This window comes from Streptomyces sp. NRRL S-244, assembly GCF_000717915.1.
In the GTDB taxonomy this organism is placed as follows: domain Bacteria; phylum Actinomycetota; class Actinomycetes; order Streptomycetales; family Streptomycetaceae; genus Streptomyces.
Genome location: NZ_JOCX01000038.1, coordinates 1 through 42,824, shown reverse-complemented (window position 1 = coordinate 42,824; position 42,824 = coordinate 1). Strand labels below are relative to the sequence as shown.

44 protein-coding genes and 1 pseudogene are annotated in these 42,824 nt (G+C 72.1%); 20 read left to right on the top strand and 25 right to left on the bottom strand.

The genetic code is table 11. The features are described from left to right. From IF02_RS0129810 to IF02_RS0129800, 3 genes are all read right to left on the bottom strand, one after another. Positions 1-666, bottom strand: a 666-nt coding sequence (locus IF02_RS0129810; RefSeq protein WP_037837378.1) for a phosphatase PAP2 family protein, incomplete at its 3' end; no start/stop codon positions are given. A gap of 126 nt (positions 667-792) precedes the next feature. Then, positions 793-2,334 (bottom strand): FAD-dependent monooxygenase, encoded by a 1,542-nt coding sequence (locus tag IF02_RS0129805; RefSeq protein WP_030162411.1) that lies wholly within the window; start codon positions 2,332-2,334, stop codon positions 793-795. 371 nt (positions 2,335-2,705) lie between these two features. After that, the gene (locus tag IF02_RS0129800; protein ID WP_234318374.1) at positions 2,706-3,290 is read right to left on the bottom strand and encodes a hypothetical protein; all 585 of its coding nucleotides are present in this window, start codon (positions 3,288-3,290) and stop codon (positions 2,706-2,708) included. A 257-nt stretch (positions 3,291-3,547) separates the two neighbouring features. Here IF02_RS0129800 and IF02_RS0129795 point away from each other — a divergent pair, with 257 nt between their 5' ends. The 6 genes from IF02_RS0129795 to IF02_RS0129770 all read left to right on the top strand — a co-directional run bounded on the left by IF02_RS0129795 (position 3,548) and on the right by IF02_RS0129770 (position 10,856). Next, positions 3,548-3,814 carry a hypothetical protein gene (locus IF02_RS0129795; RefSeq protein ID WP_030162407.1) on the top strand — a complete coding sequence of 89 codons (267 nt, stop codon included), beginning with the start codon at positions 3,548-3,550 and terminating at the stop codon, positions 3,812-3,814. Between the two features lie 635 nt (positions 3,815-4,449). Then, positions 4,450-4,827: a hypothetical protein gene (locus IF02_RS0129790; RefSeq protein WP_030162406.1), complete on the top strand. Its 378-nt coding sequence runs from the start codon at positions 4,450-4,452 to the stop codon at positions 4,825-4,827. A 218-nt stretch (positions 4,828-5,045) separates the two neighbouring features. Then, positions 5,046-5,471 carry a YciI family protein gene (locus IF02_RS0129785; protein ID WP_030162405.1) on the top strand — a complete coding sequence of 142 codons (426 nt, stop codon included), beginning with the start codon at positions 5,046-5,048 and terminating at the stop codon, positions 5,469-5,471. 2 nt (positions 5,472-5,473) lie between these two features. Beyond that, positions 5,474-6,700, top strand: a complete 1,227-nt coding sequence (locus IF02_RS0129780) for an RNA polymerase sigma factor (protein ID WP_037837366.1) — start codon at positions 5,474-5,476, stop codon at positions 6,698-6,700. Between the two features lie 260 nt (positions 6,701-6,960). After that, positions 6,961-10,059 carry a glycoside hydrolase family 3 N-terminal domain-containing protein gene (locus tag IF02_RS0129775; RefSeq protein WP_234318373.1) on the top strand — a complete coding sequence of 1,033 codons (3,099 nt, stop codon included), beginning with the start codon at positions 6,961-6,963 and terminating at the stop codon, positions 10,057-10,059. 122 nt (positions 10,060-10,181) lie between these two features. Next, the gene (locus IF02_RS0129770) at positions 10,182-10,856 is read left to right on the top strand and encodes a HEAT repeat domain-containing protein (protein ID WP_030162401.1); all 675 of its coding nucleotides are present in this window, start codon (positions 10,182-10,184) and stop codon (positions 10,854-10,856) included. Between the two features lie 49 nt (positions 10,857-10,905). Here IF02_RS0129770 and IF02_RS0129765 read toward each other — a convergent pair whose 3' ends face one another. The 7 genes from IF02_RS0129765 to IF02_RS0129740 all read right to left on the bottom strand — a co-directional run bounded on the left by IF02_RS0129765 (position 10,906) and on the right by IF02_RS0129740 (position 16,137). After that, positions 10,906-11,328, bottom strand: coding sequence for a YjbQ family protein (locus IF02_RS0129765; RefSeq protein WP_030162399.1), 423 nt, complete (start codon positions 11,326-11,328; stop codon positions 10,906-10,908). A 91-nt stretch (positions 11,329-11,419) separates the two neighbouring features. Next, positions 11,420-12,265 (bottom strand): alpha/beta fold hydrolase, encoded by an 846-nt coding sequence (locus tag IF02_RS0129760; protein ID WP_030162397.1) that lies wholly within the window; start codon positions 12,263-12,265, stop codon positions 11,420-11,422. Next, complete coding sequence (locus IF02_RS0129755; protein WP_030162395.1) at positions 12,262-12,855, bottom strand: TetR/AcrR family transcriptional regulator; 594 nt, start codon at positions 12,853-12,855, stop codon at positions 12,262-12,264. Before IF02_RS0129755 ends, IF02_RS0129760 begins: the two co-directional genes overlap by 4 nt. A 46-nt stretch (positions 12,856-12,901) precedes the next feature. After that, positions 12,902-13,084, bottom strand: a complete 183-nt coding sequence (locus tag IF02_RS35775; protein WP_234318372.1) for a hypothetical protein — start codon at positions 13,082-13,084, stop codon at positions 12,902-12,904. 8 nt (positions 13,085-13,092) lie between these two features. Next, on the bottom strand, positions 13,093-13,686 hold the full coding sequence (locus IF02_RS32775; protein WP_234318371.1) for a MerR family transcriptional regulator: 594 nt from the start codon (positions 13,684-13,686) through the stop codon (positions 13,093-13,095). 130 nt (positions 13,687-13,816) lie between these two features. Next, positions 13,817-14,938: a nucleotide disphospho-sugar-binding domain-containing protein gene (locus IF02_RS0129745; RefSeq protein ID WP_030162393.1), complete on the bottom strand. Its 1,122-nt coding sequence runs from the start codon at positions 14,936-14,938 to the stop codon at positions 13,817-13,819. Positions 14,939-15,144: 206 nt separating this feature from the next. After that, positions 15,145-16,137, bottom strand: a complete 993-nt coding sequence (locus tag IF02_RS0129740) for a TetR/AcrR family transcriptional regulator C-terminal domain-containing protein (protein WP_030162391.1) — start codon at positions 16,135-16,137, stop codon at positions 15,145-15,147. Positions 16,138-16,322: 185 nt separating this feature from the next. Here IF02_RS0129740 and IF02_RS0129735 point away from each other — a divergent pair, with 185 nt between their 5' ends. From IF02_RS0129735 to IF02_RS0129725, 3 genes are all read left to right on the top strand, one after another. Continuing rightward, positions 16,323-17,432 (top strand): FAD-dependent monooxygenase, encoded by a 1,110-nt coding sequence (locus IF02_RS0129735; RefSeq protein WP_030162389.1) that lies wholly within the window; start codon positions 16,323-16,325, stop codon positions 17,430-17,432. 68 nt (positions 17,433-17,500) lie between these two features. Then, positions 17,501-18,445 carry an RNA polymerase sigma-70 factor gene (locus tag IF02_RS0129730; protein ID WP_030162387.1) on the top strand — a complete coding sequence of 315 codons (945 nt, stop codon included), beginning with the start codon at positions 17,501-17,503 and terminating at the stop codon, positions 18,443-18,445. 80 nt (positions 18,446-18,525) lie between these two features. Continuing rightward, entirely contained in the window at positions 18,526-19,764 is a 1,239-nt protein-coding gene (locus tag IF02_RS0129725) for an NAD(P)/FAD-dependent oxidoreductase (protein ID WP_030162385.1), read from the top strand. Here the strand turns inward: IF02_RS0129725 and IF02_RS33315 are convergent. Then, positions 19,758-21,302 (bottom strand): serine/threonine-protein kinase, encoded by a 1,545-nt coding sequence (locus tag IF02_RS33315; protein WP_078622414.1) that lies wholly within the window; start codon positions 21,300-21,302, stop codon positions 19,758-19,760. The two genes, IF02_RS0129725 and IF02_RS33315, sit on opposite strands and share 7 nt — an antisense overlap. 163 nt (positions 21,303-21,465) lie before the next feature. Here IF02_RS33315 and IF02_RS0129715 point away from each other — a divergent pair, with 163 nt between their 5' ends. Beyond that, positions 21,466-22,119, top strand: a complete 654-nt coding sequence (locus tag IF02_RS0129715) for a maleylpyruvate isomerase N-terminal domain-containing protein (RefSeq protein WP_030162382.1) — start codon at positions 21,466-21,468, stop codon at positions 22,117-22,119. A gap of 107 nt (positions 22,120-22,226) precedes the next feature. Continuing rightward, a complete protein-coding gene (locus IF02_RS0129710) occupies positions 22,227-23,576 on the top strand; it encodes a lipase family protein (RefSeq protein ID WP_030162381.1) in 1,350 nt (449 codons plus the stop codon). Here the strand turns inward: IF02_RS0129710 and IF02_RS0129705 are convergent. Next, positions 23,566-24,276, bottom strand: coding sequence for a MerR family transcriptional regulator (locus IF02_RS0129705; RefSeq protein WP_051696639.1), 711 nt, complete (start codon positions 24,274-24,276; stop codon positions 23,566-23,568). The genes IF02_RS0129710 and IF02_RS0129705 overlap by 11 nt on opposite strands. Before the next feature lie 132 nt (positions 24,277-24,408). Here IF02_RS0129705 and IF02_RS0129700 point away from each other — a divergent pair, with 132 nt between their 5' ends. Then, positions 24,409-25,779, top strand: coding sequence for a DUF3533 domain-containing protein (locus IF02_RS0129700; protein WP_051696638.1), 1,371 nt, complete (start codon positions 24,409-24,411; stop codon positions 25,777-25,779). A 90-nt stretch (positions 25,780-25,869) separates the two neighbouring features. Here IF02_RS0129700 and IF02_RS0129695 read toward each other — a convergent pair whose 3' ends face one another. Then, entirely contained in the window at positions 25,870-26,712 is an 843-nt protein-coding gene (locus IF02_RS0129695) for a polysaccharide deacetylase family protein (protein ID WP_106977382.1), read from the bottom strand. A gap of 159 nt (positions 26,713-26,871) precedes the next feature. On the opposite strand from IF02_RS0129695, the gene IF02_RS0129690 reads away from it, so the two are divergent. Then, a complete protein-coding gene (locus IF02_RS0129690) occupies positions 26,872-27,696 on the top strand; it encodes an aquaporin (protein ID WP_234318370.1) in 825 nt (274 codons plus the stop codon). On the opposite strand, the gene IF02_RS0129685 is transcribed toward IF02_RS0129690, so the two are convergent. Beyond that, entirely contained in the window at positions 27,662-29,161 is a 1,500-nt protein-coding gene (locus tag IF02_RS0129685) for a carboxylesterase/lipase family protein (RefSeq protein WP_051696637.1), read from the bottom strand. The two genes, IF02_RS0129690 and IF02_RS0129685, sit on opposite strands and share 35 nt — an antisense overlap. A 58-nt stretch (positions 29,162-29,219) precedes the next feature. Here IF02_RS0129685 and IF02_RS35770 point away from each other — a divergent pair, with 58 nt between their 5' ends. The 3 genes from IF02_RS35770 (at position 29,220) to IF02_RS0129670 (ending at position 32,628) form a co-directional block, all read left to right on the top strand. Then, on the top strand, positions 29,220-30,455 hold the full coding sequence (locus IF02_RS35770; RefSeq protein WP_234318369.1) for an MBL fold metallo-hydrolase: 1,236 nt from the start codon (positions 29,220-29,222) through the stop codon (positions 30,453-30,455). Next, the gene (locus IF02_RS0129675) at positions 30,380-31,519 is read left to right on the top strand and encodes an MFS transporter (protein ID WP_234318368.1); all 1,140 of its coding nucleotides are present in this window, start codon (positions 30,380-30,382) and stop codon (positions 31,517-31,519) included. The genes IF02_RS35770 and IF02_RS0129675 overlap by 76 nt, the downstream gene beginning before the upstream one ends. A 158-nt stretch (positions 31,520-31,677) precedes the next feature. Continuing rightward, positions 31,678-32,628: an ion transporter gene (locus IF02_RS0129670; RefSeq protein ID WP_030162368.1), complete on the top strand. Its 951-nt coding sequence runs from the start codon at positions 31,678-31,680 to the stop codon at positions 32,626-32,628. Between the two features lie 55 nt (positions 32,629-32,683). Here IF02_RS0129670 and IF02_RS0129665 read toward each other — a convergent pair whose 3' ends face one another. Beyond that, positions 32,684-34,243 (bottom strand): aminotransferase class I/II-fold pyridoxal phosphate-dependent enzyme, encoded by a 1,560-nt coding sequence (locus IF02_RS0129665; RefSeq protein WP_051696636.1) that lies wholly within the window; start codon positions 34,241-34,243, stop codon positions 32,684-32,686. A 72-nt stretch (positions 34,244-34,315) separates the two neighbouring features. Here IF02_RS0129665 and IF02_RS0129660 point away from each other — a divergent pair, with 72 nt between their 5' ends. Further along, on the top strand, positions 34,316-35,239 hold the full coding sequence (locus IF02_RS0129660; RefSeq protein ID WP_030162365.1) for a LysR family transcriptional regulator: 924 nt from the start codon (positions 34,316-34,318) through the stop codon (positions 35,237-35,239). Between the two features lie 17 nt (positions 35,240-35,256). Here IF02_RS0129660 and IF02_RS0129655 read toward each other — a convergent pair whose 3' ends face one another. The 9 genes from IF02_RS0129655 to rpmG form a co-directional block, all read right to left on the bottom strand. Beyond that, entirely contained in the window at positions 35,257-35,844 is a 588-nt protein-coding gene (locus tag IF02_RS0129655; protein ID WP_030162363.1) for an NADPH-dependent FMN reductase, read from the bottom strand. Between the two features lie 62 nt (positions 35,845-35,906). After that, entirely contained in the window at positions 35,907-36,374 is a 468-nt protein-coding gene (locus IF02_RS0129650) for a nuclear transport factor 2 family protein (protein ID WP_030162361.1), read from the bottom strand. Between the two features lie 108 nt (positions 36,375-36,482). Then, positions 36,483-37,136 (bottom strand): TetR/AcrR family transcriptional regulator, encoded by a 654-nt coding sequence (locus IF02_RS0129645; RefSeq protein WP_078622412.1) that lies wholly within the window; start codon positions 37,134-37,136, stop codon positions 36,483-36,485. An 87-nt stretch (positions 37,137-37,223) separates the two neighbouring features. Then, on the bottom strand, positions 37,224-38,420 hold the full coding sequence (locus IF02_RS0129640) for a GTP-binding protein (protein WP_037837365.1): 1,197 nt from the start codon (positions 38,418-38,420) through the stop codon (positions 37,224-37,226). 7 nt (positions 38,421-38,427) lie between these two features. Next, entirely contained in the window at positions 38,428-38,598 is a 171-nt protein-coding gene (rpmF, locus tag IF02_RS0129635; protein WP_030162354.1) for a 50S ribosomal protein L32, read from the bottom strand. A gap of 123 nt (positions 38,599-38,721) precedes the next feature. Next, a complete protein-coding gene (gene rpsR / locus IF02_RS0129630) occupies positions 38,722-38,979 on the bottom strand; it encodes a 30S ribosomal protein S18 (protein WP_030162352.1) in 258 nt (85 codons plus the stop codon). A 54-nt stretch (positions 38,980-39,033) separates the two neighbouring features. After that, positions 39,034-40,176, bottom strand: a complete 1,143-nt coding sequence (locus IF02_RS0129625) for a CobW family GTP-binding protein (RefSeq protein WP_030162350.1) — start codon at positions 40,174-40,176, stop codon at positions 39,034-39,036. Next, positions 40,173-40,421: a type B 50S ribosomal protein L31 gene (locus IF02_RS0129620; RefSeq protein WP_030162348.1), complete on the bottom strand. Its 249-nt coding sequence runs from the start codon at positions 40,419-40,421 to the stop codon at positions 40,173-40,175. Before IF02_RS0129620 ends, IF02_RS0129625 begins: the two co-directional genes overlap by 4 nt. A gap of 29 nt (positions 40,422-40,450) precedes the next feature. Continuing rightward, positions 40,451-40,615 carry a 50S ribosomal protein L33 gene (gene rpmG, locus IF02_RS0129615; RefSeq protein WP_030162346.1) on the bottom strand — a complete coding sequence of 55 codons (165 nt, stop codon included), beginning with the start codon at positions 40,613-40,615 and terminating at the stop codon, positions 40,451-40,453. Between the two features lie 68 nt (positions 40,616-40,683). On the opposite strand from rpmG, the gene rpmB reads away from it, so the two are divergent. The 3 genes from rpmB (at position 40,684) to IF02_RS0129600 (ending at position 42,672) form a co-directional block, all read left to right on the top strand. Beyond that, positions 40,684-40,920, top strand: a complete 237-nt coding sequence (gene rpmB, locus IF02_RS0129610; RefSeq protein ID WP_030162344.1) for a 50S ribosomal protein L28 — start codon at positions 40,684-40,686, stop codon at positions 40,918-40,920. Next, positions 40,920-41,225 carry a 30S ribosomal protein S14 gene (gene rpsN / locus IF02_RS0129605; RefSeq protein WP_030162342.1) on the top strand — a complete coding sequence of 102 codons (306 nt, stop codon included), beginning with the start codon at positions 40,920-40,922 and terminating at the stop codon, positions 41,223-41,225. The genes rpmB and rpsN overlap by 1 nt, the downstream gene beginning before the upstream one ends. Positions 41,226-41,388: 163 nt before the next feature. Beyond that, positions 41,389-42,672: an NAD(P)/FAD-dependent oxidoreductase gene (locus tag IF02_RS0129600; RefSeq protein WP_030162340.1), complete on the top strand. Its 1,284-nt coding sequence runs from the start codon at positions 41,389-41,391 to the stop codon at positions 42,670-42,672. 48 nt (positions 42,673-42,720) lie between these two features. On the opposite strand, the pseudogene IF02_RS34595 reads toward IF02_RS0129600, so the two are convergent. Beyond that, positions 42,721-42,824, bottom strand: a pseudogene (locus IF02_RS34595) (ABC transporter permease); the annotation flags it as partial.

Sequence of the window (42,824 nt, the reverse complement as noted above, 5' to 3'; positions counted from 1 at the left end):
CCCTGACACCAGCCGCGTCCCCCACGGCCGTGCGCCGGCCAGGACCCCCGCCACCACGGCGCAGCCCAGCACCGCCCCCGCCAGTACGTCGTGCGGGTAGTGCACCCCGACCGCCACCCGCAGCAGCGCCGCCACCGCACCCAGCGGCAGCGCCGCCGCCGCGAGGACGGGCCGCAGCACGGCCACGCCGACGGCGAGCGCCACGGCGAGCGTCGCGTGGTTGCTCGGGAACGACCAGTCGCCCGGCTCCGGGCACACCGCCACCGCCACCGCGTCGCGCAGGGCGCGGCACGGCCGTTCCTCGTCGACGACCGATTTGACGGCCTCGCTCAGTACGTAAGCCGCCACCGTCCCGAGCCCGACCAGCACGGTGCCCGCGATCCCGCCGGCGTCCCGCCGCCGCAGTGCGCGCCACCCCACCGCGGCCAGCAGCAGCCCGAGGAGGACGAGCGTGCCCTCCGTGGCGGCCTCCAGCAGCGCACCCGTCCATCTCGGCCCGTCCGCCACCCACCCCGTCACCGCACGGTAGCCGCGGGCCGAAGCCCCGCCCTCGGGCACCGGCCCGTCCGGCGCCAGCCACAGCAGGCCCAGCGCGCCCGCGATTCCGGCGGCGGTCGGCGTCAGGACCGCCGCGCGCGCCATACCCGGTCGTATCTCGTTTTCCATGCCGCCGACGCTAGGAATCCGGGCCGCTCCACCGCCCCTGCCGAACGGCGGCTCAGCCCCCCGCCTTTCGTCGGGGTTGTCCGTACCAGAAGGCGGTGCTACTCGTCCCGGGTCGGCGGCGAGGCCCTACGCGACGACGGTCTCGGCCGGGTGAGGACTACCGAACCAAAGGCCCGCGGCCCGCTCGAACGCTTCACCATCAGGGTCGCGACCGTCCGCCCAGGCGACCACGCCGTCGGGTCGGACCAGCACGGCACCCAGCCCGAGGTCGTCCCTCGCCCGCCCGGCCGCATACCGTATCCGGCTCTCCCAGCCCGTCGCCGAACCGTGCAGGCGCCGGTCGATGCTGAAATCGAGCACGACGCCTCGACCGTCCTGCATCAGGTCGCCGAGGCGAGTGCCGTCCTCGAGATGGAAGTCCGGGGCGCTGCGCCCGGCCAGCGGATGCCCGCCGCCGAGGTCGTAGCGGATCCACGATCCCGACAGCTTCTCGAACATGTAGGTCGTTCCGTCACGGGTCCCGATCAGATCGCGGACCACTGCTTGGATCGCCTGGGCATGCGGGTCCGGTTTCATGGCCGCCACCTGGGCGCGCGACCAGTCGAGCACCCCCGCGCCGATCGGATGGCGCTCGCGGGTGTACGTGTCGAGGAGCCCGTCCGGCGCGTGCCCTTGCACGGTCGCCGCGAGCTTCCACCCCAGGTTCATGGCGTCGCCGATGCCCGTGTTGAGTCCCTGCCCGCCCAGCGGGGAGTGGATGTGGGCGGCGTCGCCCGCGAGCAGGACGCGGCCCTGCCGGTAGGCCGTCGTCTGCATCGCCCGGTCGGTGAAGGTCGAGGCGATGTGGACGTCGTCCAACGTCACATCGGTGCCGGACACCCGGCGCAGAACCGCCTGGAGATGGGCGCGGGTCGGCTGCTGCGAGCGATCGAACGCGCCGCCGTCGAAGTCCATCATGCCGACGTGCCCTTCCGCGGGCATCCGGATGTACATGCCCGTCGGCGTCAGGTTGAACCCGGGGCGCAGTTTCTCCGGGTCGGCGATGGCGGCGTGCATGACGTAGCCGGTGAACTGCGGTTCGGTGCCGAGGAAGTCGAAGCCCGCGAGCCTGCGCACCGTACTGCGTCCGCCGTCGCAGCCGACGAGCCAGCGCGCGGCGTACGCGTCCGCGCCGGCGTGCGCGACGACGGCGTCCTCGCCGTTCCGGGAGATGGCCGAGACCGTGACGCCGCGCTTGACTTCCACACCGAGCTTCGATGCCTGCTCGGACAGCACCTTCTCGACCGCTTCGAGGTCCGTCATCAGGAGCTCCGGCGCCGGGGTGGGAAGCCGGAACGGTAAGGCGGAGTCGTCGATCTTGGCCGGATCCAGCATCATGCCGGCGAAGTGGCCGCCGCGACGAGGGGGTGACGGCACGTCCGCATCGGGGCTCGCGCCGGAACCGCCGTGGCCGCCCGCCGCCGTCAGCAGCGGGTGCAGCATCCCGCGGCGGTAGAACGCCTCGACCGAAGCGGCCGACAAGCCGCGCATCCCGAGCGGGGCCACCCGTAACGGGGAGCGGGGCTCCGGCTCCCGCTCGAGTACCAGTACGGAACAGCCCGCGAGGCCGAGCTCGCAGGCGAGGGACAGACCGACCGGGCCGGCTCCCACGATCACCACGTCATGCACCAGAGATCCCCTTCACGAATTCACAGCCGGTTGTGCACCGGCGGACCTCTCGAAAGGTGCCAGCCCCCACCGACAACGGACCGACAGCCCCCGACACGCCACCGACACCACGCCTCGGCAACAGGCACTGAGCTCGCCGTTCGCCCTCAGGCGTCAGACGGGGGCGTCTCGTTTCTCGCGACGGGGACGACCTGACCGGTCCGGGACCAGGGTTCCCCGGGTGGATCCCAGGTCACTTCGACGTCGGTTTCACGGAAGTCCCGCGCGAGTCCCGCCACCATGGCGGCCGCAGCGGTCCGCGCCTCGTACGGGTCGGCGTGGACGGCCACGTCCGCGAGACGTCCGCAGAGCGCCGCGGAGCCGGACACCCCCTAGCCGACGAGGCCCGACCGGGCCCGGGCCCGGTCGCGGAACCACGCACCCGCTCCCACCAGCACCGCCACCCCCACCCCGTACAGGGGCAGCCACAGGGTCGTCGTGGACGCCAGGCACTCGGCGACGGCCTTACGGGCCTCGTCCTGCTGCACGAACGCCAGGGCCGCGCCGTCGCTGCCGGCCAGGTTCCCCAGCGCGGCCTCCACCTGGAGGGCCTCGTACCTGCCCCGCAACACGCACTCGCTGCGCGTGCCCGGCATCGGGAACAGCCAGGCCCGGCGCTGTAGGAGGGGGGCCAGTGCGACCGCCACGCACAGGCCGACGACCAGCGCGTAAGCGACCAGGCCGCGCATGTACGGCGAGCGGAAGGCGGGCGTCCACTGCGCCCGGCGCTGGAAGGCGAGCATCACCGCGAGCAGCGTCACCCCGATGAACGTGGCGAACCACTGCCACGAACCCTGGGCGAGCGCGAACGTGAGCACCGCGGCGAGTCCGATGCCGATGACCCCGGGAGCGGGAATGCCGTCGCCCGCTGCGGCGGGCGCCGGCCTCGTGGTCAGTCGGGGGCTGGGATCACTCACAGGCCTCTCCTGCAGGAGGGAGGCACCAGCATGCGCCGCGGGGCGCCGGGGCCCCGGGCGCCATGCCGTACGGGTCCTGCGCCCCGCCCGGATGGCCGCGGGCCGCGGGAGCGCGTCCCCGCCGGGAGGCGAGAGCCGGTCCGGTGCGTGCACGCTGGAGGGGAAGCCCCGCCGAGCGCCGCTCGGCGCCGTTCCCACACGGCTCGGGCACCGCATGAGCCGGGCCGCGTGACCAACGCGGAAAGCAGGTGCGACCCATGCGTACGTCGACCCGCGTCGCCGGTGTCCTCGCCGGCCTGACCCTCACGCTCGGCGGCACACTCGCCGCCCCCGCCGCCCTGGCGGACATCCCGGCCTGCACGAACATGGCCGCCCAGGCCGGCGCCACCGGCGACGTCGCGACGGCGTGCCGCCTCGGCGTGAGCGGCGACCTCCAAGGCTGTGTGAGCGGGCTGACCGCGGCCGGAGTGGCGGGGGGCGCCGCGAACGGCGCCTGCCGACTGGCCGCCCAGGAACCCCGCTAGAGCGAAACCGCACCCGCTGCCGAGGCGCTTCCGGTATCCGATCGGGCTCCTCAGGCGGGTACGAACGATGACATTCAGTGAGATTCGGGCGCCCCTGGGGTGAGCCGCCCCATAGGGCCCACGTCACATACGAACCGGGATAGTAGCTCCTGCCACCCCGATATCGCTGCCGTTGCGTCGGCTCCCACCTGCACGGATCGTGCCTTGCCCGGCACAGGGTCGTGCGGCCCGCTCTGCGAGGGCCGCTAGTAGGACGGCTCGTTGCCAGGGGGTCGGGGCGTCGGTAGAACTGGATGAGTCGCCAGGCGGCACGGGTACTCACCCGCCGCCGACGAACCCCTCTCCACCTGCGTGAGGGCTCACGCATGCCTCCGGCATGCAGCGACCGCCCTTGTCCCCTGTGGAAGGTTCATCCGTGTCGAACTCCGTCATCCATGAACTCCCGCTACGGCAGCCCCGTCGGCGCCTGGAACTTCTGGCAGACCCACCACTGGTACTAAGCCACCAGTGACCGCCTGACGGCGCAAGCAGACGCACGAGAACGCCCGGCCGGGACATCCCGGCCGGGCGCTTTCGCGTACACGGCGGAGAAAACCCTTCGGAGTCGTCCCGCCGAGCCGCGTACGCTCGGCCGCATGCCCCGCTCTTCGAATAAGGCCCGCCTGCTCGTCGCCGACGGGCGCACCTACATGTGGACGGTCCGCCACGGCCACCACGTGCTGGAAAACCGCGGCTGCCGCAAAACCCTCACCCTGCACACCCAGCCGGCGGGCACCGGCGGCCTGCTGCGCTTCGTCTTCGACGAGGGCCCCGGCCGGTACGTCTCGGGATTCACCACCGGGTCGGGGGAGGTGGGGGCCGTCGACGGCGGCGCCCTGAACCTGCACGAGCCGGGCACGGTACGGGTCCTGCTCGACGCCGCACTGGCCCGCGGATGGGATCCGGGGGAGAGGCGGGAAGTGAAGGTCGACGGCTGGACCTTCCTCGAGGAAGCGGTCGCCGCCCGGGGCTGAGGCCGAGGCCGCGGCCGTCGCCACCGCGCCCCCGGAGCACCGCCTCGGCTCGGCTCGCCTCCGCTCCCGACCACTGGCGCAGAGTTTCGATCCGTGGTTCCCGCGAGTGGAATCCGAGAAGAATTCGCAACGGACCCCGCGAGGTGTCGAGGATCGGCGCCCGGCTCCGACGTCCCCTGTGCAAGGCAACAGGGAAACCACGAGCGAAGGAGGACGCCATGAAGTACCTCGTCATGGTGCAGGGCTCCCAAGTCGACTACGACGCCTACGGCGGCAAGGGCAGCCCGCAGAGCCCCGCGTGGAGCGAGCAGGACCTGAAGGTGATGTTCGCGCACATGGAGGCGATCAACAACGACCTCGCCGAGTCCGGTGAGCTGCTCGACGCACAGGGGCTCGTAGAACCCTCGCGGACCCGGTTCGTGACCGCCGGCCAGGACGGCCGGCCAGTGATCACGGACGGCCCGTACGGGGAGACGAAGGAGCTGCTCGCCGGGTACTGGGTGCTCGACTGCGCGAGCCTGGAGCGGGTCACCGAGATCGCGGCGCGGGTCGCCCGGTGTCCGCAGCCGGCCGGCGCGCCGGAGCACCCGGTGGTGATCCGGCAGATCGACGAGCGCCCCGAGTCCGAGCTCTTCACCAGCTGAACGTGCACGGACAGGGGCCCGTAGAGCCCGCGGAGACGGTCGAGGACCTGCTGCGCCGGCACGCGCCGCAGGTCCTCGGCGCGCTCGTGCGCCGGTACGGACACTTCGACGCCGCCGAGGACGCCGTACAGGAGGCCCTGCTGGCCGCCGCGCGGCAGTGGCCGGCGGCGGGGACGCCCGCCAATCCGCGCGGCTGGCTGATCCGGGTGGCCTCGCGGCGGCTGACCGACCAGCTGCGGGCGGACGAGGCGCGGGCGCGGCGCGAGGAGACGGCCGCCCGTCTGGAACCCCGCGACACCCGGGCCGCTCCGTCCGACGACGACACCCTCACGCTCCTCTTCCTCTCCTGCGACCCGGCGCTCGCGCCCGCCGCCCGGATCGCGCTGACGCTGCGCGCGGTCGGAGGCCTCACCACGGCGGAGATCGCCCGGGCCCATCTCGTACCGGAGGCGACGATCGCGCAGCGGATCAGCCGGGCGAAGGCGAAGCTCCGTGACCACCCCTTCCACCCGCCCGGCCCGGAAGACCGGGACGCCCGGCTGGCCACCGTCCTCCAGGTGCTCTACCTGATCTTCAACGAGGGCTACACCGCGACCTCGGGACCCACCCTCCACCGCGCCGACCTGGCGCGCGAGGCGATCCGGCTGACCCGGGCGGTGCGCCGCCTGCTGCCCCGGGAGGGCGCGGTGACCGGTCTGCTGGCGCTGATGCTCCTGACCGAGGCCCGCGGTGCGGCCCGTACGGGCACGCACGGCGAGCTGATCCCCCTGGACGAACAGGACCGCGCGCTCTGGGACTCCGAGGCGATCACCGAGGGCACCGCCCTGGTCGAGGAGGCGCTCGCGGAGGGCCCGCCCGGCCCGTACCAGCTCCAGGCGGCGATCGCGGCCCTCCACGACGAGGCGGCACGTGCCGAGGACACGGACTGGCCGCAGATCCTCGCCCTCTACGACCTGCTCGTCGCCCGGGCCCCCGACCCGATGGCGGAACTCGGCCGCGCGGTGGCCGTCGCGATGGTCCACGGCCCCGAGTCCGGCCTCACCGAACTCACCGCCCTGGAACCCCGCCTGAAGGACCACCACCGCCTCGCGGCGGTCCGCGCCCACCTCCTCGAACGCACCGGCGCGACCGAAGCCGCCCGCGAGGCCTACGAGGAAGCGGCCCGCCTCACCCTGAGCACCCCGGAACGCCACTACCTCCGTACGAGGGCGTCCCGGCTCGGCCAGTGACCGCCCGGCGACGCCCGGCGCCTGATCGCCACGGGCCGGCCGGAGTCGACACCGACGATCCGCAACGCCCCCTGCGGCACGTGACGTTGCCGTGTGCCTCACCTCCGGTGTACGGCTTCAGGAGCCGAACGCGGGCGGCCGCCGTGCCGCCGTACGAGGCGGCATTAAGCCAGTCGTGACGTGAAGTCTTGACGCCGGCAAGGCGGTTCAGTTGACTCACGCGGTGTCCTGTCCCGTGGTATAGACCTCGGAGGCGTTTTGTGACCACCGTACGCGTGACACCGGCCCGGCGCCGGCTCAGAACCGCCCTGCTGGGCGTGGCCGGCGTCCTCGCCGGACTCCTCCCGCTCGCACAGGCCACGGCCACGGCCGCCGTCGGGGAACCGCCGCCCCCGACGGCGGTCGACCGTTTCGAGGGCGAGATCCCGTTCGCCGGACCGCCTGCCGAGGGCATCTTCACCTGGGGCAGCGATGCCGACGACCAGCCCCGGCTGGAGCTCCGGGAGCGCGCCGACGCCCCCGAGGGCGCGAAGGTGCTGCACGGTGCGTACGACATCAGCGGCTGGGGCGGCTACACCCACGACTTCGCCTTCGACAAGTCCGCCCACGAGTGGAGCGCCCGCGGCGGCATCCGGTTCTGGTGGTACGGGCAGAACACCGCACCGCTGCCACCCGGATCGGGCTCCCGCGTGCACTTCGAGCTCAAGGACGGCGGGGCCAACGGCGAGGCGTCCGAGCTGTGGACGACCTCCTTCACCGACGACTGGCAGGGCTGGCACCTCGTCGAGATCCCGTTCTCCCGGTTCGAGTACCGCACCGACTACCAGCCGGTCGGCGGCATCGACCACGTGCTCGGGCTGACCGAGATGTGGGGCTACGCCTTCACCTTCCCGGTGGGCCGCGCCGGCGAGTTCATGATCGACGGATTGGAGGTGTACGGGGCCGCCGACCCGGTCGTGCAGACCAGAGTCGTCACCGACACGACCGTTCATCCTGTGAAGGAAGGCGGCTCCGCCGACGTACGCGTATCCGTGGCCACGACCGGCTCCGGACCGCTCACCGAGCCGGTGACCGTCGGCTACTCCACCGAGGGCGGCACGGCGACACCCGGAGCCGACTACCGGCCGGTGACCGGCACGCTCACCTTCCCGGCCGGGACCCCCTCCGGCAGCTCACGTACCGTCACCGTCACCACGACCAAGGACCGGGACGGCGAAACCGCCGAGACCGTACCGGTGAAGCTCACCGTGACCGGGGCCCGGCCGCCCGCCGAGGACCCGCTCGTCGTGATCGACGCGCACGGGCTGCCGTACCTCGACCCGAAACTGCCGGTGCACAAACGCGTCGCGGACCTGCTTGCCCGGATGACCCCGGAGGAGAAGGCCGGGCAGATGACCCAGGCCGAGCGCAACGCGCTCAAGTCCCCCGGTGACATCGCGGCGTACGGCCTGGGCTCGCTCCTGTCCGGCGGCGGCTCCGTCCCCACCCCCAACACCCCCGAGGGGTGGGCGAACATGGTGGACGGCTATCAGCTGCGCACCCGGACGGCCCGACTCCAGATCCCGCTGATCTACGGCGTGGACGCCGTACACGGCGACAACAACCTCGTCGGGTCCACGATCATGCCGCACAACATCGGCCTGGGCGCCTCCCGCGACCCGGAACTGGCCGAGCGGACCGGCGCGGTGACCGCCGCCGAGGTCCGGGCGACGGGCGTCCCATGGGACTTCGCGCCCTGCCTGTGCGTCACCCGCGACGAACGCTGGGGCCGCTCGTACGAGGCCTTCGGCGAGGACCCGGCGCTGGTCACGGCGATGGAGACGGTGATCCGCGGCATGCAGGGGGCGCCGGACGGCCGGGACCTGGACCGCCCGGACAAGGTGCTGGCCACCGCCAAGCACTACGTGGGCGACGGCGGCACCGCGTACGGCTCATCCACCACCGGCTCGTACACCATCGACCAGGGCATCACCCGGGTCACCCGGCAGGAGCTGGAGGCCGTGCACCTGGCGCCGTTCCGGGAGGCGGTCGAACGCGGGGTGGGGACGGTCATGCCCTCCTACTCCTCGGTGGACTTCCCCGGCGATGACGCCGGCCCGGTGAAGATGCACGCCAACGCGGAACTGATCAACGGTGTGCTCAAGGACCGGATGGGCTTCAAGGGCTTCGTCATCAGCGACTGGCAGGCCATCGACCAGATCCCCGGCGACTACGCGAGCGACGTCCGGACCTCGATCAACGCCGGCCTCGACATGATCATGGTCCCGAGCGCGTACCAGGACTTCCACCGCACGCTGCTCGGCGAGGCGGCCGCGGGCCGGATCCCGCAGGCGCGCATCGACGACGCAGTGGCGCGGATCCTGGAGCAGAAGTTCAAGCTGGGCCTGTTCGAGAAGCCGTACGCCGACCGCTCCGGCCTCGGGGCGATCGGCTCGGCCGAACACCGGGCGGTGGCCCGCCAGGCGGCCGCGAAGTCCCAGGTCCTCCTCAAGAACGAGGGCGGCCTGCTGCCGCTGAAGCCCTCGCAGAAGGTCTACGTCGCCGGTTCCAACGCGGACGACCTGGGCAACCAGACGGGCGGCTGGACCGTGAGCTGGCAGGGCTCGTCGGGGCGCAACACCGTGGGCACCACGATCCTGGAGGGCATGCGCAAGGCGGCCGCCGCGCCGGAATCGGTGACGTACTCGAAGGACGCGACCGCGCCGACGGCCGGATACGACGTCGGCGTGGTCGTCGTCGGCGAGACCCCGTACGCGGAAGGCGTCGGCGACGTGGGCAACGGCCACGACCTCCAGCTCTCGGAGGCCGACAAAGCGGCCGTGGACCGGGTCTGCGCGGCGATGCGGTGCGCGGTGCTCGTGGTCTCCGGACGCCCGCAGCTGATCGGCGACCGGCTGGACCGGATGACGGCGCTGGTCGCGTCCTGGCTGCCGGGCACCGAGGGCGACGGGGTCGCCGACGTGCTGTACGGCAAGCGGGCGTTCACCGGCCGGCTCCCGGTCACCTGGCCGAAGTCGGAGGCCCAACTGCCGATCAACGTGGGCGACGCGGCGTACGACCCGCAGTTCCCCTACGGCTGGGGCCTGACCACGCTCGGCGCACCCCCACAGGGCGGCGAGGGAGCACTGCGCGCCCTCGCCCTGGTCGCGGCGGCGGTCGAGCGTACGACCGGGGCCGACTCGGAGGCCGGACGCGCGGTGGCGGACCGGGCCCGGGCGATCGCCGCGCACCGGATCGGCGGCCGCTTCACGCAGGCCTCGTCCAAACCCTTCGCCGAAGCGGACCACCTCCTGATGGCCGGCGACCTGACGGGAGCGGTGGCCGGCCTGACAGCGGCCTTCCGCGCCGCGGCCCGGTAGCGGGGCGAAGCCCCCGCGCTCCGGCGCGGGGGCGGGGCGGGGGCCGGGCGGGGCGGGGCGGCTCCGGCGTTTGACCTTGACACGGTGACAAGGTCTTCACTGCCGTCGAGGAGGTGGTTCCGATGACCACGACGGACCAGGACACGAACACGCCGAGCGCTCTCCGGGCTCTGGAGGACGGCCGCCCGTCGGTGCGGCTGCGGGCGGCGCTGGCGATCGGCTCGACGATCGGCTCGACTCCGGACGCGCGCTCCGTGGAGCGACTCGTGGAACGGTGCGCGGTCGAGCCCGATTTCTCCGTGCGGGAGATGCTGACGTGGGCGCTGACCCGTCACGCGGCATCCATCACGGTCCCACGGCTGATCGACGAGCTCCGCTCCGAGCGGGCGCAGGCGCGAAGCCAGGCACTGCACACGCTGTCCAAGATCGGCGACCGGCAGGCATGGCCGGCGATCACCGGTGCGCTCCTGTCCGACGCCGACGACGAGGTGGCGCGCAGTGCCTGGCGGGCGGCGGTGGTGCTCGTGCCCGAAGGTGAGGAGCCCGGGCCGGCCGGTGCGCTGGCGGCGCAGCTGGGGCGGGGCGGGCGTGACACGCAGCTGAGCCTGAGCCGGGCCCTGATCGCCCTCGGCGAGGCGGCCGCTCTGCCGGCCCTGCGCCCGGCCATGACGGACCCCGACCCCCGAGTGCGTCACCATGCGATGGCCACGGAACGGCTGCTGCGCGATCCGGAAGCCGGATTCGAGTACGCGATCGAGGAGGCCAAGCGCATTGCGGCCTTGCAGGACCGGCCGTGACCGAGTGAGCGGGTGGCCGGGGAGAGTGCGACCTTGACCGGGTTCTCGGTCAGGCCAGGAAGGACAGCCGTACGGTCCGCTGTGGGTTGTCGCGATTGGTGTCGACGAGGACGACCGACTGCCACGTCCCCAAGGCCAGCTCGCCCTGCACCACCGGCAGCGTGGCGTGTGGCGGTACGAACGCCGGGAGCACGTGGTCGCGGCCGTGTCCCGGAGCGCCGTGCCGGTGGCGCCAGCGGTCGTCGGCGGGCAGCAGCGTATGCAGGGACTCCAGCAGATCATCGTCGCTGCCGGCACCCGTCTCGATGACAGCCAGCCCGGCCGTGGCATGAGGCGTGAACACGTTGAGCAGCCCGCTCCGCCCCTGAGCCTCCTCCCGCAGGAACTCCGCACAGGCTTCGGTCAGGTCGTACACGGTCTCCGTGGAGCCCGTCTCGACGGCCAGCGTTCGCGTGGTGAAGGTCTGCGGCACACGAGCATTGTCGTCGGCCGAAGCCGGGTGCACGGGGTACGCCGCGCCACCGGACTCCCCGTACCCCGCAGGAATGAGCAACGAAAGGGGGCTAAGCGCGGAAGGCCTTCCGGAGGAGTTCCGCGAACTCGGCCGGGTGCGTGGTCAGGCCGGTGTGACCGCCGGGGAAGTGCAGGAGTTCCGTGCCCAGCCGCTCGCTCAGCAGAGCGGCCGGACGATAGGGCAATTCGCCCCGTGAGTCCTGGCCGCCGGCGAGCACGAGCCGGTCCGACAGGGCTTCCAGACGGCGGACGTCCGGTGCGTAGGCCATGAAGGCGGGCACGATGCGCCCGAGGAAGTACGGCAGGTTGGCCATCGTCCGCTCGGCCCGGGCCGCCGCCTGGGGCGGGAGCTCGAGCTCGGCCTTCGGCGGCTCAGTGGTGTTGCCGCCGCCCTCCTTCGCCAGGCCGGCGGCGAACTCGGCCATGGCCGGCAGGAGCCCCCGGGTGCGGAACGTCTCCTGCACACGTACGAGGAGCGCACGGTGTTCGGGGGCGTCCGGCAGGACCTCCACCAGCGGCGGCTCGTGTGCCACGAGGCGCTCGACGCGTTCGGGGTGGGCGGTGAGCAGGTGCACCGCGGCGATCGCGCCCGAGCTGGCGCCGAACACCCGGGCGGGCTCGCCGGGCGACAGCAGGTCCAGTATCCGCAACGCGTCGTCCGCGTGCGCGGCCACGCTCTGCTCCGCCTCGGGGTCGTCGAGCGTGCTGCGGGAGATGCCGCGCGGGTCGTACGTCGCGACGCTGTACTCGGCGGCCAGGTCGTCGGCGATGCCGTCGAAGGCCGCCGCGCCGCCCGCTCCGCCGGGGATCAGCAGCAGGAGCGGGCCCTGGCCGCGTACTTCGTAGTGCAGGGTCGCGCCGTTCACGCGCAGGCTGCCGAGGGTCGGGTCGGTCATGAGGAGGCTCCTTCTCCGGACGCGGGCCAGTGCTCCAGGAGGGTGTGGAGGGCGTCGAGGGCGCGGATCCAGGACTGCTGCGGCGAACGCTCGTGCCCGAACCCGCCCGCGGCCTCCAGGGCGACGAACCCGTGGAACGTGCTGCGCAACAGCCGGACCGCGTCGGTCAGGTCGGGCTCGGCCAGTCCGTAGCCGCGCAGCATGCCGTAGGTCAGCTCGACCGCGCGCCGCGGGCCGGGCGCCTGCGCGGCCAGCTCGGGGTCGATCCGGGTCGGGACCTGGGTCGCCGTGTAGCGGCCCGGATGCTGGTGGGCGTACTCCCGCCAGGCGTTGGCGAAGGCGACCAGTGCCTCCTTGCCCGCCCGGCCGGCGGTGGCCTCCGCGATACGGATGGTCTTCTCGTCGGCGGCCAGCAGCGCGATCCGGCCGCGCAGCTCGGCCAGGTTGCGCACGTGCGTGTAGAGGCTGGCGTCCTTCACACCGAGTCGCCGTGCCACCTGCGACATGGTCACCTGGTCGAGCCCGACCTCGTCGGCCAGCTCGGCGCCCGCGACCGTCACCCGCTCCGTCGTCAGCCCTGCCCGCGCCATGCACCCTCCACTTGTTCCTAGGGGTCCTAGTTTTAACCTAGGGCTCCTAGGCAGGCAAGTGGGGAGCGGTGATGAGGGGCACAGGGCCGCCCCGAGCTCGCAGGGCCTCGATCAGCCAGGGCTGGAAGGGGAGGTGCCCGGGGACCACCTGCCAGTCGTTGACGGTCCACACCAGCCGCCAGTAGCGCGCGACGAGCGGGTCGTGTCCCTCCTCCAACCGCCCCGCCATCCATTCCTTCAGCCCGGGCCCGACAGGGCGGCCGAGGGCGGAGGCGAAGCGTGCCACGACGGCATCGACCACCGCCGCGGCCCCCTCGTCCTGCGGATCGGTGCCCGATTCCCTCGCGGCGGCGACCGCCTGGCGGGCGAAGGCGACGAGCTCCGCCGCCGCCCCGGCAGCGACCCCCGGCAGGGCGTCCTCGTCGGCGGGCGGCGGCGCTCCTCGGACGTGAGGCGGATGAGGCGGTGTACGAGAGCCGTCTCCTCGGGGTCGTAGCCGCGCCGGGCGAGGTGCCGCAGCACGCTCTGCCGCAGGCGCAGCATGCGGATCTGGAGTTCGGCGGCGTCGGCTTGGGCGGCGGCGACCTCGGCGACGGAGAGGTCGCCGCCGAGGACGCGCCGGATCGTTGCGAGATCGACGTCGAGCTCTCGCAGGGCGCAGATGGTCCGGAGCCGGATCAGGGCCGCGTCGTCGTAGCTGCGGTAGCCGGCCGGGGTGCGGTGGGTCGGGGGCAGCAAGCCGATGTCGGAGTAGAACCGGATCGTCCGCACCGGTACGCCGGTACGGGACGAGAGGCTGCCGATCGAGTGCGGGGACGTGGTGCCGTTCATGCCGCCCACTCTCCGGTCTCCAGCCGGTGGAGAGTCAAGCCGCGTACGTCCCACCCGGTCCCGGGCCGGGCCCGGCGCCGGTGGTCGGGCAACGGGTGCCCGGCCACCGGCGGTTGGGCTGTGGCGCCGTCTAGTCGGTGGTCAGGGCTTCGAGGGCGGGGACGGTTTCGGCCGGGCTCGGCAGGGCGGCGTTCTCCGCCTGGAGGCGGGAGGCGGCCCCCCGTAGGTCCGGGTCGCTGATGAGGCGGGTCAGGAGCGCGGTGTCGACGGTGTCGGAGGCGGAGCGCAGGGCGGCGCCGGTCGCGGTGAGGGCGTCGGCGTTGGTGAAGTGGTCTGCGCCCTGGGGGAGGACGAGCTGGGGCACGCCCGCCTGGAGGGCGGTGAGCATGGTGCCGGAGCCACCGTGGTGGATCAGCGCGTCGGACGCCGTCAGCAACTCGGCGAGCGGGGTCCAGGGCAGCGGGCGGACGTTGTCGGGGAGGGTGCCCAGGGGGGTGAGGTCGGCGTCGCCGACGGCGAGGAGGAACTCGGCGTCGACCGAGGCCGCCGCTTCGGTCAGCCGGATGATGGCGCGGACGCCGTCCATCTCGGTGAGCACGGTGCCCAGTGTGACGGCGACCCGCGGGCGGTCCCCGCGGCGGAGGAGCCCGGCGGGGATGGTGCCGCCGCCGTTGTAGGGGAGGTAGCGCATCCGCAGGCTGCCCTCGTCGCCGCCGAGCGAGGCGGGAACGATGTCCAGCGCGGTCGGTATGGCGGGCCCTTCCACCCCGTACGTCCCGTACGCCTCGGTGAAGTTCGCGGCGAGCCGGGCGACCATGTCGTGGCCGGAGGTGACGCCGAAATTCTGGATCACCGACGGGATCTTGAGCTTGGCCGCGACGAGCGGGGCCGAGGCCTGGAAGGAGTCGTACACCAGCAGGTCGGCGCCCCAGTTCTCGGCGGTCTCCAGGAGCCCGTCCACGGTGGGCCGGGAGGCCAGCGCGAACCCGCGGGCCGCCATGTCGAGGATCTGGTCCGTGCTCAGGTCCGGGCTGACGTAGCGCGCCTCCTCACCGGTGGACTGCTCGAACACCTCCCGGATCGTACGGCCGTCGCCGATCTCGACGATCGGGAATCCGGCCTGGCGCAGGTGGTTCAGCGGTTGCGAACACGCGAACAGCACCTCGTGGCCGGCTGCGTGCAGCGCCTGCGCGGTGGGGATCATCGGGAACAGGTGACCGGCCGAGGCCGGTCCGGTGAAGAGTACGCGCACGGTGTCTCCTTGCCCATGTGGTCTGTCGGTCGGGGGTGAGTCGTGCAGGCTCGCCCCCGGTGCCGTTCGTTGAACTGGCCCACAGCCAGGCCGTGTTCCCGAGGTGCAACGAGAGGGTCGGTAATCGGACGTTCTGCTAGGGGCCTTGCCGGACAGGGGTGCGATGTGCTCTCGATCGTCCTCCTCGGCACCACCCTGCCCGGCAGCTAGCCTTCGATCAGGGGGGTCAGGCCGTCCAAGAGGGCCTTGAGACCCAGTTCGAAGAGGGCGTCGAGGCGTAGGTCATAGCCCCCTTCGAAGGCTCCGACCGCCTTGGAGAAGGCGGGGAAGCGGCCGGATTCCATCAGAGCGCGGAGGGTCGGGGCGCGGTTTTCCATCCACTGGTCCTCCGACTGGCCGGTGGTCGCCTCGGCGTGGGCCTCCCACTCCAGGTGCACGGCCAGCCCCTGGACATGGCTGTACAGCAGTACGTGGATGTCGAACAGCGTCTCGGGATCGAGGCCGTGGCCGTCGAGCGCGGCCAGCATCCATTCGCCGTGGACCAGCAGGTTGGTTACGAGCAGCGGGCGGGTGAGGGAGCCGAGCTGGGCCAGCCACGGGTGCCGGCGGTACAGGGCCCACAGGGTCCGGCCACCCAGCTCGATGCGGGAGCGCCAGCCCTCCGGGGCGTCCGCGGGGTAGGACTCCTCGCCGAAGGCGGCGTCGGCCATGAGCAGGACGAGGTCGTCCTTGCTGGGGACGTACCTGTACGGCGACATGGCCGCGACACCGAGCCGGGCCGCCACGCCGCGCATGGAGAGCGCGGAGAGCCCTTCCGCGTCGGCGATGTCGATGGCGGCGCGGACGATCCGGTCGAGGGTCAGGTCTCCCTCGATGGCCGGGGCCGGTGAGGCGGATGCAGCGGATGAGGCGGATGAACCGCCTGGGCTGGCTGACGGCCGCCGTCGCGGCGGCCCCACCGGAGCGGGCGCCGCCACGACCGTGCCGGTGCGGGGCCGGGTCTCGACCAGCCCCTCCAAGCGCAGGGCGGTCAGCGCCTTGGCGGCGGTGGCCATCGCGACGTCCCACTCCCTGGCGACCTGACGGGTCGACGGGACCCGGTCCCCGGGCGCGAGTTCGCCGTCCGTGATGCGCCGGCGGATCTCGCCGGCGATGCGCAGATAGGGCGGCTCGCCCTGGGCCCCTGTGGGATGCGTCACGTTCTCTGCTCCTCCCTCTCTGTACTAGCACAGAGGCTAGCAGCCAAGACGCTGAGCGAATCTCAACTGTGCTAGGTCAGTAGGGTCATTTGGCCAGTTGAATGGGGTGTGCGTACAGCGTACGTTCAGTTGTGTTCGGGGCGCTGCCCCAACGCCACGTACACCCCAAGACAAGGAGCCCTCCCATGCGGAACGTTCTCATCTCCGGCGGCGGAATCGCCGGCCCCGTCCTCGCCCACTGGCTGCGCCGGCACGGCTTCGAACCGACCGTCGTCGAACGCGCCCCCGGCCCGCGCGCCGGCGGCCAGGCCGTGGACGTCCGCGGCGTCGCGCTCGACGTGGTCGAGCGTACGGGCCTGCTGGAGCAGGCCAGGAGCGTACGCACCCGGATGCGCGGCATGTCGATCCTCGGCCCCGACGGGCAGGAGCTCGAGCGCTCCACCGAGGCCACCTTCAGCAGCGGCAGGCTCGACAGCGACGACATCGAGCTGCTGCGCGAGGACTTGGTGCGGATGGTCCACGAGCACACCCGCTCGGACGTCGAGTACCTCTTCGGCGACAGCATCACCGCGCTCGCCGAGCACGAGGGCGGCGTGCACGTCGACTTCGCCCACGGGGCGTCCCGCACCTTCGACCTTGTGATCGGAGCCGACGGACTGCACTCGACCGTACGGCGCCTGGCCTTCGGGCCGGAGGAACACTTCGCGCACCATCTGGGCAGCTACCTGTCGGTGTTCAGCACGGACAACTTCCTCGCCCTGGACGACTGGCAGATGTGGCTCCGCGACGGCGACGCGGGCTTCGGCATCATGCCCGTGCGCGACAACACCGAACTCCGGATCGCCTTCGGCTTCGAGTCCGGCCCGCTCACCCACGCCCCCGACGCCCTTCGGCAGCTCGTAGTGGACAAGCTCACCTCCCTGCGCTGGAACGGCACCCGCCTCGCCGCGGCCGCCGTGCAAGCGCCCGACTTCTACTGCGATGCCATGGCCCAGATCCGCTTGGACAGCTGGTCGCGCGGCAGGGTGGCCCTGCTCGGAGACGCCGGTTACTGCCCCTCCCCGCTCTCGGGGCAGGGCACCAGCATCGCCCTCGTCGGTGCGTACGTACTGGCCGACTGCCTCGCCCGGGCAGCCCGGGCGCAGAGCGGCCACACCGCCGCGTACGCCGACTACGAGCGGCGCATGCGGCCCTTCGTCACCCTCAACCAGGCTCTGGCCACGGAGAATCCCGGCGGGCCCGCCTCGGAGGCGTCCGTCGAGCACGCCAAGAACGCCATGTCGCTGGACGATTGATCCAGTGCCGCTCGGGGACCGGGCCGGGGCCGTTGGACGGGCCCGCGCGCATGGCCGATCATGGCCTGATGCTGCTCCGTACGTACGAGGCCGATGTGTTCGAGAGCTCCAGGGGCCGCCTGGAGGCGATCGCCTACAGGCTGCTGGGGTCGGCCGGCGATGCCGAGGACGCGGTACAGGACACGTTCCTGCGGTGGCACGCGGCGGACCGGGAGCGGATCGAGATTCCCGAGGCATGGCTGACGAAGGTGGTCACCAACATCTGCCTCAACCAGCTCACCTCGGCCCGCGCCCGGCGGGAAACGTACGTGGGCCAGTGGCTTCCGGAGCCGGTGCTGGCCGGCGACCGGATGCTCGGGCCGGCCGACACCGCCGAGCAGCGCGAGTCGGTGTCGCTCGCGATGCTCACCCTCATGGAACGGCTGACGCCCAACGAGCGCGCCGTGTACGTGCTGCGCGAGGCGTTCGGGTACGCGCACCGCGAGATCGCGGAGATCCTCGACCTGACCGAGTCGAACTGCCAGCAGATCCACCGCCGCGCCAAGCAGCACCTCGCCACCGACCGGGCCCGCGCCGAGGTCGATGCGGCCGCCGCCCGCAAGGTCGTGGAGGGGTTCCTCGCCGCGGCCCTCAGCGGCGACACGGAGCCGCTCATCCGGCTGCTCACCGACGACGCGGTCAGCGTGGCCGACGGCGGTGCCCGGGCCCGGGTCCGCAGGACCCCGGTCATCGGTGCGCTCGGCATCGCGCGCTACCTGCGGGGGCTGTTCCGGCCGGGCCCCGCCAAGCGGGCCTACGTGGGTGGCAGCGCCGCTCTCCATGCCGCCGTCGTCAACGGCGCCCCTGCCGTACTGATCGCGGGCGGCGAACGCATCCTCGGCGTCATGTGCCTCGAGGCGACGCCCGACGGCGTCGAGGCGATCCACATCCAGGTCAACCCCGACAAACTGGAACGCATCGCTCGCCAGTGGGCGGCCGCCGGCCCCCATCACCCCGTCACGGAGATCTGGTGACGCGCGTCACAGTCGATTCCTGTCAGGGATCGCGTGGCTGTCCGGTTCAGGAGGCGAGTCCAACCGGATAGGAGCAAGCCATGAAGCACCGCATCGTCGTCCTGGGAGCCGGGTACGCCGGAGCCGTCACCGCGGGCCGTCTCGCCAAGAGGCTGCACCGCGACGACGTCGAGATCACCCTGGTCAACGGCGACCCCGACTTCGTCGAGCGCATCCGTCTGCACCAGCTCGCGAGCGGCCAGGACCTGCCGCGCCGCCCGCTGCGCGCGGTGTACGAGGGCACCGGCGTGCGGGTCCGGCCGGCCTGGGTCACCGCGGTCGACGCCGACCGCAAGACCGTCGACCTCACCGGCGAGAACGGCGCCGACACCCTCGCGTACGACACCCTCGTGTACGCCCTCGGCAGCACGAACGCCGACCACGCCGTCCCCGGTGTCTCCGAGTACGCCCACAACATCGCCGGGAAGCAGGACGCCCTGCGGCTGCGCGCCCGCCTGGGCGAGCTGGAGCCCGAGGGCACCGTGCTGGTCGTCGGCGGCGGCCTGACCGGCATCGAAGCGGCCACCGAGATCGCCGAGGCGCGCCCGGACCTCCGGGTCGCCATCGCCGCCCGCGACGGCGTGGGCGGCTGGCTCAGCGACAAGGCGCAGCGCCACCTGCGCGTGGTCCTCGAGCGGCTCGGCGTCACGGTCCACGAGGGGGCCGACGTCACGCGTGTCGAAACGGACCACGTGGTAACCGGGACCGGCGCCGGGACCGGCAGCGGCACGGGCGCAGCCGCGGCCGGGCGGCTCCCGGCCCAGGTCACCGTGTGGACCGCGGGCTTCGCCGTCCACCCGATCGCGGCGGCCACCACCCTGGAGGTGTCGGACACCGGGCGGATCGTGGTCGACGGCACCATGCGCTCGGTCTCGCACCCCGATGTGTACGCCGTCGGCGACGCCGCGTTCGCCGAGGGCGCGGGCGGCGCGGCACTGCGGATGGCCTGCGCCACGGCCAACCCGATGGCGTGGCAGGCCGCCGACGCCCTCGCCGCGCGCCTGACCGGCCGCAAAGTCCCCGAGAAGCCGATCGGCTACGCCGCCCAGTGCATCAGCCTCGGACGCCGCGACGGAATCCTCCAGCGCGTGACCCCCGAGGACAGGATGACGTCCACCGTCATCACGGGCCGGGCCGGCGCCCGCATCAAGGAGTTCATCTGCGCGTCCACGGCCTGGACCATCGCGCACCCGACGATGCTCCTGCCGACCCGCCGCCACCGCGTCCTGGCGCACTCGTCATGCAGCGAGGGCGCGGCGGTGGCGACGATCGGTCAGTGACCGCGGATGACCGCGAGCAGGCCGGCGTCGTACGAGTAGCGCTCACCCGCGGAGTGCAGCAACGCCTCGTGCAGCCGTCCGATCTCCGCCCGCGCCAGCCCTGCGTTGCGGAAGCGGATGGTGGTGACTGCTGCTCTGGGGCCGGGGCCGGGGCCGACGGGCCGGAAGCGTTCCCAGACGATGTTCTTCGTCGCCCTCGGCGCGAGTTCGCCGACCACGACGAACTCCTGCAGCAGACCCCAGCGCGTCGGCCTCAGCGTGACCCGGCCCAACTCCTCCCAGGCCGCGTCCCATTCATGGCCTTCACGCATGAAGTACAGCCCGTCACCGGCCACCCGTACGCACCCCGCGTCGCCGCGTGCCATGGCCAGTCCGCCCAAGCCGAACAGCGCAACCGCGACGATGCCCGCCAACGCGGCGGGGAGGGGATGGTCCACGAAGGAGAACACCGCCACACCGAGCGGAACGACCGCGGCGAGCACGGCCGTGATGGCGACGCGCATGTGCCCCATGGAGTACCACACCTCGACGGGCACCCCTGATCCCCGCCCGACAACCGCCCGGACGGGAACCGCATCCACGGCCGCATCCCCCACCGGCACGGCAGGCTGCCAGGGTCCGCCCGGTGGCGGTGGCGGTGGCGGTGGCGGTGGCGGTGGCGGTGGTGGCGGTGGTGGCGGCGGTGGCGGTGGCGGATACGCCGCGACCGTCGCCGAAGGCGCGACGGTCGCCGCACCACCCCCACTCAGCGCGGACAACACCTCCTCGGCGGAAGGCCGCCTCTCCGGCCGTTTGTCCAGGCACGCACCCAACACCGCCCGGAGCCCCTCCGGTACGCGTTCCAGGTTCGGCATCTCGTGCACGACGCGGTAGAGCAGCTCCGCCGCACTGCCCTCGCCGAACGGCATGCGCCCGGTGGCCGCGAAGCACAGGACCGTGCCGAGCGAGAAGATGTCGCTGGCCGTGCCGACACTGCCGCCCTGGGCCTGCTCGGGCGACATGAATCCGGCGGTGCCGATCGCCACGCCCGTCCGGGTGAGCACGGTCGCACCGTTCAGCGCCTTGGCGATCCCGAAGTCGATGAGCCGCGGCCCGTTCTCCGTCAGCAGGACGTTCGCGGGCTTGAGATCCCGGTGCACGAGCCCCGCCCGGTGTACGGAGTGCAGCGCCTCCGCCATGCCCGCGCCGAGCCGCCACACCGCGTCCTCCGCCAACGGCCCGCTCTCCCGCACCCGTTCGGCGAGATCGGGCGCCGGGATGTAGTCGCTGGCCACCCAAGGCGTCTCCGCCTCCGGATCCGCGTCGACCACGGTCGCCGTCCAGAACCCTCCGACCGCCTTCGCCGCCTCCACCTCGCGCCGGAACCGCGCCCGGAAGCCGGGGTCCGAGGCGATCTCCGGCCGTACGACCTTCACCGCCACCCGGCGGCCGCTGCGCGACTCGCCGAGGTAGACCTGCCCCATGCCGCCCGCGCCGAGCCGCGCCGTGATCCGGTACGGGCCGACGGCCGCCGGGTCACCGGCCTTCAACCGCTCCATGGTCCCCCCGAGTGCAATCGCCTACGGGAGAACCTAGAGCCCGCCCCCACCCGGTGTCAGCCGAGCGCCGGCCTGCATCCGGCCTGCATCCGGCTGCATCCTGCCGGGAGGGGGCGGACCACCACTTTCCAGGCGCTCGGCCCGGCTTTGTAGGCTCCTCCGCATGCCACAGTCCGGAGAACCGCACACGTCGGTGTCGGGAACGCACGTACGCCGAGCCGTCGCCCACTGCCTCGATGCCCTCGAAGGCATCCCCGCCGCCCAATGGCACGAACGGGCCGGGGACTTGGAGTGGACGCGCTGGGAGACCCTTGACCACCTCGCGGATGACCTGCTCACCTACGCACTGCGGTTCGGGCTCGCGCAGCCCATGGGAGTGCCGCGCGTCCCGCTGCGCGTTTCCCGCGATCGAACCGATGGCCCGGCCAACGTCATCTTCGCAGACCGCGAGGCAGGGCCGGAGGGGCTCCTGACCGTCGTGGAGGCTTGCGGCGGACTGCTCGCAGCCGCCGTGGACACCGCGCCCCCGACCACCTTGGCCCCACACGTCTTCGGAGCCTCCGACCCGGAGGGCTTCGCAGCCATGGGCGTCGTCGAGACACTGGTCCACACCCACGACATCACCCAGGGCCTGGACCGATACAGGGAGCCCGCGCAGGACTTGAGCGAGCGGGCCCTCGCGCGCTTGTTCCCCGACGTGACCGTCGTCGGTACCCCGTGGTCGACCTTGCTGTGGGCCACCGGACGCGTCGAGGCGCCCGATCGCTCCCGCCGGACCGACTGGCGCTGGTACGGCGCCCCGCACGGCCGCAGCTGAATCGAACGGCTCTCTGAAAACCATGGTGGCACGCCTATGTGAAACGGCGTTACCTCCAGTAAGTTACCGTCAGGTAAAGCCGCTGCGGCTCGACACTCGGGGGAGTAATGAACCGGAGAACCACTGCTCTGCTGTCCACCGCCATCGTGACCGCCGTCGTCGTCGTCGGCGCGGCGCCCGCAGCGGTGGCCGCGCCCGCTGCCGGTGCCGGGGCGGCCACCGCGGCGCCCGACCCGTTCTACCGGTACGAGGACGGCAGCAAGCCGCTGTCCTCGTACCGGCCGGGCGACGTCCTGAAGAAGCGCACGCTGAACTACCACATCTTCGGCATCCCGACGCCGTTGAAGGCCATCCAGCTGCTCTACCGCACGACCGACGCCCAGGGCAGGCCCTCGGCCAACGTGACCACCGTGGTCCGCAGCCCCCACGGTGACGGCAGCAAGGCGGTGTCGTACCAGTCGTTCTACGATTCCCTCAGCCCGGAGGACGGTCCCTCCCGGGCCATCGCCGGCGGCGTCTCCCTCGGCGGCGTCATCGCCAATGGCGAATCCCTCATCCTGGCGCCGCTGTTGCTCAAGGGCTACGACCTGGTCATCCCGGACACCGAGGGCCAGAACGCCGACTTCGCGGCCGGCCCGGAGTACGGGACCAACACTCTGGACTCGATCCGTGCCGGCATCCGCACCGAGGAGACCGGGCTGCATTCCGGTACGAAGTTCGGCCTGTTCGGCTACTCCGGCGGAGCCATCGCCACCAACTGGACGTCGGCCCTCGCCCCCGCGTACGCGCCCGAGGTGAACGCGCAGCTGGTCGGCTTCGCCGAGGGCGGGCTGCTCGTCGCCCCCGCGCACAACCTCAGGTACGTCGACGGCGCCCTGGCGTGGAACGGGGTGATTCCGATGGCGCTGATAGGCGTCTCGCGCTCGTACGGCATCGACCTCACCCCCTACCTGAGCGCGAAGGGCCTCGAGGTCGTCAAGGATCTCGAACGCGGATCGATCGTCGATGCGCTGGGCCGCCACCCGGGGATGACGTGGAAGGACATGGCGAAGCCGGAGTACAAGGACCCGAACTCCATTCCGCCCTTCGTCGCGGCGGTCAACAAGATCAATCTGGGTCAGGCCGCCACCCCGACCGTCCCGGGGTTCATCGGGCAGGGGAACGCGGGCTGGGCCGAGGGAACGTTCAACAGCCCGCCGGGCATCGGCACGGGTGACGGCGTCATGGTCGCCGGGGACGTACGGGCGCTGGCCCGGCAGTACTGCGCCGCCGGCAACAACTCGATCAAGTACGAGCAGTACGGCCTGCTCAGCCACGTCGGAGCCATGCCGTACTGGGCGCCGCGCGCCATGGCCTGGCTGGACGACCGCTTCGCGGGCAGGACCGCCCCCACCAGCTGCGGCAGGATCCCCGCGGGCAACTCGCTGGAGCCGGAGAAGCCGACCGTCACGCCGTGACCGCTCGGTCCGGTCCGGTCCGAGGCCGTCCGGCCCGATCCGGTTCGTCCGCGACGCGGCGCCGGACCTGGTTCTCCTGGGCGAGGCGGCGCAGCAGCTCGAAGACGGGCGCGCAGATCGCGAAGACGATGACGGCCCGCTCGGCCAAGGCCACCGGGTCTTCGGTGCCCGCCGCCCGCTCCAGGTCCAGATGGGCCACCGACTCGGCCAGCCTCGCGTAGGCGGCGAGCTCTCCGGGGGCGTACCGGGCGTCCAGCCGCCGCAGTTCCTTCAGCGCCGACGTGAGGCCCTGCACGTGCGGTGAGGTGTCGGGTGCCCGCCAGTCCAGGGCGGTGAGCAGCTCCGCCACCTCGGCCCCGGCGGCGGCCCCGGCCTCGGCCTCGGCCCCGGCCTCCTCCTCGGGGCCCGCGGCGCTCTGGGTGGCCATCGGCACCGGAAGGGCGTAGCTCACCGCCCCGAGGGCGCCCTCCGAGGAATGGGCCTGGTCGACGGCCCCGAGCACCTCGCGGGTGGCTGCGATCGACAGACCGCCGAGCGTGGTGAGCGCCTTGATCAGCCGCAGCCGCTGCGCGTGCTCCTCGCCGTACTCGGCCAGGGTCGCGGCGGTCGCCCGCCCCGCGGGCAACAGGCCTTGCCGCCGGAAGTACTTGATGCTGGCGACCGGCACGCCGGTGCGTCGGCTGAGCTCCGAGATCTTCATAGGGCTTCCCTGCTGGTCATGCGGTCCGGTGCCCGTCATCGGCGATTGGACACCACAACAAGATACTGCCACTATCCAGTGACTGGATACCTTGAGTATCCAGCTAGGAAACGCCGCCGCACCGGAGAATCGATGCCCCAGTCCACACACCCCTCCGTGCTCCGCCGACCCCGGCTGTGGATCGGAACGGGACTCATCGCCGCAGTCGTCTCGATGTTGTTCGCCCTGCTGTACGTCGGCGGCAACGTCAACCCCAAGGGCAACCTGCGCGACCTGCCCGTGGCCCTGGTCAACGCAGACAGCGGCGCCGACGCGGGCGGCCGCCACGTCAACATGGGCGAGCAGATCGTCGCGGGCATCCAGAAGGCCGCCAAGAGCGACAAGAGCATCGACTGGCAGGTCGTCAGCCGCGAGGAGGCCGACAAGCGGCTCGGCCGGGGCAAGGTCTTCGGCGCCCTCGTCATACCCCAGGACTTCAGTGCCACGGTGACCGCGCTCGGCGCGCCGCCGTCCGCGTCGCAGTCCGCCCCGCCGTCCGCCCCGCAGGGCAAGGCCACCCCTCCCACCCTGACCGTGCTGACCAACCAGTCGGCCGGCAGCATCGGCTCCTCCATGTCCTCCCAGGCCGCGCAGAAGGCCGCCCACGCCGCCTCCGCCCAGCTCGGCCAGGAGCTCCTCAAGCAGGCCGCGGCCCAGAAGACCCCGCTCCCGACGGCCGCCCAGCTCAAGCTGGCCGACCCCGTGACCGTCACCGTCGCCGACGGCCACCCCGTCGGCTCCCGCAGCGCCCTGGGCCTGAGCGCCTTCTACTACGCGCTGGTCCTCGTCGTCTGCGGCATGCTCGGCGCCAACCTGGTCAACTCCCAGGTCGACACGGCCCTCGGCTACCTGCACACCGACTACGGCCCGGTCCGCAAGCGCGAGCCCGTCCAGCACACCAGCCGCGTCCGCACCCTGGCCGTCGGCATGGCGCTGATGCTCGGCACGTCGCTCGTGATGGGCACCCTGGTCGAGGTCGCCACCGTCAAGATCCTCGACATGGACGCCTCCCACCTCGGCCTGCTGTGGCTCTACTCCGTCGCCACCATCGCCGTCGTCGGCATCGGCAGCCTGGCCCTGTTCGCCGCGTTCGGCACCCCGGGCATGCTGCTGGCCACCATCGTCTTCGTCGCGATGGCCGTCCCCTCCTCCGGCGCGACCGTGCCGCTCCAGGCGCTGCCCGGGTTCTTCCGGGCCCTCGCCGACTTCGAGCCGCTGCGCCAGATCACCGAGGGCATGCGCTCCATCCTCTACTACGGCGCCCAGGCCGACGCGGGCCTGAGCCGGGCCTGGGCCTCGATGGGTATCGCCCTCGTCGCCGCGCTGGTCTTCGGCTTCGCCGTCACCCGTTTCTACGACCGCCGCGGGCTGCACCGCATCCCGCGGCCCGGCGCCGAGTCCGAGGCCCCGGCCCCGGCCGAAACCCCCGGGCTCCCCGGGGCCGAGGCGAACGCCACGGCCTGAGGCGCCCGCCACGGGCACCCTTCCGCAACGGCCCCGGGCCGCAGCCACGCGCTGCGGCCCGGGGCCGTCTCGGTCACGGCACGGGTCCGGTCATGGCACCGGCCCGAGCGTAGTGGGGGCCGGGGGTGCGGTGAGGAGTGCGCGGAGGTCGATGACGCGGTAGCCGCGGGCGCTGATCGCGTCGAGGATCAGTGGCAGGGCCTGGGCGTCGAGCACCTCCGTACCGCCCTCGCGCGCACCGACGTGCATCTGAAGGATCGCTCCCGGGCGCAGCGCGTCGAGCGCCCGGCTCACGGCCCGGTCCACGGTCATGCCGCCCTGGGTGCCCATCCACCCGTTGGTGTCGGTGGTGAACTCGATGTCCGCGAAGCCGAGTGCGTTGACCTCCGTGATGTGCGCGGGGCTGGTCTCGCTGTAGGGGAACCGGAAGAAGGGGGTGAGGGCCCCTCCCGCACCCGCCGTGCGCAGGGCCCGGTCCGCTGCCCGGACTTCATCGCGTCTTCCCGTAGCGGTGAGGTCCCGGAAGTAGGGGTGGCTGTACGAGTGGTTGCCCAGCCCGTGTCCCGCCGCCGCGATGCGCCGGACCACCTGCGGGTATCGGTCGGCGAAGTCGCCGGTCAGGAAGAACGTGGCGGGCGCGCGCCGGCGGGCGAGCTCGTCGAGGACGGGCTCCAGGCCGGCGTCGTTCCAGGCCGCGTTGAAGGTCACCGCGACCACCCGCTCGGGCGTGTGGATCTCACGGTTCTCCGATGCGAACAGCGACCGCAGTCCCTCCTCGTCCGCAGCTGCCGCCTGACGCTGCGGGGCGGCCTCGGCCGGCCTGGCCGCGGGCCCGGGTGCCACCACCCAGAGGACGGCGAACACCCCGGCGAACCCTCTGAAGAGCCGGCGGTACACGAGAGCGCGTACGACGGCGAATGAACGCGTTTCCATGGCACTGACATCGGCCCGCCGGCACCCGCCCTTGAGCCCGCACCCCCTGCTCTACGGCGTGTACGCGCGCATCCCGGGCCGGGAGTGCAGCACGCTTCCTCGATGGGCGCACCGTGCACGCACCCGAGCACCGCGGTGGCCCGATCGGAAGGAGTGCCCATGAGCGGAGGCGAGATGTCCGGGCCCGCCGCGGCCCCGGCCGGCGAACCCGGAACACGCACCGGTACGGGTACGGGTACGGGAAGGGGTACGGGCCCGGCGCCCGTGCGGACCGGGCCCGAACGCCGCGGCCACGCCCTGTACGAGTTCGCCCTGACCGCGACGCTGATGTTCACCGTGGTCACGATCATCCGCTGGGTACTCGATCCGGCCTCCCCCCTCGCCCTCGCCGACCTCCACCTGGCCCTCCTCGTCGTGGGCGCGCTGGCCGGGGCGCTCGTCTTCGCGCTGATCCGCTCCCCGTGGGGGCGTCGCTCGGGTGCGCACATGAATCCCGCGGTCACGCTCGCGCTGTGGCTGCTGAGGGCCTTCCCCGGCCGCGGCGTGGCGGCGTACGTCGTCGCGCAGCTGGGCGGGTCGGTCGCCGGGACGGCTCTGGCCCGCCTGGCCTGGGGGCCGGCGGTCGCGCGGGTCGGCTACGGCGCGGCGGCCGCGGCGCCCTCGTGGAGCGCCTGGGCCGTCTTCGCGGCCGAGGGCGGCTGCCTGGTACTCGTCACGCTGATGATCGGCTTCTTCCTCGTACACCCGGCCCACGAACGCTGGTTTCCCTCGGCCCTGGCGGTTCTCATCTGCGCGGTCATCGCCCTTCTGGGCCCCCTCAGCGGCGGCTCCGCCAACCCGGCCCGCCAGTTCGGACCCCTGCTGATGTCCGGAGCCACCGCCGGCCTGTGGATCTACCTGGCAGCACCGGCCCTCGGGGCCGCCCTGGGCGCTGCCGCCCACCACCTGATCATCCGGGGCGGACCGTTCCGACGGCCGCGGTGACGGCGTCGAAGCACATGGTGGTGCGGGACTGCAGGTCGTACCGGTCCCAGCGCGGCATGGCCGGGTGGTTGGGGTCGCCGGCGCGTATGAACGCGATCCACGCCCCGTGCATGGTCCTGGCGAGGCCGTCCCTGACCTCGGCGTCCATGCCCGCCAGGAACGGCGCGTGCGACCACTTGTCGAAGTTGTCGAAGACGAACGGCAGGTCCAGGCAGTGCGGTGAGCCCAGGCGGCCGTCGTGCGCGGGGGTGGGGAAACCGAACTCGTACGCCCAGACCGGGCGGCCCCGTACCGCCCGCGCTTCCGCGAACGCCAGGGTGGGCTTCCTGAACAGCTCGTCGGTGCTCAGGTCGATGAGCACGTCGATCGGCCGTGCGCCCGGGCGGGCAGCCTCGTACGCCGCGTACGCTTCGGCCGCGCCGTCGCCGAAGCTGTCCCGAGCCCGGCGGATCACCTGTTCCTTGGTCGCCGACGCGTACGCCTCGCCCAGCGCGAAGGTGAAAGCGGACTCTTCCCTGGTCCAGCCGATGAGGACGTCGATGTCCGCGCCCGGACCGTCGAGCAGGTTCAGGGCGGGCTGCCGCGCCGCCGTCCCGCTGTCGAGCACCGGCATGAACGGCGCGGTCCAGTGTCCCCATTCCATGGTGGCCGCGAGCAGTCCGGCGGTGGCCTCGACCAGTCGCGGCCACGGCATGGTGCGCAGTTCGTCCTCGTCCTGCGCGCCGGCGATCTCCAGATAGGCGGCGGTGCGGGCCAGGGACTCGGCAGGCGTGGCGAGGGGCATGGCGAGCGGGACGCTCTGCAGGATGGCGCGGCGGAAGAGCCGGCCGTCATCTGCGTGGCCCGCGAGCGCCGCGGTGGAGAGCGCGCCGGCGGACTGGCCGGCGACGGTGACGTTGCCGGGGTCCCCGCCGAAGGCGGCGATGTTGTCCTGGACCCAGCGCAGCGCGGCGAGTTGGTCCGTGAGCCAGAGGTTGCGGCATTCGGCGCCGTCGTCCGATGGGAAGGACAGCAGGCCGAGCGGTCCGAGCCGGTAGTTGAGGTTCACGACCACCAGGTCGCCGTTGCGCGCGAAGGTCTCGCCGGAGTAGTTGGGCATCGCCCCGGACCCGGAGATGAAGGCGCCGCCGTGGATCCAGACCAGGACGGGACGGCGTGCGTCGTCGGTGCCGGGCGTCCAGACGTTGAGCGTCAGACAGTCCTCGTCGAAGGGTGGGAGGCCGTGGCCGCCCAGGACCGGGTCGCCCGCGCGGACGGCCTGTGGCGAACCGGGGCCGTGCTGCGTCGCGTCGAGGGTGCCGCTCCATCCTTGATGCGGCTGCGCGGGGCGCCACCGGAGGGGTCCGACGGGCGGCGCCGCGTACGGCACGCCCTTGAACACGGCCAGGTCGTCTTCGACGACGCCGCGGATCGGGCCCGAGCGAGTGTTCACGACGGGCGCCGTGCGGTCCTGAGCGAAACCCATCCAGTGCGTCCTTCCAGACCGGGAGCGAGGATCTTGAACACCAAAATATTGCGCACTTATGGCGATCGTCAATATTATTCGATCCCTGGCTGATGTGGAGGGTCGCATGGCGACGTGGCGTATCGGAACGACGAAGATCCACAAAGTCCTGGAGGTGGAGCTGCCGGTTCTTCTCACGGCCGCCTTGCGGACGAACGACACCGCGCTCCTCAAGAGGTACCCGTGGCCCGCTCCCGGCTTCAGCGGGGTGGACGGCACTTTCGTGCTCTCGGTCCACGGGCTGGTCGTGGACACCGGTACGCGCAGGATCCTCGTGGACACGTGCGTGGGCAACGCGCGGGCCTCGGTGCCCTTCCTGCGCATGCTGGACACGGCGTGGCCCGAAGACCTCGCCGCACTCGGCTACCCTCCGGAATCCATCGACACCGTGGTGTGCACCCACCTCCACTTCGACCACATCGGGTGGAACACGCGCCTGGTGGAAGGGAAATGGGTGCCGACCTTTCCGCGTGCACGTCATCTGGTCACACGCGTGGAATGGGACCACTGGGCTCACGAAGCGGATGCGGACCTCCGCGACACGATGCAGCCGTTGATCGACGAGGGTCTCGTCGACCTCGTCGGAACCGACCACCGGGTGTGTGACGGCGTGCGCCTGGAGGCCGCCCCCGGACACACCCCGGGCCAGGTCGCGGTCGTGGTCGAATCCGGTGGGGACCGTGCCGTGATCACCGGTGACCTCGTGCACCACCCGGTGCAGTTCATCGAACCCGATGTGGCGAGCCTCGCCGACACCGACGCGGCGCAGGCCGCCGCCACCCGGCGCGCCTTCGTCGAGCGGTACGCCGACACGGGCACGCTCGTGATCGGTACGCACTTCCCCGCCCCCACGGCCGGCCTGCTCCGGCGCGGCGGTGACGGGGCCGTGCGGTTCGTCGCGGACGGCCTGTTTGGGCCGACCCGTCCGGGCGGGCCGGAGCCCTCCTCCTCGACCTGGACCCGGCCTGCGTCCAGCACGACGTCGAGCGATTCGACTGGTCCTGCGAGCGCCAGGCGTCCGGACCGGACGCGCCGCCCCGAATGCCGGGGCCGCGGCATGCGTGCCCTCGGCATGCCGCGCCGCCAGGGATGCCGGGCGCCGTTACCGTCGGCGGCATGGACGGTGATCGCAGACGTTGGCACCAGTGCCTCCTCGGCGGGGCGGTGTTCGCCGTGTGCATGGCCGGCACCACACTGCCCACGCCTCTCTACGGCCTCTACCAGGAAAAATTCGGGTTCTCCGAACTGCAGGTGACGATCGTGTATGCCGTGTACGCCTTCGGCGTCATCGGGGTCCTGCTGCTGGCGGGCAACGCCTCGGACGTCGTGGGCCGGCGGCCCGTCCTGCTGACGGGCCTCGGATTCGCGGCGGCCAGCGCCGGCTGCTTCCTGTGCGCCACCGGGCTGGGCTGGCTGTACGCGGGCCGGCTGATGTCGGGCCTGTCCGCAGGCCTGTTCACCGGGGCCGCCACCGCCTACGTCATCGAGCTGGGCCCGCGGGACGGCTCCTCCCGCGCCACGTTCGTGGCGACGGCTGCCAACATGGGCGGGCTGGGCTGCGGCCCCCTGCTCGCCGGAGTGCTCTCCCAGTACGCCCCCTGGCCGCTGTACCTGCCGTTCGCCGTGCACCTCGTCCTCGTGGCCGGCTCGGCCGCCGTCCTGCTGCGACTCCCCGAGACGGTACGGGAGCGGCAGCCGCTCACGGCGGTACGGCCGCAGCGTCCCGCTCTGCCCGCCTCGGTGCGGCGGGTGTTCGTGCCCGCCGCGACCGCCTCCTTCGTGGGGTTCGCGCTGTTCGGAGTGTTCACGTCGGTGAGCCCGGCCTTCCTCGTCGAGTCCCTGGGCGTGCACAACCGGGCCGTGACCGGGCTGATCGTCGCGCTGGCCTTCTTCGCGTCGACCGCCGGGCAACTGGCCGCCGGCCGCATCGGGGTCGGCCGGTCCCTGCCACTGGGCTGCGCCACACTGCTCGTCGGGCTGTTGCTGCTCGCGGGCGCCCTGTACTGGGACCTGCTGGTGCTGGTGGTCCTCAGCGCGCTCGTCGGCGGCAGTGGGCAGGGCCTGGCCTTCCGCGGGGCGCTCTCCGCGGTGGCCGGGGCGTCCCCGGCCGACCAGCGCGCGGCGGTCATCTCGATGCTGTTCGTGGTGGCGTACGCGGGCATCTCGGTACCGGTGATCGGCGTGGGCGTACTGACCGGCCCCATCGGCCTGGAGGGCGCCGGACTGGTGTTCCTCGCCTGTATGGCCGCCCTGGTTTCGGCCGCGGCCGTCTATCTGCTCCGCCACCCCGTGCGCGCGCCAGGGGTAGCCGGCCCGTGACCGGGCACCACCGTTCCCCGATCGGGCGATGTGTCGGGCCGGAGCGACTCGAATTCGTCCGTGCGGCGTTACACGACCTGGAGCTTGATCAAAGCCTCGGATCCGCCGGGGCGCGACACAGCCCGTGACCGGGTGCCGGTCGCAGGCGAGGGAGCATGATGTCAGACCTCATTCGGACGTCCACCGGTCGCGAGCGGCTTGCCGCGCGCTGCCGCGATGTGTGCGAGGCACCCGTGTTCGCGTTGGGCGTCATCTCGGTGATCCTCCTCAACGCCGTGCTGCTGGGCGTGGAGACGTACAGCGGACTGTCCGTGGAGTACGGCGTCCTCCTCCACTCCGCCGAGCGGTTCTGCGTCGCGGCGTTCAGCCTGGAGATGCTGATCCGCCTGGCCGCGCACGCCGACCGGCCGAAAGCTTTCTTCCGCGATCCGTGGAACGTGTTCGACCTGCTCGTGGTCTCCTCGGCCTTCGTTCCGTTCCTGCGGGAGAACACCACGCTGCTGCGGCTGCTGCGCCTGGCGCGCGTGCTGCGCACCGCGCAGTTCATGCCGCAGCTGCGGGTCCTGCTGGTCGCCGTCGGCCGCAGCCTGCCCGGAACGGTCAGCTTCCTGTTCGTGGGCGCCCTGATCCTCTACGTGTACGCGATGATCGGCTGGATCTCCTTCGCCGGCCACGACCCGGTGCACTACGGCTCCCTCGGCCGGGCCGGGCTGACCCTCTTCCTGCTGATGACGCTGGAGGGCCTCGGCGATGCCGTTCATGCCGGACTGGCGGTCTCCCCGTTCAGCATCATCTACTACGCCTCCTACGTGCTCCTCGCCTCTTTCGTCCTGGTCAACGTGCTGATCGGTGTCGTCCTCAACGCCCTGGAGGAGGCGCGTGAGATGGAGGCGGAAGAGAAGCGGGCCGAGCAGGCCGCCGCCGCCCGGCAGCCCGCGGGGCGCACAGGGCGGGTGGCGTCGGAGGAAGCGGACGAGCTCCGCCTGCGGATCGCGGCGGTTCGCAGCGCCCTCGACGACATGGAGGCCCAGCTCGACCCCTCGGGCGCGGCGCCGCCGGCCACGACCGGATCCCCCTCGCTGGCCGGGGCGTCGGCAGGCGCCCGGTAGGCGTGCGCCGGAAGACGGGCCGGGAGGAGGCACGGGCTACGGAGGGCGTGGGCCGTCAGGGTGCGACGACCCGGAGGCGGGAGACGTCCGGGTCGAGCGCCCCGCGTACGTGGCCGCCGGGGGCGGCCGCGGTACGGCGGAGGAACTCGACGGCCTCGGAAGTGATGACCTCGCCGGGCAGCACGTTGGGGATACCGGGCGGGTACGCGGCCAGGGTGTCGGCGGACACCATGCCGACGGCGTCCTCGGCGGGTACCACCCGCGCCGGACTGAGGAAGGCCTCGCGGGCCGTGAGCCGTGCGGGGCCCGGGCGCGGCAGCCGCAGCGGTGGCCGCTCGGGGACGTCGGAGCCGGGGCCGGAGCCGGAGCCGGATCCCGAGTCGTTGAGCGGGGACGGCAGGCAGTGCAGGGCCTCGACGAATCGATCGGCGTCCGGCGCGGACCCGGCGCCCACCACGGCGACGATCGCGGCGTCCGTGGCGACTTCGACCATGACCTGGTGGTCCCGGTAGAGCAGCCGCCGCGCCTCGTGCCCGGTGATTCCGCCGACGCGGGTGTCGAGGGCGATGCGCAGCGGGTCGGCGGCCGTGATGTCGGGGAACCGGTGGAAGCCGTCGCTGACCACCCCGAAGCGGCCCAGCGCCCGTACGACTCCCCGTATCTTGTCCGCGGCCTCCACCGAGCCGGTGATCCGGTCGGTGCCCGTGACCAGGGACCGCCGGCCGAGGTCCAGGGAGGCGGTCAGCAGGGCGCTCGCACTGGTCGACTGCACCAGCCGGAAGGCCCGGTCCACGAGGGGTTCGAGCCGGTCCGCGAAGGGTCCCTCGCCGAGGTGCAGCATGGCCGACTGCGTCAGACTGCCGCCGAGCTTGTGGGTGCTGGAGGTCACGAGGTCCGCGCCGAGGGCCAGCGCCCCGTCGGGCAGCGCGGGGTGGAAGCCGAAGTGCGATCCCCACGCCTCGTCGACGATCAGGGGTACTCCGGCGGCGTGTGCGGCGTCCGCGAGGGCCCGTACGTCGGCCACGGCCCCGAAGTAGCTCGGCGAGACCACGTACACGGCCGCGGCGTCGGGGGTCCGCTCCAGGGCCGCCCGTACCTCCCCGGCGGTGACCCCGTGGGCGATGCCCTGGACGGGGTCGACGGACGGCTGGACGAACACGGCGGACAGGCCGGAGAGCACCAGCCCGTCGACGACGCTCGAATGCACGCTGCGCTGCACGACCAGCGTGCGGCCCAGGGCGGGGGCGACCATCGAGGCGATCTGGTTCCCCTGTGAGGCGCCGTTGGTCAGGAACCAGGTGCGCCGGGCGCCCCAGGCGCGGGCGGCGAGCTCCAGCGCCTCGTCCAGCGGGGTGTGCGCGCCGAGGTCCAGGCCGTCCAGCAGCGGCGGGAAGTCGAGGGCCGGCACCTGCATGCCGAAGGCGGCGCAGAGGTCCGAGCCGGGGGCGGCCGCGTGACCGGGGACGTTCAGCCGCAGCCAGTCCCGTCCCGCGTGGGCGAGGAGGGCGTCGGCGTACGGGGCGCGGAGCTGGTCCTGGGCCGGCGGATGGCCCGGGGCCGGCGGATGGCCCGGGTTCGGGGAATGGCCTGGGGGAGCGGTGGTTCGCGTGTTCACACCGGGAGGGTGTCAGCGCCGCAGCCATAGAGGAATGCTGCAGTTTTCTATAGGTCTCCATAGGCTGTCTATATGCTTGAGATCCGCCACCTCCAGGTGCTCCGGTCGATCGCGCAGGAGGGCTCGCTCGCCGCAGCCGCCCGGGCGCTGCACTACACGCAGCCGACGATCACTCACCACCTGGCCGCCCTGGAGGCCCATTTCGCCGCCCGCCTCGTCCAGCGCGGACCGCGCGGCGCGACACTCACCGAGCTCGGCGAAGCCCTGCTGCCGCACGCCGAGGCCGTTCTCGAACGGCTCCGCCACGCGGAGCTGGAGGTGCGCGGACTCGCGGAGCGGGGCATGCGCACCCTCCACATCGGCACCTTCCCGACCGCCGGCGCCCTCCTGCTCGCCCCCGCCGTCAAACGCCTCCACCAGCAGGGCGTCCACATCTCGCTGACCGAGGGAGAACTGCCCCTGCTCCTGCGCGGGTTGAGGGCCCGGGAGCTCCAGGCCGCGCTCGTCTTCTCGCAGCCCGGGGACCGGCTCGACCTGGACGAGGAGTTCGCGCTCCACCCCCTCCTGGCCGATCCGCTGCTCCTGGTGATGCCGAAGGACCATCCGTTCGCGGACCTGGGCCGGGTCCCGCTCGCCGCGCTGCGGGACACCGAGTGGGTGGGCGCCGCCGATCTCCACGACCCGTGCGACCGGCTCTTGTCCTGGGCCTGCGCCCGACACGGGTTCGAGCCCGTCCACGCCATGCGCACCGACGACTACGCGGTGGTCCAGGGCCTGGTGGCCGCGGGCGCGGGCATCGCCCTGGTGCCGCGGCTCGCCCTCGGCACCCCCCACCCGGACCTGGTCCTGCGCCGCCTCGACGGCCCGGACCTCACCCGGGAGATCAGCGTCGTCGTCCTGCGCTCCACCGCGGCCGGCAGCGCTCAAGAGCTGGTCTCGGCGCTCCAGGAGCAGGCCGCGCTGATCACGGACCGCTGGGCGCTCTCGGACGGGTGAACAGCGGCCCGCGAGGATCAGGTCGTGGTCGTGGTCGTCGCGACCGGGGCCGTCCGCAGCGGGGCGAGAGCCGAGGTCCACGCGATGACCTGGTCGAGCATGGCGTTCAGGGAGTTCAGGCTGTGGTCGCCGGGCTTGAAGACGGCGAAGTCCTGGAAGTCGGTGAACAGGGAGAGCATGACCTGCTGGCGTACGTCGGCCATCTGGAGCTCGGCGGCGACCAGGCGCAGTTGTTCGGCGGACCGTGCGCCGCCCGCGACGCCGTAGGAGACCAGGCCGAGGGCCTTGTTGTTCCACTCGGCGTACAGGTAGTCCAGGGCGTTCTTCAGAACACCGGGCACGCCGTGGTTGTACTCGGGGGTGACGATGACGAAACCGTCGTACGCGGCGACGGTCTCGGCCCAGCGCCGGGTGTGCTCGTTCTGGTACTGGCCGAGGGAGGGCGGCATCGGCTCGTCGAGGTGGGGGAGGGCATGGTCGCGCAGATCGATCAGCTCGAAGCCGGCGTCGGTCCGGCGCGAGGCCTGGTCGAGGACCCAGCGCGCCACCTGGTCTCCTACGCGGTTGGGCCTGGTGCTGCCGAGGATGATGCCGATGGTGGGCATGGTTCGGTTCGCCTGCCTCTTCGTGGTGCCGTGCGTCTGCGGGGTTGCCCGGAGTGGTTCGGTCAGCTCGGCACGGCGGCCGACGCCGTGACGGCGGAGGCGAAGTCGGGCTGCACGCCGAGCTGGGCGAGCATGATGCTGAGGCCGACGTAGCAGTTGAACTCCTTGATCCTGCCGTTCTCGACGTACCAGAAGTCGGCCGTGGGGATGTCGAGCTCGGCGCCGGTCGGCCGGACGGTGCCGGCGGGTGTCTCGAACGGCCCGGTGAAGGTGCCCCGGATGGTCAGCTCGACGGTGACGACGTTGCCCATGACATGGAATCGGTGCAGTTCGCGGTGGACGTCGGGGGCGAGCGCTCCCATGAAGGCGACCAGATCGCCAAGGTGCTCGCCGCGGTAGGTCTCGCCGGCGACGACGTTGTTGAAGACGCCGTCCTCGGCGAACAGGTCCACGAAGCCCTGCACGTCCAGGATGCTGCCCTCGGCCGCTCGGTACGCCGCCCGGACCACGGTTTCCGCGTCGGTGTTCATGGTGCCCTCCCGTGATTGAGAGAATCCATTCAAACCCTTGATTGAAATTGTGAGGAGGGGGCGGCCGTCTTGTCAAGCAAGCGATTGAATTCACCGTGGCGCAGGCGCTCAGCGGACCCCTTGGAGCGCCCCGGCCACCACGGGGATGAGCATCCGCTCCACCCGGTCGGCGGGCTCGGCGCCCAGTTCGGCCCCGATGGGTGCCACCGCGAGCCAGTTCAGCATCCCGGCCGCACAGCGCACACGGAAGACGAGCTCCCGCTCGTCGACCGCAGGAAGGTTCGCAGCCAGTACCCGCACCGCCTGCCGTCGGGCCTGCTCGAACTTCCCGGCCAGCCTCTCCCACCCTTCGGGCGGATCGATCCCCACCCGCGCCACGGTCCGTATCACGGCCAGATCCGGCCCCCCGGCCACGAGTGCGCTCAGCATCGGCCGTGCGAAGGCCCCGGCCAGCTCGCTCAGCGTCGCGCTCCCCGCCAGCGCGTCGAGCTCCCGGATCTGCGCGTCCAGGTATCGCTCCAGCGCGTGCTCGATCGCCACATCGCACAGTGCCTTCAGCGATCCGAAGTGGTAACTCACCGCGGCGACGTTGGCTCCGGCGTTCTGCGTGATCTCGCGGAGGGTCACGCCTTCCTGTCCCCGCTGAGCGAGCAGCTCGAGAGCCGCCGCCAGCAGATCGTCCCGCGTTCGCTGACCGGCCTCGCGGCGAAGGTCCGTCTTCTCTGGCCTCACGATAGAACTCAAGCGACTGCTTGACTTCATTGTCAAGTGCTCGGCGAAACGTGACTTCCGGCGCTGAGCGCGACGCCGGGCAGCGGCTCGGCCGCGGCCACTGCCCGGCCCGGAGTCTCAGGCGGCCTCTGAGGTGGCGTGCCCGTGCCCGTGCTCGTGCCCGTGCTCGCAGGAATCGTCGATGCCGTACGTCTCCCATGCCGGGAAGTCGTCCCCGGCCGGTACGGGCTCACCCGGGCCGAGCAGGCACGCGTCCAGGGCTGCCCGCAGGGCATCGGGGCGGAGCCCGGTGCCGATGAAGACGAGTTCCTGACCCGGGGCCGTGTCCGGACCGACGGCGCCCGAGGGTTCGAAGCGGGCCACCGTACCGGCTTGCGACCACAGACCGGTGACCCGGGGGCGGCCGGCGAGGTGGAAGAAGCCCTTGGAGCGCAGGATGTCGCCGAAGGCGCCGCCGTCGATGTCCTCGGTGACGAAGGCGCAGAGACGGCCCGGGTGGAAGGGGCGGTCGGAGCGGAAGACGAGGGAGGAGATGCCGTACTCCTCCGTCTCCGGGACGTGGTCCGCGTTGAGCTCCTTGACCCAGCCCGGAGCCTGCTGGGCCCGTTCGACATCGAACAGGCCGGTGCCCAGGACCTGTTCGAGGGGCACGCGCCCGTGGACGGCGGGGACGATCCTGGCCCCGGGGTTGAGCCGCCCGAGGGCCGCGCTCAGGCGTGCGACCTCGTCCGGTCCGACGAGGTCGAGCTTGTTGAGGACGATGACGTCCGCGAACTCGACCTGGTCCATGAGGAGGTCGCTGACGGTGCGTTCGTCGTCCCCGTACTGGGCGAGTCCGCGCGCGGCGAGTTCGTCGCCGCCGGCGAGTTCCGGCAGGAAGTTCGCCGCGTCGACGACGGTGACCATGGTGTCGAGGCGTGCGAGGTCTCCGAGCGTGGCGCCGTCGTCGCGGGGGAACGAGAACGTCGCGGCGACGGGCATGGGCTCCGAGATGCCGCTGGACTCGATGAGCAGGTAGTCGAACCGCCCCTCGCGGGCGAGGCGGTCGACCTCTTCGAGAAGGTCGTCGCGCAGGGTGCAGCAGATGCAGCCGTTGGTCATCTCGACCAGGCGTTCCTCGGTGCGCGACAACGCCGCCTCGCCGCCGCGGACGAGCGCGGCGTCGATGTTGACCTCGCTCATGTCGTTGACGATCACGGCCACCCGCAGTCCTTCGCGGTTGCCGAGGATGTGGTGGAGAAGGGTGGTCTTGCCGGCGCCGAGGAAGCCGGACAGGACGGTCACGGGCAGTGGGTCGTGGTCGTACGTCGTCATGGGCGGCTCAGCCCTCGGGGCGGAGCAGGCCGCGCTCGTACGCCTTCACCAGGCGCTGCGGCACCTGGTACACGGAGCCGTCGACCGTGACCGGGACGAGCCGGGGAGCCGTGGCCTTCCACTGGGCCCTGCGGTGGCGGGTGTTGCTGCGGGACGTCTTCCGCTTGGGGACGGCCATGGGATCTCCTGAGTGGGTCGGTGTGTTGGGTGAAGAGGAGGGAGGGACGGCGGGCACCGGCGGAGGATCAGCCGCCCGGTGAGGCGGCCTTCGCCGACGCACGCATCCGCCGGGCCTTGGGCCTTACCTGCTGCCGTACGGGAGCAGAGCCATCTCGCGGGCGTTCTTGATCGCGGCGGCGAGCTGCCGCTGCTGCTGGGCGGTGACGCGGGTGACCCGACGGCTGCGGATCTTGCCGCGGTCGGAGATGAACTTCCGCAGGAGATCGGTGTCCTTGTAGTCGACGTACGTGATCTCCGCCGCGTCCAGTGGGTTCGGGCGGCTCGGGCGGGACTTGAGTGCCTTGCCGGGAGCCTGGCGGCGGGCCGTGTGCGTTGCCATGCGTGTTCCTTACGGGTTGCCGGGTTGCCGGGTTGCCGGTTTGTCGGGTGGCGGTCAGGAGACGGGGTCGAGGAGAGGGTCGAAGGCGGCCGGGAGTCTGCGCCACGCCTCGGGTCCCGCCGCGTACTCGGCGTCGGTGAGGAGGCAGGACTCGAGGAGTTGCTCCAAGCCGTGGCGGTCGAGGCCGGGGGAGGTGAAGACGAGGTGCTGGCAGCAGTCGCCGTGTTCGGGATGCCAGTCGAGCGAGGCCGCCGCCCTGCGCATCGGGGGGATCAGCTCCCAGGCGGCGTCCGGCAGGGACGCCAGCCAGGGCCCGGCGTTCTCCACGCACAGGGCGCCACCAGCGGCGTCCCAGGCGAGCAGGGTGTCGGGGCGGTCGGCGAGCCAGAAACGGCCGCGGCTGCGGGCGGCCGCGCAACAGAGGTCCTCCAGCGCCTCGTAGAGGCGTTCGGGGTGGAAGGGCCGGCGGCGGTGCCAGACGAAGGTGGTGACTCCCGCCTCGTCGGCTTCCTGGGGGAGCAGCGCGCAGGCCGGGTGCTGGGCGGCGGCCGCCGTCTCCACGTCGAAACCGGCGAAGGCCAGCCGGGCGAGTTCGCCGGACGAGGCGGGTACCTGCCGGGCGGTCGGATGGAGCTGGGTGAGCAGGGCCCGATCCTCGTCATCGGCCTCTTCGCCGCCGACCAGGGCGAGCACGGGCGCGTACTCCAGCTGCCGGGCCCAGGTGTCTCCGACGGTGCGCCGGTCGGTGGCGGCCGCCGCGAGGCCCGCCTCCGCGAGGTCATCGCCGTTGACGAGGTACGGGAGTACGAGCGCGGGGTCGACCGCGGTGACCACGGCGGTGAGGTCGAGCACGCCTGCGCCGTGTGCGCTGACGACCTCGGCCATCGCCTTGGGCTCCACGGAGTCCCAGAGCTCGACGACGGCCAGCCGGATCAGGCCGCTGTCGGCCAGTCGTTCCAGTTCGGGGACTAGGTCCTCGCGCAGCGCGCAGCAGGCACAGTCGTTCACGAGGGGCGCCGTGCCCCGGGACAGCTCGCCCGAGGCGTCGCGCACCACGCCCCGCACCGTGCCCTGCGCCGCGGTGGACAGGTCGTGGTGGAGGGCGACGCTGCCGGGGACGGCGTGCAGCAGCCGGTCCACGACTTCCTTGCGGGCGTCGCTGTGGAGCCCGCCGACGATGACGACGGGCAGGGTCACGCCGTGCTCCCGTAGCGGCGCTGGAAGCGCTCGACGCGGCCGGCGGTGTCCAGGACGCGGGCGGTGCCGGTGTAGAAGGGGTGGCTCTGCGAGGAGATCTCCACGTCGATGACGGGGTAGGTGTTGCCGTCCTCCCACTCGACGGTGTTGGTGCTGGTCGCCGTGGACCGGGTGAGGAAGGCGAAGTCGGCGGCCTTGTCGCGGAAGACGACGGGGCCGTAGGCGGGGTGGATTCCGGGCTTCATGACGGTTCCTTCAGGCAGGGAGCGGGGGATCAGCGTTCTTCGCGGAAGTCGACGTGCCGGCGCACCACCGGGTCGAACTTGCGCAGCACCATGCGGTCCGGGTCGTTCCGCCGGTTCTTGCGGGTGACGTACGTGTAGCCGGTGCCCGCGGTGGAGCGGAGCTTGACGATCGGGCGTACTTCGTTGCGTGCCATGCCGCTACTATACGGGAATGGAAATCGTTTCCAATAACGTCTCGCTTCAGAGAGAGGCAGGTAACACCGTGTCCGCCCACTGCCAGCTCACCGGCGCCCAGCCGGGCTTCGGCAACAACATCTCCCACTCGCACCGGCGCACTTCGCGCCGCTTCGACCCCAACATCCAGGCCAAGCGCTACTGGCTGCCGAGTGAAGGCCGCCATGTCCGCCTGACCTTGAGCGCGAAGGCGATCAAGACCATCGACGCCATCGGGATCGAGGCCGCGGTGGCCCGGATCCGCGCGCGCGGGGTGAAGGTCTGATGGCGAAGAAGAGCAAGATCGCGCAGAACGAGAAGCGCAAGGCGATCGTCGCGCGGTACGCCGCCCGGCGTGCCGGGCTGAAGGAGGTCCTCCGGCGGCCGTCGTCGACGGAGGCCGAACGGCGCGCGGCGCTGGAGGAGCTGCGCAAGCAGCCCCGCGACGCGAGCGCCACCCGCGTGCGCAACCGGGACGGCGTCGACGGTCGGCCCCGTGGCCATCTGCGGAAGTTCGGCCTCTCCCGCGTCCGCATGCGGGAACAGGCGCACGCCGGCTTCCTCCCCGGAGTCACCAAGTCCTCCTGGTAGCGCCCGCCTGTACGTCCGGCGCGAGCGCGTGGGCCCCGTCTTCGGAGGGATGCGGGGCCGCCTGCGCGCTCGCGCCGCTCCCGAAATGGTCATGTGCCTGACAGCATGAGCGCTGCACCACTCCCATGAACGGCACCACACCACCGAAGGGAGCGATCAGCGCATGACCAAGCCTGAGAGCGCGGGATACGACTACGACGTCGTCATCAGCGGGGCCGGCCTGGCCGGCAGCGCCGCGGCGATCCTGCTCGCTCGACGCGGCGTCCGCGTCGCACTGCTGGAACGCCGCTCGGACCCCGAGGCGTACAAGGTGCTGTGCACCCACTCCATCACGGCCAACGCCTACCCGGTGCTGGACGAACTCGGCCTCGTCCCCGCCCTCGAGAAGGCCGGAGCCGTCCGCAACGAGGCCCGCTGGTACACCCGTTGGGGATGGATCGAGCCGAGGGCCGCGCCGGAGGGCCCCGAGCTGCCGTACGCGTACAACGTCCGGCGCAGCACCCTCGACCCGTTGATCAGGTCGCGTGCGGCGGAAACCCCCGGCGTCGATCTGCTCCTCGGCCACCACGTGACCGGGCTGGTCCGGGAAGGCGGGCGAACGGCGGGGGTGCGCGCCTCGACACCGCAGGGCGACCGCGAGATCCGGGCCCGTCTGGTCGTCGGCGCCGATGGCAAGGACTCGGCCGTGGCGAAGATCGCCGGGATACCTGTCCGGCAGTACGAAAACACGCGGTTCGGGTATCTCGCGCACTTCCGCAACCTCCCGCTGCACGGCGGGATCGGCCAGGCGTGGTTCCTCGAGCCCGACATGGCGTACGCGTTTCCCAACGACGACGGGGTGACGGTCCTCGCGGTGCTCCCGGACAAGAAGCGGCTGCCGGCCTTCCGGGAAGACCTGGAGGGCAGCTTCTTCGAGTTCGTCCGCGGCCTGCCCGAGGCGCCGCCCATCGACTCGGCCGAACGCATCACGAAGATCACCGGTACGGTCAACTACCCGCTTCACACCCGCAAGCCCACCGCACCCGGCGTCGCGCTCATCGGCGACGCCGCCCTGACCAGCGATCCCCTGTGGGGAGTGGGATGCGGATGGGCCCTCCAGTCCGCGCAATGGCTGACCGAGGCGGTGGCCCCGGCCGCAGCCGGCCGGGGCGACCTCGACACGTCGCTCGTGGCGTACGGACGCAGACACCGGCGCCGGCTGCTCGGTCACCAGTCCATGGCCGTCGACTTCGCCAAGGCCCGCCCGTTCAATCCTGTGGAACGGCTGGTGTTCTCGGCGGCAGCGCGCGATGAAGCGGTGGCGCGGCACATGCATCTGTTCGCACAACGCCTGATCGGTCCGCTGCGCTTCCTGAACCCCGTGGCGCTGGCCAAGGCTTCGGCCGTCAACATCAAGCACCGCAAGGCGGCTTCGCCGCCTGCGGACCTGTCCCGCACAGAGTCATGACGGGTCGGCCGCGGTGGCCCGTGGACGAGCTCGTGGGCGGCGACTCGATCAGTTCTTGACCAGGAGGCCGCGGTTGCGCAGGACGTGGCGTTCGATGGGGCTGAAGATGAGGAGGTCGATGGCGATGCCGACGACGAGGATGAGGGTGATGG

Coding starts and splice junctions, on each gene's coding strand:
- IF02_RS0129795 (WP_030162407.1), top strand. CDS start 3,548: ATGCGTACGTCGACCCGCGTCGCCGGTGTCCTCGCCGGCCTGACCCTC.
- IF02_RS0129755 (WP_030162395.1), bottom strand. CDS start 12,855: ATGGCGCGGGCAGGGCTGACGACGGAGCGGGTGACGGTCGCGGGCGCC.
- rpmG (WP_030162346.1), bottom strand. CDS start 40,615: ATGGCACGCAACGAAGTACGCCCGATCGTCAAGCTCCGCTCCACCGCG.
- IF02_RS35775 (WP_234318372.1), bottom strand. CDS start 13,084: ATGGCGGGGCGGTTGGAGGAGGGACACGACCCGCTCGTCGCGCGCTAC.
- IF02_RS0129785 (WP_030162405.1), top strand. CDS start 5,046: ATGAAGTACCTCGTCATGGTGCAGGGCTCCCAAGTCGACTACGACGCC.
- rpsN (WP_030162342.1), top strand. CDS start 40,920: ATGGCGAAGAAGAGCAAGATCGCGCAGAACGAGAAGCGCAAGGCGATC.
- IF02_RS0129690 (WP_234318370.1), top strand. CDS start 26,872: ATGAGCGGAGGCGAGATGTCCGGGCCCGCCGCGGCCCCGGCCGGCGAA.
- IF02_RS0129645 (WP_078622412.1), bottom strand. CDS start 37,136: ATGAAGTCAAGCAGTCGCTTGAGTTCTATCGTGAGGCCAGAGAAGACG.
- IF02_RS0129725 (WP_030162385.1), top strand. CDS start 18,526: ATGAAGCACCGCATCGTCGTCCTGGGAGCCGGGTACGCCGGAGCCGTC.
- IF02_RS0129790 (WP_030162406.1), top strand. CDS start 4,450: ATGCCCCGCTCTTCGAATAAGGCCCGCCTGCTCGTCGCCGACGGGCGC.
- IF02_RS32775 (WP_234318371.1), bottom strand. CDS start 13,686: ATGAACGGCACCACGTCCCCGCACTCGATCGGCAGCCTCTCGTCCCGT.
- IF02_RS35770 (WP_234318369.1), top strand. CDS start 29,220: ATGGCGATCGTCAATATTATTCGATCCCTGGCTGATGTGGAGGGTCGC.
- IF02_RS0129660 (WP_030162365.1), top strand. CDS start 34,316: ATGCTTGAGATCCGCCACCTCCAGGTGCTCCGGTCGATCGCGCAGGAG.
- IF02_RS0129600 (WP_030162340.1), top strand. CDS start 41,389: ATGACCAAGCCTGAGAGCGCGGGATACGACTACGACGTCGTCATCAGC.
- rpsR (WP_030162352.1), bottom strand. CDS start 38,979: ATGGCAACGCACACGGCCCGCCGCCAGGCTCCCGGCAAGGCACTCAAG.
- IF02_RS0129710 (WP_030162381.1), top strand. CDS start 22,227: ATGAACCGGAGAACCACTGCTCTGCTGTCCACCGCCATCGTGACCGCC.
- IF02_RS0129640 (WP_037837365.1), bottom strand. CDS start 38,420: ATGACGACGTACGACCACGACCCACTGCCCGTGACCGTCCTGTCCGGC.
- IF02_RS0129695 (WP_106977382.1), bottom strand. CDS start 26,712: ATGGAAACGCGTTCATTCGCCGTCGTACGCGCTCTCGTGTACCGCCGG.
- IF02_RS0129650 (WP_030162361.1), bottom strand. CDS start 36,374: ATGAACACCGACGCGGAAACCGTGGTCCGGGCGGCGTACCGAGCGGCC.
- IF02_RS0129655 (WP_030162363.1), bottom strand. CDS start 35,844: ATGCCCACCATCGGCATCATCCTCGGCAGCACCAGGCCCAACCGCGTA.
- IF02_RS0129770 (WP_030162401.1), top strand. CDS start 10,182: ATGACCACGACGGACCAGGACACGAACACGCCGAGCGCTCTCCGGGCT.
- IF02_RS0129675 (WP_234318368.1), top strand. CDS start 30,380: ATGGCCGGCACCACACTGCCCACGCCTCTCTACGGCCTCTACCAGGAA.
- IF02_RS0129620 (WP_030162348.1), bottom strand. CDS start 40,421: ATGAAGCCCGGAATCCACCCCGCCTACGGCCCCGTCGTCTTCCGCGAC.
- IF02_RS0129715 (WP_030162382.1), top strand. CDS start 21,466: ATGCCACAGTCCGGAGAACCGCACACGTCGGTGTCGGGAACGCACGTA.
- IF02_RS0129670 (WP_030162368.1), top strand. CDS start 31,678: ATGTCAGACCTCATTCGGACGTCCACCGGTCGCGAGCGGCTTGCCGCG.
- IF02_RS0129705 (WP_051696639.1), bottom strand. CDS start 24,276: ATGAAGATCTCGGAGCTCAGCCGACGCACCGGCGTGCCGGTCGCCAGC.
- IF02_RS0129760 (WP_030162397.1), bottom strand. CDS start 12,265: ATGACCGACCCGACCCTCGGCAGCCTGCGCGTGAACGGCGCGACCCTG.
- IF02_RS0129730 (WP_030162387.1), top strand. CDS start 17,501: ATGCTGCTCCGTACGTACGAGGCCGATGTGTTCGAGAGCTCCAGGGGC.
- IF02_RS33315 (WP_078622414.1), bottom strand. CDS start 21,302: ATGGAGCGGTTGAAGGCCGGTGACCCGGCGGCCGTCGGCCCGTACCGG.
- IF02_RS0129700 (WP_051696638.1), top strand. CDS start 24,409: ATGCCCCAGTCCACACACCCCTCCGTGCTCCGCCGACCCCGGCTGTGG.
- rpmF (WP_030162354.1), bottom strand. CDS start 38,598: ATGGCCGTCCCCAAGCGGAAGACGTCCCGCAGCAACACCCGCCACCGC.
- IF02_RS0129685 (WP_051696637.1), bottom strand. CDS start 29,161: ATGGGTTTCGCTCAGGACCGCACGGCGCCCGTCGTGAACACTCGCTCG.
- IF02_RS0129735 (WP_030162389.1), top strand. CDS start 16,323: ATGCGGAACGTTCTCATCTCCGGCGGCGGAATCGCCGGCCCCGTCCTC.